Origin of the sequence: Ectothiorhodospira lacustris (assembly GCF_022227785.1) — a bacterium.
Taxonomy (GTDB): Bacteria; Pseudomonadota; Gammaproteobacteria; order Ectothiorhodospirales; family Ectothiorhodospiraceae; genus Ectothiorhodospira; species Ectothiorhodospira lacustris.
In genome coordinates, this window is record NZ_JAJNQM010000014.1 from 1 (window position 1) to 52,917 (window position 52,917).

Sequence of the window (52,917 nt, forward strand, 5' to 3'; positions counted from 1 at the left end):
GACTTGGCCTTGGCGGTAATGGCGTCCAGATAGGGCTGGTTGCCGGAGATGATCCCATACTCGGCGGCGGGTCCGAGGAAGGCCACCAGGGTTTCGCCGCGTTCCTGAATCTGCCCTTCCAGTTCCAGCACCTTGACACTGCCCCAATAGGTGGTCAGTACCACGGCAACCAGCAGGGTGGGCAGCAGCGACAGGGCCAATACGCGGTGGCGGATGCGCCATTGCATCACGGCGTCTCCACGGTGATGCGCAGAGAGCGGGCCACCTGATGGTTGATGGACACCTGGTAGCGCTCGGTATGACGTCGCAGTGTCTGCCAGTCTTTGATGTCGCCGGTGCGAAGCAGGGTCAGGGCTTCTTCGCCGAGCATCTGAGGATCGGCGTAGATGGAGATCAGGGCGCCGGCGCGATGCAGTGCCTCCGAATGACCGATCAGCGGCGTTCCCAGCCGGTAGGTCGTCATCATGATGCTGACGATGGTCCTGGAATTGTAGATTTCGCGGTCCGGCAGGGTGAGTATGGCGTCGGAGTGCCTGGCTGCCTGAACGAAAACGTCCAGCAGATTCTGATTGGATCCTTTGATGAAAAGACGCAGGCTCGGTGGCAACGGGTCGCTCGGTGCACGGCCCTGGGGGGGGCTTTTCACCACACCAAAACGCCTGAAAGCCGGTACATGGCGGCTGGCGATCTGCATTCTCTTGTCCAGCGGAATGTCCATGAACAGGGCTGCAAAACGTGCCTGGTCCGTTGCGGAGCGGAGCAGGCGTTCATGGCTTTCCATGGGGATCATGATGCTCAGCACCCGCGCCTGGCGCGTCGAGTCGCTGACCAACTGGAGGGCCGCCGTGCCTGAGGTGATGATCAGACATTGCGCACAGTCGAAATGGCGCATCCAGTGTCCTGCATCGGGTGCACCGACAGAGATGAACAGGGGCGAAGGATGGGCCAGGCCGCGGCGCAGGGGCTCGTAGGCGCGCTGGTGGATTTCGTTGTCCTGGCTGGCTACAAAAAGGAGGCGGGGGAGTCCTTCCTGAAAAACATCCATGGCATGGAGGCGGGGCGTGCAAAGCATCAGCCCGGCCAGCAGGGTCATCGTCAACAGTGTGTGAAGCGGGGCAATCCTTGTCATGGGTGCGGCAGATTCGGAGCGGGATCGAGCCCGTCGGCAGCAGGGTTCCGTGCAGTGGCAACATGCGCGCGGGTGCTTGAAGCGTCAACGGTCGCCGTCCGGGTTCCAGAATCACGTCGGCGTGTTTCTAACTGCAGGGACAGCGTGTTTATAATGGGGTCCGTCTCGTGAGGTTGTTTCTGCATGAATTATCCAACCCTGGAATCTTTCGTAGGCAATACGCCCCTGATCCGTCTGCAACGTCTGCCAGGGCAGACCACCAATACCATTCTCGCCAAGCTGGAAGGGAATAACCCGGCCGGCTCCGTCAAGGATCGTCCGGCCCTGCACATGATACAACGGGCCGAAGCCCGAGGTGACATTCGCCCCGGCGATACCCTGATCGAGGCCACCAGCGGCAACACGGGTATCGCCCTGGCCATGGCGGCAGCGATCAAGGGGTATCCCATGATCCTCATCATGCCGGCGAACATGAGTGCGGAACGCCGGGCCGCCATGAAGGCCTTTGGAGCACAAATCGTCCTGGTCAGCAAGGATGAGGGCATGGAGGGCGCCCGCGACCTGGCCCAGCAGATGCAGGCCGAGGGCAAGGGGCGGGTGCTGGACCAGTTTGCCAACCCGGACAATCCCCAGGCCCACTATGAAACCACCGGGCCTGAGATCTGGCGCGATACCCAGGGCCGTGTGACCCATTTCGTCAGCGCCATGGGGACCACCGGCACCATCATGGGGGTCTCTCGCTATCTCAAGGAACAGGATCCCGGGGTGCGGATCGTCGGTGTGCAACCGGCGGAAGGTGCTGCCATCCCCGGCATCCGGCGCTGGCCGGAGGCCTATCTGCCCAGGATCTTTGATCCCGCCCGGGTGGATACGGTGCTGGACGTCGGTCAGGTCGAGGCGGAAGACACCATGCGTCGCCTGGCCACGGAGGAGGGCATCTTCGCCGGTGTCTCCTCCGGCGGAGCTGTAGCCGCGGCCCTGCGTCTGTCGGCCGGTCTGGAGAATGCGGTGATCGTCGCCATCATCTGCGACCGGGGGGACCGCTACATCTCCACCGGGGTCTATCCGGCATGAGTGTCGCGCTGTCCGAGCCGGTCATGGTCTTCGACATCGAGACCATTCCCGATGTGGCAGGGGGGCGCCGGCTCCTGGGTCTGGAAGGCCTGGGGGATGCCGAGGCCGCCAAGGCCATGTTCCAGCTGCGGCTGCAGAAGACCGGGAGTGAATTCCTCGCTCATCACCTGCATCGGGTGGTGGCCATCTCCGTGGTGCTCGCCACCCGGGATCACCTCAAGGTCTGGTCCCTGGGCGGGCCGGAGTCCGACGAGGCCGAGCTGGTCAGGCGCTTTTTCGAAGGCATCGAGCGCTATGCGCCCACCCTGGTGACCTGGAACGGCGGTGGTTTCGATCTGCCGGTGCTTCATTACCGCGGCCTGCTGCATGGGGTGTCGGCCCCCCGCTACTGGGATACCGGCGATGATGATCGCAATTTTCGTTACAACAATTATCTCTCCCGTTACCACTGGCGCCACCTGGATCTGATGGATGTGCTAGCGGGCTTCCAGATGCGGGCCAATGCCCCCCTGGACGAGGTGGCCACTTTGCTGGGCTTTCCCGGCAAGATGGGCATGAGCGGCGCCCACGTCTGGGATGCCTGGCTGGCCGGCGATATCCAGGGCATCCGCCATTACTGCGAGACGGATGTCCTCAATACCTATCTGGTTTATCTGCGCTTCGAGCATCTGCGCGGTCGCCTGAGCCCGGAAGGGCTGGCGCGCGAACAGGCCCGTCTGACCGACATGCTGACAACCGCATCCGAGCCTCATCTGCATGAGTTTCTGGCGGCCTGGCAGGGCGCTTCCTCCACCTGAATCGATCAAGTCAAATCCATCCATGAGCTCCAGACGCCGATCCCGACTGCCCCAGGAGGCAGTCCAGACCCGTATCGACACCATCACCCACGAGGGGCGAGGTGTTGCCCGCATTGAGGGCAAGGCCGTCTTCATCGATGGTGCCCTGTCCGGAGAGCGTGTCACCTTCCGGTATCACAAACAGCATCGCCGCTATGACGAGGGTCGGGTGGAGGCTGTACTGGAACCCTCGCCGGACCGGGTCGAACCCCGTTGTCCCCATTTCGGCCTCTGCGGTGGCTGTGCCCTGCAGCACATGGATCCGGCGGCCCAGGTGCGGGCCAAACAGCAGGTCCTGCTGGATGATCTGCGGCACATCGGTGATGTGAGCCCCGCAGAGATCCTGCCCCCCATTACCGGCCCGGTCTGGGGCTATCGTCGCAAGGCCCGGCTGGGGGTGAAGCACGTACCCAAGAAAGGGGGCGTACTGGTGGGCTTTCGGGAAAAGGGCAGCCCCTATCTGACGGAGCTGACCACCTGCGAGGTGCTGCACCCGGCGGTGGGGCATCGGATTTTGGTGTTGCGCGAACTGATGGGACGGCTGCAGGCACGGGACCGCATTCCCCAGATCGAGGTGGCCGTGGATGACGCCGATCAGGTGGCCCTGGTGTTCCGCAATCTGGATCCACTGAGCCTGGGTGATCAGGAGATCCTGACCGACTTCGGAAAGGAGACGGGGCTGCAGGTCTGGTTGCAGCCGGGGGGGCCTGAAACCATCACCCCGCTCTGGCCGGCGTCACCCCCGGTGCTGACCTATGGCCATCCTGGGTACGGCACCCGGGTGCCGTTCGCCCCCGTGGATTTCTTCCAGGTAAACACCCCCATCAATCGGACCATGGTGCCACGGGCATTGTCACTTCTGGAGGTGGCACCGGCACACCGGGTGCTGGACCTGTTCTGTGGTCTGGGCAATTTCACCCTGCCTCTGGCGGGGCTGGCCCGGGAAGTCATCGGCGTGGAAGGGGATGCGGCCATGGTGGAACGGGCCCGGCTTAATGCGGTCGAAAACGGTATCGACCATACCCGTTACCATGCCGCCGATCTGGCCGGGGACCTGAGCAATGCCCCCTGGCTGGATGGTCCGGTGGATCGGGTGCTGCTGGATCCACCCCGTTCCGGTGCCCGCGAGGTGCTCGCACCGCTGGCCCGTCTGGGCGCCGAGCGGATGGTCTATGTCTCCTGCAACCCGGCCACTCTGGCGCGGGACGCGGGTGAGCTGGTCCATCGGCACGGGTATCGTCTGATGGCCGCTGGTGTCATGGACATGTTTCCCCACACGGCCCATGTGGAGTCCATGGCACTGTTTGTCCGGGCCTGAACAACGGAGGCAGTGCCGCCATGATCGATACCACCACCCTGGTCCTGGGCAAGGGACTGCTGACGGCCGCCGTGCTGCTGGGCCTGTGCGGCTGGCAGGTCCTGTCGGTGCGCCGCGCCCTGGCGGCGCGACGGCGGGAACGGGAGTCCCCGCCGTCGGACCCATCCTGATGCCGGCTCGGATCAGATGTCCCGCAGCAGTTCGTTGATGCCCACCTTGGAGCGGGTCTTTTCATCCACCCGCTTCACGATCACGGCGCAGTAGAGGCTGTACTTGCCGTCCTTGGACGGCAGGTTGCCGGACACCACCACCGAGCCGGCGGGGATGCGGCCGTAGGTCACTTCGTCCTTCTCCCGGTCGTAGATGCGGGTGCTCTGGCCGATGTAGACCCCCATGGAAATCACCGAGCCTTCCTCTACGACCACCCCTTCCACCACTTCGGAACGGGCGCCGATGAAGCAGTTGTCCTCGATGATGGTGGGGGAGGCCTGCAGGGGTTCGAGTACACCGCCGATGCCCACGCCGCCGGACAGGTGGACGTTCTTGCCGATCTGGGCGCAGGAGCCCACGGTGGCCCAGGTATCCACCATGGTGCCGGCATCCACATAGGCGCCGATGTTCACGTAGGAGGGCATCAGCACCACGCCGGGTGCGATGTAGGCCCCGCGCCGGGCGGTGGCCGGCGGCACGATGCGCACGCCGCTTTCCCGCAGTTCACGGGAATTACTGTCGGCCCACTTGGCGTCCACCTTGTCGTAATAGTGGGTGAACCCCCCCTTCATAACCTGGTTGTCATTGATGCGGAAGGACAGCAGTACCGCCTTCTTCAGCCATTCGTTCACCACCCACTGACCGTCACGCTTTTCGGCCACCCGGGCGGAACCCCGGTCCAGCATGTCGATGGCCTCCATTACCGCATCTTTGAGGCGGGTGTCGGCATTGCGTGGGTTGATCTCGACGCGTCTTTCAAAAGCGTCTTCGATGAGGGTCTGGATGTCGGTCATGGAAAAACTCCGCTGATACGGTGTGATGAGGGTAATTATAGGCCGCAGAGCGGCAGGTTCAGTGATCCGCCAGCAACGCCCGGATGCGCTCCGCGGCTTCCACGCATTCCGCCAACGGCGCCACCAGGGCCATGCGCACCCGGTTGCGACCGGGGTTGCCGGCAGCGGTCTCCCTGGACAGGTAACTACCGGGCAGGACGGTGATGTTTTGGCGGACAAAGAGTTCGCGTGCGAAGTGCTCGTCATCCATCGGGACTTCCGGCCATAGATAGAACCCCGCATCGGGGCGGCTCACGGGCAGGACATCGCCCAGGATCTCAAGGACCGCGTCAAACTTGCGGCCGTAGAGGTCCCGGTTTGCCTGCACGTGGGCCTCGTCATTCCAGGCGGCGATGCTGGCGGCCTGGGTGGGCGGCGCCATGCTGCAGCCATGATAGGTCCGGTACTGATGAAAGGCCGCCATGATGCCGGCGTCACCAGCGACGAAGCCCGAGCGCAGCCCCGGTAGATTGGAGCGCTTGGACAGGCTGTGGAAGACCACCACTCGGGCAAAGTCCCGGTATCCCCGACGGGCCGCTACTCCCAACAGGCCCGGCGGTGGCGGCTGGTCGTTGAAATAGATCTCGGAATAGCACTCGTCCGCGGCGATGATGAAGTCATGGCGATGGGCCAGTTCCAGTACTCGGGCCAGGTAGTCCTCCGGCATGACGCTGCCACCGGGATTGCCCGGGCTGCAGAGGTACAGGAGTTGGCAGCGGTCCCATTCCGCGGGGGTGATGCGATCCAGGTCCGGGAGAAAGCCGTTCTCCGGCAACAGGTCCATGAAGCGGGGTCTGGCACCGGCCAGCAGGGCGGCCCCTTCATAGATCTGGTAGAACGGGTTGGGCATGAAGACGTCCGCCGGCTGCCTGCCGCGATCCACCACGCACTGGGCCAGGGCAAACAGCGCCTCCCGGGTGCCGTTCACGGGCAGGATATGCCGATGCGGGTCGAGCAGACCTTCGGGGAGATCGAAACGACGGTCGGCCCAGCCGGCGATGGCCTCGCGCAGGGCATCCTCACCCCGGGTGAGGGGATAACCCGACAGACCATCCAGATGGTCGATGAGGGCATCCCGGGCCACGGCGGGCGCCGCGTGCCGGGGCTCGCCGATGGACAGGGCGATGTGCCCGAGTCCGGCCGGCGGCGTCACCCCCTGCTTGAGGGCGGCCAGCTTCTGGAAAGGGTAGGGTTGCAGTCGATCCAGATCGGGGTTCATCAGGGCCGTGTCGTCGATGGTCTGTTAAACGGCGCGACAGTATACGCCATTCCGGCACGGTCCGGCCGGGCGTCATGCAGTCTGGGCGGCGGCCGGATCCTGCAGCGCCTCCCGTAGGCGCTGCGCGATCCGTTGCTGGCGTTCCGGGTCCTGGATGGGCTGGTCATCCAGGTCGGTGACATAGAATACGTCATCGGCCTGTTCCCCGGCGGTGGCGATCTTGGCATTGTAGACCTTGACGCCGCAGTCCATGAGGACGATGCCGATCCGTGACAGCAGACCCGGCCGGTCAGCGGTGGAAATGGACAGCACCGTGCGGTTGTGGTGGGGCTGGGGGGCGAAACTGACCTGGGTGGCCACGTCGAAATGCTTGAGCCGGCGGGGGGTGGTGCGCCGGATGACCCCGGGGCGTTTGTCCGGGTCATTGAGTCTTTCCCTGAGCAGTCGGCCGATCTCCTGGACCCGGAATGCGCTGGCGATGGGCTGGCCGGTATCTTCCAGTACCAGGAAGGTGTCCAGGGTGCGATCGGTACGGGTGGTGATGATTCTGGCGTCCACGATGTCCAGCCCCAGCTGGGTCAGGGCGGTGGCGGTCAGGGCAAAGAGATGGGGGTGATCCCGGGTGTAGAGGAATATCTCGGTACTGCCGCGGGCGGTTTCCTGGCGCACCAGGACCAGGGGCAGGTCCGTTTCATCCACCTCATGGATGGCGCGGGTATGCCAGGCGATCTCGTCGGCGGAATGGCGCAGAAAGTATTCTGCATCGAAATGACCCCAGATCCGCAGGCAGTCGGACGCTTCCAGTCCCTGGGCCTTGAGCAGCTCCAGGGCATGGGTCTGTACCTCGCCCACCAGTTCGTCCTGCCCCGGCGGGTTGTCCAGGCCGCGACGCAGCATGCGCTGGGTGGAGGCGTAGAGGTTGGAGATCAGCGAGCTTTTCCAGGAATTCCACAGTTGTGGATTGGTGCCCTGGATGTCCGCCACGGTCAGCAGGTAGAGGTGGTTCAGACGCATGCTGTTACCCACCTGGCCGGCGAATTCCATCACCACCGCCGGATCGGAGATGTCGCGCCGCTGCGCGGTCAGGGACATGAGTAGATGGGCCTTCACCAGCCATGCCACCAGGTTGGCGTCATGGACCGCCAGGCCATGATGCAGGCAGAAGGCGTGTGCCTCGTCGGCACCCAGTTCGGAATGATCACCGTCGCGCCCTTTGGCGATGTCATGAAAGAGTCCCGCCAGATAGAGCAGTTCGGGTTTGGGAATCTGGCGAAAGATCCGCGCGCATTCGGGCAGTTCGCTCTCATGCTCGGGCGCGGCGAACCGCCTGAGGTTACGGATCACCCCCAGAATGTGTTCATCCACGGTATAGATGTGGAACAGATCGTACTGCATCCGGCCCACGATCATGCCGAAGGCGGGCAGATAGGCGGCCAGTACCCCGTAGCGGTTCATTCGCCGCAACTGCCGGGTGACTCCATGGGGCTGGCGCAGGATTTCCATGAACAGGGTGCGGCAGGCGAGGTTGTGGCGAAAGTCATCGTCGATCAGATGGCGCTGGGCGCGGATCTCGCGGATGGTGGACGCCCGGATGCCCTTGAGTTCCGGGTGTTGCTGCAACAGCAGGAAGGTCTCCAGCAGGGCCGGGGGGTACTGGCGGAAGACCTGCGGGTGGGTGATCTCCAGAAAGCCTCGCCGGGCCTGAAAGCGGCGATTGATGGGTACCACCTCGTCACTATGGTCCTCCAGCAGGATGGCCTCGCTGAAGTGCTGCAGCAGCATTTCATTCAGACGTTCCAGCCCCATCACCGTGCGGAAATACTGCTGCATGAACTGCTCCACGGCCAGATTGTGGTCCTGGTCGGTGAAGCCCAGCAGGTTGGCAAGGCGGCGCTGAAAATCAAACAGCAGACGGTCTTCCTTGCGGCCGCTGAGCATGTGCAGGGCAAAGCGCACCCGCCACAGACAGCTCTGTCCGGCCACCAGATCGTGACATTCCGCTTCGGTGAGAAAGCCATGGGAGACCAGTTCTTCCAGGGCGCTGGCGCCGAAGTGGCGCTGGGTCACCCAGCCGATCATCTGGATGTCCCGCAGGCCGCCGGGGCCTTCCTTGAGGTTGGGTTCCAGGCGATAGGCGGTTTCGCCGAAGCGCTGGTGCCGGGCCTCCTGTTCCGTCAGCTTGGCGGCGAAGAACGCGCGGCTGTTCCACATGCGCTCCGGGGCGATCCGCTGCCGTAGGGCCTCGAACCGGCCTGCCGGCATCAGCAGGGGGCGTGACTCCAGCAGGTTGGTGGCGACGGTGATGTCCCGGGCGGCTTCCCGGGTGCAGTCATCCAGGGTGCGCACGCTGTGCCCCACTTCCAGGCCGATATCCCACAAGAAGGTGAGGAACTGCCCGATCCGCTCTTCCTGTTCCTGATTCAGGGGCGTATCGAAGAGCACCAGGATATCGATGTCCGAGCCGGGGTGAAGCTCGCCCCGGCCGTAGCCGCCTACGGCCACCAGGCCCAGGCCGGTTTGCCGGTGCAGCGACAGGGCTTCCCAGGCCGCCACCAGCAGGCGATCCATGGCAGCCGCGCGGGCATGAACCAGGTCGGTGACGTCAACCCCGTCCGTGAAGGCAGTTTCCAGGTCCTTGCGGATCCGGGTGACCAGGGCCGCATAGTGCTGACGGTCCGGCGGTTGCCGAGGGCGCAGGGTCTGGTATGCCGCCTCCCAGCCCAGGCGGTGGGCGATATGGTCCGGCAGGGGGATCAAGGGGCTCATGCAGATCGGCTCAGCGAAGTGGGGTCTCGTCCCGGCGCAGGGTGAGGACCTCATGACCGTCTTCGGTCACGAGGAGGGTGTGCTCCCACTGGGCGGACAGGCTGTGGTCCTTGGTGACGACGGTCCAGCCGTCGGCCAGGAGGCGGGTATGACGCTTGCCCACGTTGACCATGGGTTCGATGGTGAAGGTCATGCCGGGTTTGAGTTCCACCCCTTCGCCGGGGCGTCCGAAGTGCAGCACCTGGGGATCTTCGTGGAACTCCCGGCCGATGCCGTGACCACAGTATTCACGCACCACGCTGAAGCGCTCTCCCTCTACAAAGGTCTGGATGGCATGGCCGATGTCGCCCAGGCGGATGCCCGGCGCCACCATGGCGATGCCGCGCCACAGGGCTTCATGGGCCACATCCACCACCCGCTGGGCCTGAACGGAGGGTTTGCCGACGATGAACATGCGGCTGGTGTCCCCGTGGTAACCGTTGCGGATCACGGTGATGTCGATATTGATGATGTCGCCGTCCTTGAGGCGGCGGTCACCGGGAATGCCATGGCAGACCTGGTGGTTGATCGATGTGCAGATGGACCGGGGAAAGCCGCGGTAGTTCAACGGGGCGGGGACGGCCTTCTGCACCTGGGTGATGTGTTCGTGGCAGAGCCGGTCCAGTTCACTGGTCGTGATGCCCACCTGCACGTGGGGGGCGATCATGTCCAGGACCTCGGCGGCACAGCGGCCGGCCAGACGCATTTTCTCGATTTCTTCCGGGGTCTTGATGATGACGGGCATGCTTTGGGAGGGTCCAGGGGTAAAACGCCTCGGCCGGTGCCGGTTTCGCTGGGCGGGCCGCGCTATGCGTTTGTTGTGAAAGACCGTTTATGGTATAAAGCGCCCGCGCTCCATGCAAACCAAACTGCGGAGCGCAGTTCATCCGACCTTTACGTTTTATGAATCCACACATGCGCCGACACGTTCAGCGGGGTGCCCCTGAAAGGGGTTGCTGATCGGGGCGCATGGAGGCCCAACCCTGAGGAGATCTTCTCATCATGCCTAACGTGACCATGCGTCAAATGCTCGAAGCCGGTGTCCATTTCGGTCACCAGACCCGTTACTGGAACCCCAAGATGGATCAGTACATCTTCGGGCATCGTAACAAGATTCACATCATCAATCTTGAAAAGACCCTGCCCCTTTTCAATGATGCCATGAATTACCTGGGTAAAATGTCTGCCAACGGCGGCAAGATCATGTTCGTCGGCACCAAGCGCTCCGCCCGTGACCTGGTGGCCGAGCACGCCCAACGCTGCAAGATGCCCTACGTCAACCACCGTTGGCTCGGCGGCATGCTGACCAACTTCAAGACCGTGCGTGAATCCATTCGTCGTCTCAAGGAACTGGAGACCATGAAGGAAGACGGCACCCTGAACCGCCTGAGCAAGAAAGAGGCCCTGATGCGCACCCGCGAGATGGAAAAGCTCGAGCGCAGCCTGGGCGGCATCAAGGACATGCCCGGTCTGCCGGACGCCATGTTCGTAATTGACGTGGGCTATGAGCGCATCGCCATCAGCGAAGCCCGCAAGCTGGGCATCCCCGTGGTGGCCGTGGTGGACAGCAACAACTCCCCTGAAGGCGTTGACTATGTCATCCCCGGCAACGACGACGCCATGCGTGCCATCCAGCTCTATCTCGCCGCGGCGGCCGAAGCCGTGACCGATGGTCTCAACGTCGCCCGCACTACCGCCTCCAGCGAGTTTGTCGAGGTGGAAGGCGCCTCCGCGCAGCCCGCGGTAGAAGCTGCCGACAAGTAACACGCTGCCGGGACTGCTCCGTGCATCGGGGCAGTCCCGGCGACACAGATTTGATTCAGGAGTGACCCCATGCAGATTACCGCATCCATGGTTAAGGAACTGCGCGAGCGTACCGGCGCAGGCATGATGGAATGCAAGAAGGCGCTGACCGAGGCCGGTGGTGATATGGACGCCGCCATCGAGCAGATGCGCATGTCCGGCGCCGCCAAGGCCGTAAAGAAGGCAGGCCGTGTGGCTGCCGAAGGCCAGGTGATGGTGGCCGCCGGCGAAGACGGCCGTCGTGCCGCCATCGTGGAAGTGAATTGCGAAACCGATTTCGTGGCCAAGGATGACAATTTCCAGGCCTTCGTGCGTCTGGTGGCCGACACCCTGGTTGCCCAGGCACCCGCCGATGTGGAGGCCCTGATGGCCCTGTCCACCCCGGAAGGCACCCTGGAAGAGGTCCGTGCCGGCCTGGTGGCCAAGATCGGCGAGAACATTCAGGTGCGTCGCTTTGAAGTGATCGATAGCGAAGGTCGTCCGGGCCATTATCTCCACGGCACCCGCATCGGTGTGCTGGTGGACATGACCGGCGGTAACGAAGATCTGGCACGTGACGTGGCTATGCACATCGCTGCCAGTCGTCCGGTCTGCGTCGATGAGTCCCAGGTGCCCCAGGAACTGCTGGAGCAGGAAAAGAACATCTTCCGCGCCCAGGCCGAGGAAAGCGGCAAGCCTGCCGAGATCATCGAGAAGATGATCGGTGGCCGCATCAAGAAGTATCTGGCTGAAATCACCCTGGTGGGCCAGCCCTTCGTCAAGGAACCCGACAACACCGTGGGCAAGCTGCTGCAGGATGCCGGCGCTCAGGTGAGCCGTTTTGTCCGCTACGAAGTGGGTGAAGGGATCGAGAAGAAGGTGGAAAATTTCGCTGAAGAAGTGATGGCCCAGGCCAAGGGCGCTTGATATCTTCTGTATCCTGATGGCGGTGGCTCCGATCATGGGGCCACCGCTGTTTGCATGAGTGTTCCGGTTCGCCGGCGGCACCCGGTTACAGGCTCCACATAATACAAACAAGGTTTCCCATGAGTGACGACAAGCGTCCCGCCTATAAGCGTATCCTTCTGAAGCTGAGTGGCGAGGCCCTGATGGGTGACCTGGATTTCGGCATCTGTCCGAACATCCTGGCCCGGGTCGCTCGCGAGGTGTCTGAGCTCAGTCGCCTGGGCATTGAGGTGGCCATCGTCATCGGCGGCGGCAATATCTTCCGCGGCGCCGGTATGGCGCAGGGTGGCATGGACCGGGTCACGGCCGACCACATGGGCATGCTGGCCACGGTCATGAATGCCCTGGCCATGCAGGATGCCCTGGAGCGGGAAGGCAAATTTTGTCGCGTCATGTCCGCCCTCAAGATCAACCAGGTCTGCGAGGACTACATCCGTCGTCGTGCCGTGCGTCATCTGGAAAAGGGCCGCATCGTGGTCTTTGCCGCAGGTACGGGTAATCCCTTCTTCACCACCGACACGGCGGCCAGTCTGCGGGCCATCGAGATGAACACCGACGTCATGATCAAGGCCACCAAAGTGGATGGCGTCTATGACTCGGATCCCATGACCAATCCTGATGCCCGGCGCTATGAGCGTCTCACTTATGAAGAAGTGCTCAGCCGCCGTCTGGGCGTCATGGATGCCACGGCCATCGTGATGTGCCGGGACAATGACATGCCGTTGCGGGTCATCAACATATTCAAGGAAGGGGACCTGATGCGCCTGATCATGGGCGAGAACGTCGGTACCCTGGTCGAGAGAGGTTGAACAGCATGATTGAAAGTATCAAGAAGGATGCCGCGACCCGCATGGGTAAGAGCATCGATTCCCTGCGTCAGGAAATGGCCAAGATCCGTACGGGCCGTGCTCATACCAGCCTGCTGGACCACGTGATGGTGGAGTATTACGGCAGCGAGGTGCCCATCCACCAGGTGGCCAACGTGGGCGTGGAAGATTCCCGCACCCTGACCGTGACCCCCTGGGAGCGTCCCATGGTGACCAAGGTGGAGAAGGCCATCATGAACTCCGACCTGGGCCTGAATCCCTCCACCATGGGTGCCGTGATCCGTGTTCCCATGCCGGCTCTCACCGAAGAGCGTCGCAAGGACCTGGTGAAGGTGGTTCGCCATGAGGCGGAAAACGCCCGCGTGGCCATCCGCAACATTCGTCGTGATGCCAACAACGAACTCAAGAACCTGGTCAAGGACAAGTCCATTTCCGAGGACGAGGATCGCAAGGGCCAGGAAGAGGTGCAGAAGCTGACCGACCAGTACATCGCCGAAGTGGACCGGGTGCTGGCGGAAAAAGAAAAGGAACTGATGGCTGTCTGAGCCTCGGGATGAATCGCAGATAGTGACTCAACCGCCCGCCAGTGCATCGGGTATACCGCGTCATGTGGCCGTTATCATGGATGGTAACGGCCGCTGGGCCCGTGCCCGTCATCTCCCCCGCACCGAAGGTCATCGTCAGGGCGTCAATGCCGCCCGCATGGTGGTCCGTGCCTGTGCCTCCCGTGGGGTCAAGGTGCTCACCCTGTTTGCTTTCAGCAGCGAGAACTGGCGTCGCCCCCGTCACGAGGTGGGGACCCTGATGGAACTGTTCGTGGGCTCGATCCGGCGCGAGTTGCCGGAGTTGGAAGAGAAGGGCATTCGCCTGCGATTCATCGGTGATCGCAGTGCCTTCTCGGCCCGGCTGCAGGAACGCATGGCGGAGGCGGAGCATCGCACCCGCGACAATACCCTGATGGACCTGGTGGTGGCCGTGAGCTACGGTGGGCGGTGGGACATTACCCATGCCGCGGCCGCCGTGGCGGAAAAGGTCCTTACCGGTGAGCTGACACCCGAACAGATCACGCCGGAGATCCTTGAGGGGCATCTGTCCACCGCGAGCCTGCCTGACCCCGATCTGTTCATTCGTACCGGGGGCGAAAAGCGGGTGAGCAATTTTCTGCTCTGGCAGCTGGCCTATACGGAGCTGTTCTTTTCCGACGTGCTCTGGCCGGATTTCAGTGAGGATGACCTGAACCAGGCCTTTGCATGTTTTGCCGGCCGTCAGCGCCGTTTCGGGTACATCGAAGAGCAACTGGCCGGAGGCGGTGGTGCTTAAACAGCGAGTGATAACCGGCCTTTTGCTGGCCGTGGTGGTGTTTTCGGCAGTCCTGTTGCTGCCGTCCTTCTGGTTCGGCCTGGCGGTGTTTGCCGTGTGTCTGGGCGGTGCCTGGGAATGGGCCCGCCTCTGCGGCCTGGAAACAGGCCGGCAACGGGGGCTTTATGTGGCCGGTGTTGCCGCCCTGGCCGGGCTGGGTGCCCTGCTGGCCTTCGGTCTGGAGCAGATCTGGCCGGTGGCGCTGGGGGTGTTGTGGTGGGTGGGGGTGCTGGTGGTGCTGGCCGCCTATCAGCCGGTTGCCCGGGGCGACCGTACCCTGCTGCGGCGCTATGGTCTGGGTAGTGCCGGAATATTGACCCTGGTGCCGGCCTTCATTGCCCTGGTCTGGTTGCATCAGGTGCAGCCGGCGCTGGTGCTGTATCTCATGCTGCTGACGGCCACGGCCGACAGCGCGGCCTATTTTGCCGGGCGTCGTTTCGGTCGCAACAAACTGGCGCCCCGGATCAGTCCCGGCAAGACCCGTGAAGGCTTGCTGGGGGCCTTGATCGCCGTCGTCCCCTTCGGTTTGCTGGGCGCCTGGTACTTTGGCGTGATCCCCACGCTGTGGTTCTTCTTCGTCTGCCTGTGTCTGGTGACGGCCCTGGTGTCCGTGGCGGGGGATCTGTTTGAAAGCGTGCTCAAGCGCGAAGCCGGCGCCAAGGACAGCGGCAGCCTGCTGCCCGGTCATGGCGGTATTCTGGATCGCATCGACAGCCTCACTGCGGCAGCCCCCGTCTTCCTGATGGGCCTCCTGTGGGGCGTAATTATGGCAAGATAGTCCTGCAGACGGCGAAAGCGGTCTTGGCCGGGTCCGGCTTGCCGTTTCACCCCAAGATCAGTTTACCGGGAGACTTCCAATGAGTGCTTCACCAAAGGGCGTCACCGTCCTTGGCGCCACCGGAACCATCGGCGTCAACACCCTGGACGTCATTGCCCGCCATCCGGACCGCTATCGTGCCGTGGCCCTCACCGCCAACGGAAATGTGGAACGGCTGCTGGAACAGTGCCGGACCCATCGCCCGGACTATGCGGTGGTGGCTGACCCCGAACATGCCGGTGCACTGGAGGCCGGCATTCGCGCCGCCGGCCTGTCCACCCGGGTGATGGCCGGCCCCGAGGCCTTGGCCGAGGTGGCCGGCCTGCCGGAAGTCGATTACGTCATGGCGGCGATCGTCGGCGGGGCAGGGCTGCTGCCGTCCCTGGCCGCCGCCAAGGCGGGCAAGCGGGTGCTGCTAGCCAACAAGGAGGCTTTGGTGATGTCCGGGCGCCTATTCATGGATCAGGTACGGGCCTCGGGTGCTCGGCTGCTGCCCATCGACAGCGAGCACAACGCCATCTTTCAGTGCATGCCGCCGGACTTTTCCCGTGGGTTGCCCGAGGTGGGGGTGGAAAGGATCCTCCTGACCGCCTCCGGCGGCCCCTTCCGGCGCTTGCCCGCTGAGGATCTGGAGGATGTCACGCCGGATCAGGCCTGTGCCCATCCCAACTGGGTCATGGGCCGCAAGATCTCGGTGGATTCCGCCTCCATGATGAACAAGGGCCTGGAACTGATCGAGGCCTGCTGGCTGTTCGACACCACCCCGGAGCGTGTCGAGGTGGTGCTGCATCCCCAAAGCGTGATTCATTCCATGGTGGCCTACACCGACGGCTCCGTGCTGGCCCAGTTGGGCAACCCGGACATGCGTACGCCCATTGCCCATGCCCTGGCCTGGCCGGAACGCATCGCCTCCGGGGTGGCGCCGCTGGATATCATGGAGATCGCCCGCCTGGACTTCGAACGGCCCGACATGGACCGTTTCCCCTGTCTACGCCTGGCCTACGAGGCCTTCAGCGCCGGCGGTACCGCCACTGCCATCCTCAATGCGGCCAACGAAGTGGCCGTGGATGCCTTCTTGTCGGCGCGTATCCGCTTCACCGATATCCCCCGCCTGATCTCCCATGCCCTGGAGACCCTGCCTCACCAGGAGGCCGATTCCCTGGAGCGGATCCTGGAGGCGGACCGGGAGGCCCGTGAGGTGGCGGCGGCCGCGGTGCGTGAAGGCCGATTTCGTGAGCGTTCGCTGAATTCATGAGCATCCTGATCAGTATCCTGGCCTTCATCGTCGCCATCGGTTTGTTGGTGACGGTGCATGAATTCGGCCATTACTGGGTGGCCCGGCGCTGCGGCGTCAAGGTTCAGCGCTTTTCCATCGGCTTCGGCCGTCCCTTGTGGACGCGGGTGGCCGGTCGGGATCGCACCGAATATGTCATTGCCGCCATCCCCCTGGGCGGCTACGTGAAGATGCTCGATGAGCGGGAAGAGCCCGTCTCCGACGCCGAGCGTCATCGCGCCTTCAACCGTCAGACCGTGGGGCGGCGCATGGCCATCGTCGCCGCCGGTCCGGCAGCGAATTTCCTTTTTGCCATCCTCGCCTACAGCCTGATGTTCATGGTGGGGGTCAGCGGCATCAAGCCCGTGGTGGGCCATGTGGAGCCCGGTTCTCTGGCGGCCGAGGGTGGCTTTGAGGCGCGGGACCTGATCCTGCGGGTGAACGACGCCGAAACAGCTACCTGGGAACTTGCCGCCCTGAATCTGCTCGAACAGGGCCTGGATGGCCGCCGTGTGGACGTGCTGGTGCAGGATGCCGAGGGCAGGGAGGTGATCCGCTCGCTGGACCTGAGCGATCGGCGCCGCCTGCTGGACGAAGGGCCCTTGCTGGACAAGCTGGGCATCGTCGCCTGGCATGCCTGGTCGGAGCCGGTGCTGGGCGAATTGGTCCCCGCCGGCGCCGCAGCCCGTGCCGGACTATGGACGGGGGACCGGATCCTGCAAGCGGACGGCGTTCGCATCGACAGCTGGCAGTCCTGGGTGGCCCATGTTCAGGCCCGCCCCGAGCAGTCGATCGAGCTTTGGATCGAACGTGAAGGCCGCAGTGAGTTCCTGGTCATCCGCACCGACAGCCGTGCGGTCAATGGCGAGCAGGTGGGTCTGATCGGCGCCTATCCCCAGGTGGACGAGGCGGCCGCCGAGGCCATGCGGGCCCATGTTCGCCATGGCCCCTGGATCTCGTTTGCCCGGGGGGTGGAGCGGACCTGGGACATGAGTGTCATGACCCTGCGTGTCATGTGGCGTCTGCTCACCGGTGAGGCGGCGGCGAGCAATATCGCCGGACCCATCAGTATCGCCGAATATGCCGGCGTGACCGCCGTGATCGGGGTCTCGGCATTTCTGGGCTTTCTTGCCATCGTCAGCATCAGTCTCGGGATCATCAACCTGCTGCCGATCCCCATACTCGACGGCGGTCATCTGCTGTACTACTGCGTGGAGCTCATCAAGGGCAGTCCCGTGTCACCGACGGTGGAGGCCATCGGTCAACGGGTCGGGATCGTGCTGATCGGTCTTTTGATGACGCTCGCGTTCTACAACGATTTCATGCGAATCCTGGGTTGAAACCGAATGTCTCGTGAGTCACGACGTCTGCTCGCCGGTCTGGGCCTTGCCGCCATCCTTGGCTGGTCAACATCGGCCCTGGCCGGAAACGGCTTTGTGATCCAGGACATTGAGGTCGAGGGTCTGCAACGCATTGCCGCCGGCACGGTGTTCACCTATCTCCCGGTGGCCGTGGGAGATGCCTTTGATGACGGTCAGGCACCGGAGGTCATCCGGGCCCTGTTCCGCACCGGTTTCTTCTCCGATATCTCCCTGCGCCGGCGTGAGGACGTGCTGGTGGTGGTGGTGGAGGAGCGGCCTGCCATCAACGAGATCCGCATCAGCGGCAACCGGGACATCAAGACCGACCAGCTCATGGACGCCCTGCGTCAGGTGGGCATGGCCCGCGGACGGGTCTTCAACCGCACCGTGCTTGAGCGCATGGAGAATGAACTCCTGCAGCAGTATTTCGCCCGCGGCAAGTACAACGTGCAGGTGGACGTGGAAGTGGAACCGCTGCCCCGCAACCGGGTGGATGTGGTCATCGAGATTGCCGAGGGGCGCGTGGCCCGGATCCAGCAGGTCAGGGTGGTAGGAAACGAGTCCTATTCCGAGCGGGATCTGACCCGTCGTTTTGACTCCGGTGTACCTCGCTGGTATGCCCTGTTCAGCCGCCGTGACCATTATTCCAAGCAGCGCCTGGCGGGTGACCTGGAAAAACTGCGCACCCGCTATTTGGATTCCGGTTTCATCAACTTCAACGTGGATTCCACACAGGTTACCCTGACACCTGACCGTCGGGACATCTACGTCACCGTCAATATCGACGAAGGTGAGCAGTATCGGGTGAGCGAGGTCAGCCTGGCGGGCAACCTCATCGTGGATGAGCGGGAGCTGAAGGATCTGCTGGCCATTGCCCAGGGAGATACCTTTTCCCGCAGTCTGATCACCGAGACCTCCAACCGCATCACCCGCCGTCTCGGGGATGAAGGTTACGCCTTTGCCAACGTCAACCCGATCCCCCAGCTGGACGAGGCCAATCAGGAGGTCGCCCTGACCTTCTTCGTTGATCCCGGCCAGCGGGTCTACGTCCGTCGGATCAATTTCACCGGTAATTCGCGCACCCGGGACGAGGTCTTCCGCCGCGAGATGCGTCAGATGGAAGGGGGCTGGTACTCCGCCTCTCACGTGGACCGTTCCCGGGTCCGGCTGCAGCGCCTGTCCTACGTGGAGGACGTCAACATTGAGACCCGCCGGGTGGCGGGGACCGAGGACCAAGTGGACCTGGACATTACGGTATCCGAGCGTATGTCCGGCAGTTTCATGATCGGTGCCGGTTATTCCCAGAGCCAGGGCGTGCTGTTCAATACCAGCCTGTCCCAGGAGAACTTCTTCGGCACCGGGAACAGGGTCTCCCTGGCGTTGAACAACAGCCGGGTGAGCACCCTCTACAGCCTCTCCTTCACCAATCCTTACCACACCCTGGACGGGGTCAGTCGCGGCTTCAATATCTTCTACCGGGAGACGGATGCCTTCCGGGCGGATATTTCCCGCTATTCGTCCAACCGGCTGGGGGCCAACATCACCTACGGCATTCCCCTCACCGAGTACAACACCTTCCGCATCACACCCGGTTATGAGCGGGTGGAGATCCTCACCTCCGACAATACTCCGGATGAGATTTTCCAGTATCTGGATGACAACGGTGATCGCTACGATCTCTACACCCTGGCCACCAGCTTCATCCATGACACCCGTAACCGCACCGTGTTCGCAGAGCGGGGCAACCTGCAGCGGATCAGTCTGGAGGCCGCCCTGCCGGGCAGCGATCTTGAGTACTACAAGGTGGATTACCGTAACCAGCTCTTCATCCCGTTGCGGCCCGGGCTGACCTTCGCCCTATCCGGGGAAGTGGCCTACGGGGATGCCTACGGGGATTCCACCGATCTGCCGTTCTTCGAGAAGTTCTTCGCCGGCGGCACCCGCTCGGTGCGTGGCTATCGGGACCTGAGCCTGGGCCCCCGGGATAGTCGTGATGATCCCTTCGGTGGGAACTTCCGGGTGCTGGGCAGTGCCGAACTGATCTTCCCGCCGCCGTTCATGGACCAGGCCCCCAATGTGCGCATGAGCCTGTTCCTGGATGCCGGTCAGGTCTTCGAGACCTATGACGATTTCGAGACCGGAGAGATCCGTGCCTCCATCGGCGCCGGCATGACCTGGTTGTCCCCGGTGGGCGCGTTGACATTCAGTCTGGCGCAGGCGTTAAATGACAAACCCGAAGATCGCCTGCAGTCGTTCCAGTTCAGTATCGGCGCCTCGTTCTGACGGGGTCCGCCGAGCTTGGGAAGGGTTGTTGAACGGGCCTGTCCTGCCCCTTAGTCTGTCCAAGTTTTGGAGAAAAGGTTTGAAGCGCAATGTCCTGAGAATCACCACCGGCCTGCTGCTGGTGTGTCTGTTGGCGATCTCCGGTGCCGCTGTGGCCAATGCCAAAGTGGCCTTCGTCAACATCAATCGTGTCATGGAGCAGTCGCCCCAGGCCGAAGCCTCCTTGCGGGCGCTGGAAGAAGAGTTTTCTCCCCGCGACTCGGAACTGGTGGCCGAGCGGGATGCCCTGCGCCGGATGCAGGAGCGCCTGCAACGGGACTCGGAGGTGATGGGTGCGGATCAACGCGCCCAACTCGAACGTGAATTCCGCAATCGCTCCCGGGAATTCACCCGTGCCCAAGACATGTTTCAGGAAGACCTGAATGTGCGGCGCAACGACGAACTGGCCAGGCTCCAGCGCCTGGTGCAGAGCGTGATCCTGGACATTGCCCGGGCCGATAACGTGGACTTGGTGGTTACCGAGCGCACGGTCCTGTTTGCCAGTGACCGGATCGACATGACCGGCAAGGTCCTGGAAGAGCTTCGCCGTCAGCATCAAAGACCCCGCCGCTGATCCGGGGCGCGGGTGATGTCGGTTTCACTCAACACGTTGGCACAGGCCATTGGCGCCGACCTGCACGGCTCAGGCGCCGATGTGGGTGCCCGTATCCTTGACGGCGTGGCTGCATTGGAGAATGCCGGACCCCGCCAGCTGTGCTTCATGACCCATGATCGCTATCTCCCGCAACTCCGGCAGAGCCGGGCGGGTGCGGTCATCCTGAAGTCCAGGCACCTGTCGGCGTGCCCGGTGCCCGCGCTGGTGTGTGACAACCCTCATCTGGGATTCGCCCGCGCGGCGGGCCTGCTGCATCCCGAGCCTGTGCCCGCATCCGGTATTCATGACAGTGCCGTGGTCAGCCCTGAGGCCTGGATTCACCCCTCGGCCAGCGTAGGACCCCAGTGCGTTGTCGCGGCGGGCGTCCGGCTGGGTGCCCATGTGGTGCTGGGTCCGGGCTGCATCATCGGCGAAGACGCCCATATCGGGGAAGGGACCCGGATGCTGGCCAGGGTGACGGTGGGGGCCGGTGTTTGCATCGGTCGCCGGGGACTTTTGCACCCCGGGGCGGTGGTGGGTTCCGAAGGTTTCGGCTTCGCGAAGGATGGCGAGGCGTGGATCAGGGTACCGCAGGTGGGTACGGTGATCATTGGTGATGATGTGGAGGTGGGGGCCAACACCACCATCGATCGTGGGGCGCTGGAAGATACCGTGATCGAGGATGGCGTGAAGCTGGATAACCTGATTCAGGTTGCCCACAACGTCCATATCGGCGCCCACACGGCCCTGGCCGGCTGCGTGGGGATCGCCGGTAGCGCCCGGATCGGCAAGCACTGCTCCATCGGGGGTGGCGTGGGCATTGCGGGCCATCTTGAAATTGCCGACGGGGTGACGGTGACGGGCATGACCCTGGTCAGCCGTTCCATCCCTGAACCCGGCGTCTACTCCTCGGGCGTTCCCTTTTCACCGGCGCGCGAATGGAATCGCAGTCTGGCTCATCTGCGGCGTCTGGACACCCTGTCGAGACGGGTTAAATCCCTGGAGGAACAGGCATCACACCAGGGCGTTCGGGATGATCCTGATAACGAATAATCAGTGGTTTGCAGGTATTGCGCAGGGTAGAACCCTGCAGGATGACTGTGAACGAATGGCCATATAAGGGGTGTTCTGAATAAGTCGTTCCCGCGCAAGCGGGAATCCAGTCACAGGCTGAAAATCCTGGACGCTCGCCTTCGCGAGGGTGGCCTCAGGGGACTTGTTCAGTTTTCCTAACACACATAAGGAATGACAACTTGGATTCCATGAGCATACATGAGGTGCTGCGTTACCTGCCGCATCGTTTTCCTTTTTTGATGGTGGATCGGGTCACTGACCTGAAGCCCGGGGAATATCTGGAGGCTATCAAGAACGTCTCCATCAATGAGCCCTATTTTCCGGGCCATTTCCCCGTTCGTCCGGTCATGCCGGGTGTGCTGATCCTGGAGGCCCTGGCCCAGGCCACCGGCCTGCTGGCCTTCAAGACCCAGGAGCATCGGGGCGAGACCGACAAGCAGCAACTCTATCTCTTCGTGGGCATCGACGAGGCCCGTTTCCGTCGTCAGGTGGAGCCGGGTGATCAGCTCCACCTGCGGGTGGAACTGCTGCGCGTGGTACGGGGAATCTGGCGCTTCAATGCCGTGGCCAGGGTGGATGGTGAGGTGGTGGCCACCGCGACGCTGATGTGTGCCGGGAAGGATCTGGAGTCATGATCGATGCTCGTGCCGTCATAGACCCAGAGGCGCGTATCGAGGAGGGAGTCCATATCGGGGCCTTTACCGTCATCGGCCCGGGTGTGAGTATCGGCAAGGGGACCTGGATCGGGTCCCATGTGGTGATCACCGGCACTACCCATATCGGCCAGGACTGCAAGATCTATCAGTTCGCGTCCCTGGGGGAAGCCCCCCAGGACCTGGGGTATCGGGATGAGGAAACGGCCCTGGAAATCGGTGATCGCACCGTGATTCGGGAGTACGTTACCATCAGCCGCGGTACACCCAAGGGCGGCGCTGTGACCCGGGTGGGGACCGATAATCTCATCATGGCCTATGTCCACATCGCCCATGATTGCCTCGTCGGCAATCACGTCGTATTTTCCAATGCGGCTTCACTCGCCGGACATTGCCAGGTAGGGGACCGGGCGGTGCTGGGCGGGTTCACCCTGGTCCATCAGTTCTGCCGTGTGGGGTCCCATGCCTTTACCAGCATGGGTTCCGCCCTGAATCGGGATCTACCGCCTTACTGCATGGCCTCGGGCAATTACGCCCGTGCCATAGGCATCAATAAGATAGGGCTCCGGCGTCGCGGTTATTCCGGGGAGACCATCCGTGCCCTGCAACGGACATTCCGCCATCTGGTGGACGGTCGTAACCGGGAGCAGGGCCTGGCCGCCGTGGCCCCGTTGGTACAGGCCTACCCGGAGGTGGCCGATTTCGTCGCGTTTGTCCGTGAAAGTCCCCGCGGCATTCTGCGCACCGACCGGCGCCGTTCCACGGACTGATCGGCGCCGCCTTCGCGGGCAAGGCCCACTCCCAGGGCCTGTGTTGTACCTTTGTGGGAGCGGCCCCGGCCGCGAATCAGCGCAGGCATGCGCTGACACATTCAGAGCTGGGAGTCCCCGGACCCGGACTCCCGTTTCAACGTCACGTCTACGATCCGCACCTGCCTGATCGCCTCGATCTGATGATCGGCGAACAGCTGCTCCGCCAGCCTGCGCATGTCACCCAGGCTGACCTTGGACAGGGCGATGTCCAACTCCACGGTCACTTCAACCTTCATCAGAAAAACCTCAGAATGAACTGGTAACCACGCGCCCGGACGGGTCCAGCATGTCCCGTAATGTCTCCGGATCCGCAATCCCGGGCAGTTTCAGACTTTGCCCGCCATGGCAGATGATGCCCACCTTGCCGTAGCCGAGCAGACGACCCAGCCAGCTGCGATAGATGCCCGCCGCCTTGATCTCATCCAACCTCATGACCCGGGTCCGACGCAGCAGCGTACCCGTCACGGTGATCATGCGCCGGTCCGTAATGGAGACTTCCGTGTTCAGGAATATGGCCAGCGCTCGTGCCATGATGCCGGGCAGCACCGCCAGGTAGATGATGGCGGCGATGACCTCGCCGCCCAGACCAAAGGGACCCAGCACCAGCAGCAGGCAGAGGGTGACGAGTTGGATGGGGGGCAGGAAGATGGCCCAATGGGTATCCGCCTGAAGTATCAGATGCTCTTCTTCCTCCAGCACGGTCTGGGTTACATCCGTTCGACCCAGGGAAAAGGAGAGGATGGCCATGATGATGGCCACCGGCAGCAGCAGGGTACCGGCCACCAGCAGGGTGGTTCCCATTGGGGTGCCAAAGAAATTCACCCCTGCGAACAGGTTGATCCCGGCCGCGACCATCACCCCCGTCGCGGTGAAGTTGAGGCGGCGTTTCCAGCGTTTCTCGTTGCGTATGCGTTCGCAGCGTTGTCTGGGCCACCAGCGCACCAGCAGGTTGATGAGCGTGAGGGGAAACAGGATGACGAACAGGGTCAGAGAGATCAGTGCCCCCTGCCCAAGCAGAACCATGGAACCCATGAGGCTGGCCAGTGAAGTCAGGGCCAGGGTAATGGGGATCCAGCGGGGAGATCGGGTGGTGTCCTTCGATGTCGTACTCAAGTTGAGGCTCCAGTTAGGCACGATGGGACCCCGGACCGGGTCGAGAGCCTTCATTTTGCCTGATATCCGCCCCTGATGCCCATGCCGGCACAGCATCCGGTGATCAGGGCGACGGTTGTTCCTTGTTGCGTCCCTTGATTTCCCGCACTCGCTCGATCCCCTTGCGGCGTTGGGCGTAGATCACCTGCAGCTTCTGTGAGATCTCCTCGTACTCATCGCCGGGCGGGGTCTCTTCAAGCTTGGTGGTTAGATCCCGTTCCTTGGCCTTGAGTTTTTTGAGGACCTTGCGGATGGATTTGAGTTCTTTGCGCTGGGCGGTCTGATCCGCGTTGAGAAAACCGGCCAGCCTAGCCAGCAGTTTTTTCGTCTTCATCAGTGTGCGTCCGCGTCCTGGGATTGGAATTGCCCCCGGCCATTCGCGCGATGTCCTGTTCATCCAGTGCCAGTTGATCTTCAGCGGACTGTTCCGCCCGGGTGGGTGGGAGCAGCAGCGCATGGCTGGCCTCGATCAGGTTCGAGCAGATCTCGAAGGCGTAGTTCTCATCGTTCATCATCGACGTGGCGATGGAGGAAGACAAGCGTCTGCCACGGATCAGCGCGTTGAGGTCTGCCGTGAAGCTGCGGCCGGATTTATTCACCGACAGCTTAAGGGCATCCAGTGACAGACTTGTGACAGTCTCCGGGTCCTGGGATCGGAGTTGGCGGATTTCTCGCAGCACCTTGGCAATCTGCAGACGGATGGTGTCATAGCGCTCCCGGATCAGCGGATTGCCGGAGACGCCATGGCGGGAGAGGTTCTTTTGCAGGTGCTTGGTGGCCTTCACCGCCTCGACGATATCGCGGCTGGCCTGCTGCAGGACGTAGAGCTGTTCCACCGATTGCTGGGACAGCTCACGGCCCTGGATCTCGCTGATGAAGGCAACGATGTCGCTGTGCAGGCTCTTGATCCTTGCCTCATAGAGGTCGTCCACATCCAGCGGGATGATGCGGCGGGTATTTTTCACGGCATCCACCAGCGATTGGTCGGAGTCGATCACCGAACGGCGCAGGCTGACCCCGTGGGCGATCAGATCATGGGCATTGTCATAGAGATGTCCCACTTCCTTGCGCAGGGCGCTGATGGCCGCGGCCGGTGTCTCCAAGGCGCCGGGATAGAGGTACAGGGGTTTTTCCCTGGATTTCGGGGCAAAGTTCACATGTTTGAGCAGCGCCCGCTCCAGCACGCCGGTGAAGGGCGCCAGCAGGATGACGCCCAGCAGATTGAACAGGGTATGGAACAGGGCCAGCTTGAGCAGGTATTCGTCGTCGGCAAGTCCCATCAATGCGCCCAGATAGTCCACCGCCCAGGCCATCTGCCCGATGAAGGTGATGGCCACGGCAGCAGTCATGACATTGAACAGTACATGGGCGATGGCCAGGCGCTTGCCGCCCAGGTTGGCGGTCATGCCGCCGATGGCAGTGGTGATGGCGCTGCCCAGGTTGGCGCCGATGGCCAGGGCGAGGGCGCTGTCATAGCTGATCTGACCGGTGGCCAGGGCGGTGATAATCACCAGCAGGGTGGCATGGCTGGACTGCATGATCACGGTGATCAGCATGCCGATGCCGGTATAAAGCAGCACCCCGAGGACGCCCGGAATCACATAACCGGAAAGATCGAAGGCCCCCTGGAAGGCCTCGAAGCCTTCTTTCATGTAATGGATGCCCAGGAACAGGAAGCCCACCCCCAGGGTCGCGTAACCAATACCCTGGAGGATCTTCGAGCGCTGCAACAGCAGGATGACGCCGATGACCAGAGCGGGCATGGCATAGCCGGCGATGTCCACCCGCAGACCCAGGCCGGCGATCAGCCAGGCTCCGGTGGTGGTGCCCAGGTTGGCTCCCATGATGACGCCGATGCCGGCCGCCAAGGTAATCATCTCGGCGCTGACGAAGGAAATGGTGACCAGCGACACCAGGGTGCTGGACTGCATCAGGGTGGTGCTGGTGATGCCGAAGGCGATACTCTTCCAGAGCCGGTTGGTGCATGTCCGCAGCACCTGTTCCAGGGCGCCCCCGGTGAAGCTCTTGAAGCCCTTTTCCAGCGACAGCATGCCGAACAGGAATAGCGCCACCCCGGCGGCGATTTCCTTGAAATCCGGACTGATCCAGAAGCCGTAGCTCAGGATCAGCAGGAGCAGGGGCAACGGGGCTTGGCGCCAGAACCTGAGCACAGTGGGTCAACCCTCCCGATCGGATGTGTTCAGCAGGTGTCCGTGCTCAATCAGCTCCAGCGCCATCCTGGCCACTTTTTCCGATCCTCCCCCTTCTCCCAGGCGTTCCCGGACCTCGATCAGGGCCGCCACCACCGAGCGGTGATAATCCTCATCCGCCAGCAGGCGTTCCACCTCCTCACCGATATTCTGCGCCGTGGCGGCATCCTGCACGAACTCCCGTACCACTTCCCGGCCGGCGACGATATTGGCCAGGCCGATATGGGGAATCAGGATCAGACGGCTCAGGATGGCGTGGGTGATGGGGGCGACCCGGTAGATGATGGCCATGGGGGTCCTGAGCAGGGCCGCCTCCAGGGTGGCCGTGCCGGAGGCGATGATGAGGGCGCGGCTGACCGACATGACGTCATAGGTTCGCCCGCTCACCTGCAGGATGTCCAGGGACGGGTCCAGATAGGGTGCCACGTCGCCGGCCACGTCCACCCCCGGGGCCAGGGGCATCACGAAGCGGATCTGCGGATGCCGTTGTCGCAGCCACCGGCAGGCCTCCATCATGATGGGTAGGTGGCGGCGCAGTTCCCCGCTGCGGCTGCCGGGCAGCAGTGCCACCGGGGGGCGGTCCGGGTCCAGGCCCAGGCTTGCCCGGATCTTCTGCGGCGTGGCGGAGGGGAGTACCACGTCCACCAGGGGATTACCCACATAGCGGACCGGGATGCCGTAACGCCGGTAGACGTCCACCTCGAAGGGAAACAGCACCGCCATGGCATCGATGACCCGGCCGATGCGCTTGACCCGATGGGGCCGCCAGGCCCAGATCTGGGGGCTGACATAGAACAGCACCCGGATGCCCAGGGCCTTGGCGGCCTTGGCCAGGCGCAGGTTGAACTCCACATAGTCCACCAGCACCAGCAGATCCGGCGGGTCTGACTGCAGGTGCTGCTTGAGGGTCTCCAGGGCCCGGCGGATATCCCGGTACTGGGCGATCACCTCCCACAGGCCCACCACCGCCAGGCGCCCGGCATCCACGACCAGTTCCACCCCCGCCTCACGCATGGCGCCGCAGCCCATGCCGGTATAGCGATTGCCGGGACGCAGGCCTTCAAGGGCGCGGACCATGTTGGCGGCATGCAGGTCGCCGGAGACCTCGCCGGCGACGATCATGACATGCAGCGGTGCCAGCGGTGGGCTCGAGTCAGTCAAGGGCCCCCCGGATGATATCGGTGATCCGCACCAGGTCCTCGTCACGGATCTCGGGATAGATGGGCAGGGAAAGGCAGCGCTCGGTGACGGATTCGGTCACCGGCAGGTGGACCTGGGCGCAGCTATCACCGAAGGCCTTCTGGCGATGCAGGGGGATGGGGTAGTACACGGCGCAGGCGATCCCCGCCTGCTGCAAGGCCTGCATGACGGCGTCACGGCGATCCGTCAGCAGGGTGTACTGATGGAACACGTGCACACCCAGGCCGTCCTCGAAGGGCGTGGTCACCGGGGTGTCGGCCAGCAGTGCGTTGTAGCGGTGGGCGGCCCGGCGCCGTTCCCGGTTGAAGCGGTCGATGTGCTTGAGCTTGACCCGCAGGATGGCCGCCTGGATCTCGTCCAGCCGGCTGTTGTAGCCGATGATGTCGTGGTGATAGCGCACCCGGCTGCCGTGGTTTCTCAGGGTCCGCAGCCGGTCGGCGTGTGCATCGGAGCCGGTGGTGATCAGACCACCGTCGCCGTAGCAGCCCAGGTTCTTGCTGGGGAAAAAGCTGAAACAGCCGAAGGCCCCGGTGGTGCCGGTCTGGGTGCCGTTCACGGTGGCGCCGAAGGACTGGGCGCAATCTTCCACCAGGATCAGGTCATGGGTCTTGCTCAGGGCCTGGAGGCGGGACAGGTCCGCCGGCTGGCCGAAGAGATGGACCGGCATGATGGCCCGGGTGCGTTCGTTGATGGCCGCTTCCACCTGAGCCACGTCGATGTTGAAGGTGCGCGGGTCGATGTCCACGAATACCGGCACGGCACCCACATAGCGGATGGCCTCGGCGGTGGCGATGAAGGTAAAGGCGGTGGTGATGACCTCGTCCCCCTCGCCGATGCCGGCGGCGGCCAGGGCCAGGTGCAGGGCATCGGTGCCGGAGGCGCAGGTGATGGCATGGGGTGTCCCCAGGTAGTCGGCCAGTTCCTGTTCCAGGGCCTGCACGTTGGGACCCAGGATGAACTGAGTATTTTCCAGGACCTGGGCGATTCCCGCGTCGATCTCGTCCTTCAACTGGTGGTACTGGGCCTTCAGGTCGACCATTGGGATCATGGTGTGTTTTTTCCTTGCTTGGCTGGCTTGCTTGAATGAATGCGGTCTGTGCGGGAGGGGGCGGGCGTCAATCGCGCCGGTCGCGCATGGGGGAGCCCTGCCGGACCAGTTCGCTGATGCGGATGGCCGTTTCCAGGGCCCGCTGGCCGTCTTCGCCGGAAACCACCACCGGGGCGCCGTGCTGGATCGCATCCAGAAAGGCGATGATCTCCGCCTTGAGGGCATCGCCTTCCTCGAAAAAGCTCTCTTCGCTGATGACCTCGGGAATGCCCGGGAACATCTCCCTGTCGCCCAGTCGATGCACCGACAGCCCCCGGTTCTGGAAATCCACCGAGACATAGGCGTTTTTCTGGAAGATGCGCATCTTGCGCTCGGTCTTGAGGCTGACCCGGCTGGAGGTGACATTGGCCACGCAGCCGCTTTCGAACTCGATGCGGGCGTTGGCGATGTCGATGGCGTCGGACAGGACCCGGGCGCCGCTGGCGGCCAGGGATTTCACCGGCGAGCGCACCATGTCCAGGATGATGTCGATGTCATGGATCATCAGGTCCAGCACCACGTTCACGTCCGTGGCCCGGGGCTTGAAGGGGGCCAGGCGGTGAGATTCGATGAACAGGGGTTCGCCGCGCCGGTCCGCCAGATCCATGAGGGCGGCATTGAAGCGCTCCAGGTGTCCCACCTGCAGGATCACACCTCGCTCCTGGGCCAGCCGGTTCAGGGCGGCGGCTTCTTCCACGGTGGAGGTGATGGGTTTTTCCACCAGCACATGGGTGCCGTGTTCGAGGAAATCCCGGGCTACGGAAAAGTGCAGGGTGGTGGGCACGGCGATACTGACGGCGTCCACCTGCCCGAGCAGTTCGCGGTAGTCGGTGACGGCGCGACATCCGCATTGTTCGGCCACGGCGGCGGCGGTCTCGGCACTGGCGTCGGCCACCGCCACCAACTCTGCATTGGGAAGGGCGGCGTATTTCCGGGCGTGGAATTTGCCAAGATAGCCGACGCCGATCACGGCGCATCGTGTGGAGGTCATGGGCGGTCCGGGGGCTTGCGGTGAACGGCGCGGCATGAGCCGATGGCCCTGATGGGGTGCGCCTTGGTAGCATGTCGTGCTGGCATTTTACTCCAAGCGTGGCGAGAACGACATCTGATGCAACCTGATCTGGTGAACCTGGGCCTGCGGCCGGATGTGGCGGGCGTGGACGAAGTGGGCCGCGGTCCGCTGGCGGGTCCGGTCGTAGCGGCGGCGGTGATCCTGGATCCGGCCCGTCCCATCGACGGATTGAAGGATTCCAAGGCCCTGAGTCCGGCCCGGCGAGAGGCCCTGGACGGACTGATCCGGGAACGAGCACTGGCCTGGTCCATTGCGATCTGCTCGCCGGCGGAGATCGATGCGTTGAATATCCTGCAGGCCAGCCTGCTGGCCATGCGCCGGGCGGTGGAAACCCTCGCCACCCCGGCCGGCCTGGCCCTGGTGGACGGCAATCGCTGTCCGGAGGCGATGCCCTGTCAGGTCCTGGCGGTGGTGCAGGGGGACAAGACCGTGGCGGCCATCAGCGCGGCGTCCATCATCGCCAAGGTCTATCGGGATGCCCTGATGGTGGCCCTGGATGCCGAGTATCCCGGCTACGGGCTGGCGGGCCACAAGGGTTACCCCACCCCCGTGCATCTGGAAGCCCTGGCGCGCCTGGGGCCGAGCCCTTGTCATCGAATGAGTTTTGCCCCGGTACGGCGGGCGGCCTGCAAGACGTCCTGAACCCGTCATTCTGCCCTGGAGGGATTTTCTGTAGGGTGTTTTGGGCCCGTCATTCCCGCGCAAGCGGGAACCCAGCGGCTGGTAACGGACTGAAAGTTCCGGACTCCCGCTTTCGCGGGAGTGACGCCAATGTATATTCGTGGGAGTGGTGACATTAAATGCGCCTGCGCAGGAATGGTGACGCCAGTGGACTTTTTCAGAAATACCTTTAACACCCTTCCCCTGCTATCTTGTCCCCCCTGCCTGCTTCAAGCCTTCAGATATCACTGCGATGACTCAGCCTTTCGTTCACCTCCACCTGCATTCCGAGTTTTCCCTCGTGGACGGCCTGGTCCGCGTGGGGCCGCTGGTTGCCGCCGTCAAGGGGGCGGGGATGCCCGCCTGCGCGGTGACCGACCAGACCAATCTGTTCGCCATGGTCAAGTTTTACAAGGCGGCACTCAAGTCCGGAGTCAAGCCCATCATCGGCACGGATCTGTGGGTGACGTCCGGCGAGTCCGGCGAACCGCCCACCCGACTGGTGTTGCTGTGCCAGAACGACCCGGGTTACAAGCGCCTGACCCGTCTCATCAGTCGGGGCTATCAGGAAGGCCAGCACAGCGGCTCTCCGGTCCTGGAGCGGGACTGGTTCACCCGCGAAGCCTGCGAGGGACTGATCGCCCTGTCCGGGGGCCGGGAAGGGGAAGTGGGCCGGGCCCTGCTGTCCCGACAGCCCGAGAATGCCGGGCCGGCCTGCGATTTCTGGTGCGAGATCTTCCCTGACCGCTTCTACCTGGAACTGATCCGCACCGGCCGGGAAGAAGAGGAGGATTACCTGCACGCCGCCGTGGCCCTGGCAGGGGAGCGGGGGCTGCCGGTGGTGGCCACCAACGACGTGCGCTTCATCAGCCCCGACGATTACGACGCACACGAGGCCCGGGTCTGCATCCATGAGGGCCGGGTCTTGGACGACCCCCGGCGGCCTCGGCTCTACAGCCCTCAGCAGTACCTCAAGACCCCGGAGGAGATGGCGGAACTCTTCGCCGATATCCCCGAGGCCCTGGCCAATACCGTGGAGATCGCCCGACGCTGCAATCTCGTCCTGACCCTGGGGGAGAACTATCTGCCGGAGTACCCCATCCCCGCGGGCATGACCACAGACGCGTATTTCCGCCAGCTCTCCCATCAAGGGCTGGATGAGCGCCTGGTGCGCCTGTTCCCACCGGATACTCCGGCCCGGGAGGAAAAGGAGAAGGCCTACCGGGCCCGCCTGGACCTGGAACTGGACGTGATCTGCCAGATGGGATTTCCCGGCTACTTCCTCATCGTGGCGGACTTCATCCAGTGGGCCAAGGACAACGGTGTGCCGGTGGGTCCCGGGCGTGGCTCCGGCGCCGGTTCCCTGGTGGCGTATGCGCTGAAAATCACCGATCTTGATCCGATCCGCTACGAACTGCTGTTCGAGCGCTTCCTCAACCCGGAGCGGGTGTCCATGCCCGACTTCGACGTGGACTTCTGCATGGAGAAGCGGGACAGCGTGATTGAGTACGTGGCCCGGCGCTATGGCCGCGACAAGGTCTCCCAGATCATCACCTACGGCACCATGGCCGCCAAGGCGGTGGTCCGTGACGCCGGTCGCGTACTGGGCCATGCCTACGGGTTCGTGGACCGTATCGCCAAACAGATCCCGTTCGAGATCGGCATGACCCTGGACAAGGCCCTGGAGCAGGAGGAGGACCTGCGCCGCAGCTATGAGGAGGATGAGGAAGTCCGGGGCCTCATCGACTTGGCCCGCAAGCTGGAGGGGGTGGCCAGAAACGCCGGCAAGCATGCCGGAGGCGTGGTCATCGCCCCCACCACCCTGACGGATTTCTCCCCCCTGTTCTGCGAACCGGGCGGGCAGGGGGTGGTGACCCACTTCGACAAGGACGACGTGGAGGCTATCGGCCTGGTGAAGTTCGACTTCCTGGGTCTGCGCACCCTCACCATCATCGACTGGGCGGTGCAGACCATCAATGCCCAGCGGGCCGAGGCCGGTGAGCCGCCCCTGGATGTGAGTGACGTGCCCCTGGATGAGGACGGCACCTTCGGTCTGCTCAAACGCCAGGAAACCACGGCGGTATTCCAGCTGGAATCCCGCGGCATGAAGGACCTGATCAAGCGCCTGCAGCCGGACAACTTCGAGGACATCGTCGCCTTGGTGGCCCTCTATCGGCCCGGCCCCCTGCAGTCGGGGATGGTGGATGACTTCATCAACCGCAAACACGGCCGTGCCAGGGTGGAATACCCCCACCCGGCCCTGGAGGCCATCCTGCGTCCCACCTACGGGGTCATCCTCTATCAGGAACAGGTGATGCAGATCGCCCAGGTGCTGGCGGGGTACAGCCTGGGCGGCGCCGACCTGCTGCGCCGTGCCATGGGCAAGAAGAAGCCCGAGGAGATGGCCAAGCAGCGGGAGATCTTCCTCACCGGGGCTGTGGCGCAGGGGGTGGAGGAGGCGACTGCCAGCTATATCTTCGACTTGATGGAGAAATTCGCGGGGTACGGCTTCAACAAGTCCCACTCCGCCGCTTATGCCCTGCTGTCCTACCAGACCGCCTGGCTCAAGCACCACTACCCGGCCGCCTTCATGGCGGCGGTGCTCTCCGCGGACATGGACCACACCGATAAAGTGGTGAATCTGATCGAGGAATGCCGCTGCATGGATCTGGCGGTGATCCCGCCGGACGTGAATGCCTCCAGCTATGAGTTCACCGTACGTGATGATCGGACCATCGTCTACGGCCTGGGGGCCATCAAGGGGGTGGGGGAGTCGGCCATCCAGGTGTTCATCGACAGTCGCCGGGGCGACGGCCCCTTCGCCTCCCTGGATGATCTGTGCGCGCGGGCGGACTCCCAGAAGATCAACCGGCGCACTCTGGAGGCCCTGATCCGGGCCGGCGCCCTGGACTCCATCGGCCCCAACCGGGCCACTCTGATGCACAATCTGCCCCTGGCCATGTCCCGGGCTGAGCAGCACCGCCGCGACCAGAACGTGGGGCAGGGGGATCTGTTCGGCATGGCGCCACCGCCGGAGGTGGCGGCGGTGGCGGCGCCGACCTTGCCGGAATGGGATGAGGAGACCCGGCTGCTGGCGGAGAAGGAGACCCTGGGGCTGTATCTCACCGGCCATCCCATCACCCGTTATGAGGTGGAACTGCGACGCATCACCGGCAAGCGCATCGCCGATCTGTTGTCGGACCTGGCGGACAGCGCCCCCGGGCAGGGGAGCGGTGAGGGGCAGGGTCGGGGCCGGCAGCGGGAGCAGACCGCCCTGATCGCCGGTCTGGTGGTGGGTATCCGCCTGCGCAACGCCCCGTCCGGGCGGATGGCCTTTCTCACCCTGGACGATCGTAGCGGCCGCATCGAGGTGGGGCTGTTCGGTGACGATTACCGCCGCTTCCAGGGCCTGTTGGTGAAGGATCGCCTGCTGGTGGTGGAGGGCGGTGTGGGCATCGACGAGTTCAGCGGCAACGTGCGCATGCGCGGTCGTCAGGTGATGGACCTGGACCAGGCCCGGGAGCAGTTTGCCAAGCGGGTGGATCTGACTCTCAACGGCGGCACGGACCCGGCACTGGTGGGGGCACTGGAGGAAAGCCTGTCTCCCTTTCGGGATGGACCCTGCCCGGTCTTCATCAACTACAGCAACGGCCGCGCCCGTGCCCGCTTCCGGCTGGGTGACGCCTGGCAGCTGCGCCCCACCGAGGAACTGGTACAGCGACTCAGGGGCCTGCTGGGGGAAGAGGCCGTGCAGATTCACTACCGTTAGGTTCATCCCACGGTTACAGGTTTACCCACACCGCCGGCCGTGTAGAATGGCCCTTTCCCAACCGACCCAGACCCCGCCGATGAATCCGGATTTCCTTGAATTTGAGCAACCGATCGCCGAACTGGAAGCCAAGATCGAAGAGCTTCGTTATGTCAGTGATGACGCCGAGGTCAACATCCAGGACGAGATCACCCGTCTCGAGTCCAAGTGCAAGAGTCTGACCGAGTCCATCTTCGCCAAGCTCAGCCCCTGGCAGATCTCGCAGCTGGCGCGACATCCCCGACGTCCCTACACCCTGGACTATATCGCCCACCTGTTCACGGACTTTGAGGAATTGCACGGCGACCGCGCATTTGCGGATGATCCGGCCATCGTCGGCGGCGTGGCCCGGTTTGAGGGGCGTCCGGTGATGGTCATCGGGCATCAGAAGGGGCGCGACACTAAGGAAAAGATCCATCGCAACTTCGGTATGCCCCGGCCCGAGGGCTACCGCAAGGCCCTGCGACTGATGCACATGGCCGAGCGGTTCTCCCTGCCCATCTTCACCTTCATCGACACCCCCGGCGCCTATCCCGGCGTGGGTGCGGAGGAGCGCGGCCAGAGCGAGGCCATTGCCCGTAACCTGCTGGAGATGTCCAAGCTGCGCACGCCCGTCATCTGCACCGTGATCGGTGAGGGCGGGTCCGGTGGTGCTTTGGCCATTGGCGTGGGTGACAAGGTGCAGATGCTTCAGTACGGCACCTATTCGGTGATCTCGCCGGAGGGCTGCGCCTCCATCCTCTGGAAGAGTGCGGAGAAGGCCGCCGATGCCGCCGAGGCCATGGGCATCACCTCCGGCCGTCTCAAGGAACTGGGTCTGATCGATGCGATCCTCCCCGAACCCTTGGGTGGTGCCCACCGCGACACGGCGGCCATGGCCGATACCTTCCGGGCCAACCTGCTGGAAGGCCTGGATGAGCTGCAATGCATGGACATCAATGCCCTGGTGGCCCGCCGCTACGAGCGGATCATGAAATACGGGCAAGTGAAGGAATAGTGCCCTTCCGGCCCCCATCCCTCTCCCGAAGGGAGAGGGATGGGGGCCGGCACAGTGCCCGCCTACCGTTGAAACCGATTCTCCCATGCTGGACACCCTCGCCGCCGCCCTGCAACGCTTGCCGCCGGCCCCCCGCTGGCTGATCGGCCTGAGCGGGGGCCTGGACTCCCATGTCCTGCTCCATGGCCTCCATGGCCTTGTCCGGTCGCAGGCCTTTCCCCCTCTGATCGCCGTCCATGTCCACCACGGCCTGAGTCCCCACGCCGATCAGTGGCAGGCCCACTGCGAATCCCTCTGTCGTGATCTGGGCATCCCCCTGCAGGTCCTGGGGGTGGATGCCGGTCCCGCCGCCGGTGAGAGTCCGGAAGCCGCGGCCCGGGCGGCCCGCTATCGGGCCATCGCCGCCGTCATGCAGTCCGGCGAGGTCCTGCTCACCGCCCATCACCGCCGCGACCAGGCCGAGACCCTGTTGCTGCAACTCCTACGTGGGGCCGGTCCCGCCGGCTTGGCCGCCATGCCGCGACTCAAGCCCTTTGGTCCCGGCTGGCAGGCCCGTCCCCTGCTGGATCTGGACCGGGATACCCTGGCCGATCATGCCCGCAAGGCAGGTTTGGTCTGGGTGGAAGATGACAGCAACACGGATCCGCGGTTTGACCGCAATCTGCTCCGCCAGGCGGTCATGCCCCGGTTGCGGGCACGCTGGCCGTCCGTGGATGTCACCCTGTCCCGGGCCGCCATGCTGCAGGCGGAGGCACAGGATCTGCTGGCCGAGCGGGCCAGGGAAGACCTGGAGCAGGTAAGGGGGCGCGCGTCGGGCACGCTCTCGGTGGTCGGTCTGGCCGGGCTGCGCCGTCCCCGGCTGCGCAACGCCCTGCGGGGGTGGTTACAGGACAAGGGTCTGCCCATGCCGGGCCGGGCCCGACTGGAGAGCCTGATCGAACAGATGCTCAAGGCCGGTCCCGATGCCTGTCCCCGGGTGGCCTGGGCGGGGGCCGAGGTGCGCCGTTACCGGGATGATCTTCATGCCATGCGGCCGCTGGTGCCTGTGGATGTGGGGCAGGTGTGGCAGTGGACGCCCACCGCGCCGCTGCAGCTGCCCGAGCTGGGCATCACCCTCGATCCCGCCGTCCTGCAGTCTATCTGGGGATTGGATCCGTCCATCCTGACGGTGCCGTTGACGGTGGGTTTTCGGCGGGGTGGGGAGGTGATCCGGTGGCGCGGAGAGACCCGTTCACTGAAGAAGCTGCTCCAAGAAGCGGGCATCCCGCCCTGGGAGCGTGATCGGTTGCCGCTGATTCATGTCGATGAGCAACTGGTGGCGGTCTGGGGTATGCTGCCCGGACCCCAGGACTGAACCACGGCAACGGAGTCTCGCCTTGACCGCAGCCCCCATCTCCCCTGGTTTCATGGTGGTCCACGGCAATCGTCTGGAAGATCTGCGCGCCCTGGCCGTGGAATGGATGCGCCGCCACCCCCCGGCGCCGCTGGAGAACGAGACCATCCTGGTCCAGAGCAACGGTATCGCCCAGTGGCTAAAGCTGGCCCTGGCGATGGACCCGGAAGGCCCCGAAAGCGGTCTCGGCATCGCCGCCGCCCTGGATGTGCAGTTGCCGGCCCGTTTCCTCTGGAATGCCTACCGGGCCGTCCTTGGCCCCGAGGCCGTGCCCACCGAATCCCCCTTCGCCAAGGACCCGCTCACCTGGCGGCTCATGCGCCTGTTGCCCGAGTGTCTGGAACAGACCGCCTTCGCCCCCCTGCGCCGGTTCCTGACCGACGATGCGGACCTGCGCAAACGCCACCAGCTCGCCCTGCGCCTGGCAGACCTGCTGGACCAGTATCAGGTCTACCGGGCCGACTGGCTGGTCGACTGGGCCGAGGGGAGGGATCAGGTGCGTGATCCCCGAGGCGTGCTGCGGCCCCTGGATACGGAAGAAAGCCGCTGGCAGCCGGCCCTGTGGCGCGCCCTGATCGGGGACATGCCCCCCGATGCCCGCAGTCTGAGTCGTGCTGGGGTTCACGCCCGTTTCATGGAACGGGTCCGCAGCCAGGAAGCCGGCCCCCCCGGGCTGCCTCGGCGGGTGATCGTGTTCGGCATCTCCTCCTTGCCGGCCCAGACCCTGGAAGCTTTGGAGGGACTGGCCCGCTTCAGCCAGGTGTTGCTGTGCGTCCACAATCCCTGCCGGCATTACTGGGCCGACATCATCAGCGACAAGGATTTGCTGCGTGCCCGGCGCCGCCGTCAGTCCCCCAAGGCCGGCATGCCCGAGGTCATCGCCGAGGAAGACCTGCACAACCACGCCCATCCGCTGCTGGCGGCCTGGGGTAAGCAGGGGCGGGACTACATCCGCCTGTTGGACGAGCACGATGATCCCAGTCACTACCGGCGTCTGCTGGAGTCACTGCCCTGGCAGCGCATCGATCTGTTCGAACCCCAAGGGGGCCGCACCCTGCTGCAGCAACTCCAGGACGATATCCTCGATCTGCGCCCCCTGAACGAGACCCGCGACCATTGGCCCCTGGTGGACTCGGCCCGGGACGACTCCATCCGTTTCCACGTGGCCCACAGTCCCCAGCGGGAAGTGGAGATCCTGCATGATCAGTTGCTGGCGCGGTTTTCCCGGGATCCCGATCTGCGCCCCCGGGACGTCATCATCATGGTGCCGGATGTGGACCGTTATGCCCCTCATGTCCAGGCGGTGTTCGGCCAGACCCGCCCGGAGGATCCGCGCCACATCCCGTTCTGCTTCTCCGACCAGGCCCGGCGGGGCCGTGATCCCCTGCTGGTGGTGCTGGAACAACTCCTGCGCCTGCCCGAGTCCCGCCTGTCGGTGAGCGAACTGCTGGATCTGCTGGATCTGCCGGCCCTGCGCAACCGCTTCGATATCGATCCGGGCGATCTGCCTCGTCTGCGGGCCTGGATCGAAGGGGCAGGCATCCGCTGGGGCATGGATGCCCGGCAGCGGGCCGCCCTGTCCCTGCCGCCAGGGCTGGAACAGAACACCTGGCGTTTCGGCCTGCGGCGCATGCTCCTGGGCTATGCCGTGGGTAATCCCGGCCCTTGGCAAGACATCGAGCCCTACGACGAGATCAGCGGTCTGGATGCCGCCCTCATCGGCCCTCTCCACACCCTGCTGGAGGCCCTGGACCAGACTTGGCAGGGGCTCTCCGAGCCGGCTACACCCGCCGGCTGGGGGGCGCGCTTGCGCACCCTGGTGCAGACCTTCTTCGCTCCCGTTGACGAGCGTGAACAGCTCATGCTCCGGCGCATGGACGAGGCCTTGGAGCACTGGGAGGCCCTTTGCCAGGCTGCCGGTATGGCGGAGTGCTTGCCGCTCACTGTGGTGCGGGAACACTGGCTCAGTGCCCTGGATGAATCCCACCTGTCCCAGCGATTCCTGTCGGGGGCGGTGACCCTCTGCACCCTCATGCCGATGCGCGCCATCCCTTACCGGGTGGTCTGCCTGCTGGGCATGAACGACGGTGACTATCCCCGCCGTCATACCCCCATGGACTTTGACCTCATGGCCGGAGAGCATCGGCCCGGCGACCGTTCGCGCCGAGAGGATGACCGTTACCTGTTCCTGGAGGCCCTGCTGTCGGCCCGGGCGCATCTCTACATCAGCTGGGTGGGGCGGGGCATCCGCGACAATGCCCCATTGCCGCCGTCGGTACTGGTGAGCCAGTTGCGAGATCACCTGGCCGCCGGCTGGCGCCCGCAGGGGGGAGGGGATGGAGAGGACCTGCTCCAAGCCCTGACCACGGCATACCCGCTGCAGCCCTTTGGACGGGCGTATTTCCAGGGGGATGACGACAGACTGTTCACTTATGCCCGGGAGTGGGAAGCCCTGTACGCCATCTCCACGGGCGCAGACTCTGCCCGCGAACAGCGGCATCCCCACGGGCAGGAAGCCCTCTCCCCCCCGGTGCCGGAGGAGGCACTGACCGCCGAAGACCTGGCGGCTTTTCTCAAGGACCCGGTACGCAGCTTCTTCCAGCGCCGCCTCAAGGTCCATTTGGATGCGGCTCCGGCCGCCGGCGAGGACCAGGAGCCTTTCACCCTGGATGGCCTGGACCGCTGGCAGGCCCTGGATCATCTGCTGGGGGCGGCCCTGGCGGACAATGAAGACCCGGAACAGAGCACCGAACGCCTGGAGGCGGCCCTGACCGGCTGGCAGCGCAGTGGACGGCTGCCTCTGGGGGAGATCGGGCGGCAGCAGGGCGCCGCCCTCAGGGCCGAGGCCATGAATCTGGTCATGGCCTGGCAGGAGGCCGTCCGCACCTGTCCGCGGCGGCTGCCGCGGGCCGAATTGCTACGGTTCGAGCACGACGGCTGGGTGGTGGAAGGCTGGCTACCCCGGCTGCGGCTGGATGAAGCCGGAGAGAGGGTCCATCTGCACTATCGGACCGGCACCCTGCGGGCAAAGATCAACCCCTTCAAGCGCCTGGACAAGGCCTGCCTGGCCTGGGTCCAGCACCTGATGGCCCATGCCCAGGGTCTCAGCCTGCGCACGATGCTGGTGGGGCTGGACGATACCCTGTGCATGGACCCGTTGCCGACGGCAGAGGCCCGGGATCACCTGCGTACCCTGCTGCAGGCCTGGGCAACGGGGATGACCCGCCCCCTGCCGGCCTACTGCCGGGGCAGCAGTGCCTGGCTGGATGCCCTCGACCGGGATGGCAAGGATCCGGAAGATGTCCTGACCCAGGTCCACGCAGGGGACGGGTTCAGGGGCGGGGCGGTGGACCAGGATCCCTGGCTGGCCCGGGCCTGGCCGGATACCCGGTCACTGCTGGCCCAGCCGGATTTTGCCGCCTGGGCCAGGGACCTCTACGGCCCCCTGAGCCGAGCTGCCTACCTGCTGGACAAGGATTGAGGAGAAGGCGCCCTATGCCCCACGCCCAGGTTCTGGACCCCTTGCGTTTCCCCCTCCACGGCAGTCGTCTGATCGAGGCCAGTGCCGGTACCGGCAAGACCTTCACCATTGCCGCCCTCTACGTGCGGCTGGTGCTGGGCCATGGGGCGGACAACGCCTTCCCCGAGCCCCTGCTGCCGCCTCGTATCCTGGTGGTTACCTTTACCGAGGCCGCCACCAAGGAACTGCGGGAACGGATTCATGCCCGCCTGATGGAAGCGGCCCGGGTCTTCCGTGATCCCGCCGAGCGGTCGCTGGATCCCTTTCTGTCGGCCCTGCTGGCGGATCATCCCGACGCCGCCGGGCGCGCCCTGGCCGCCCGGCGTCTGGAGCAGGCAGCCCAGTGGATGGATGAGGCGGCGGTATCCACCATCCACAGCTGGTGTTACCGGGTATTGCGGGAACACGCCTTCGACAGCGGCAGCCTGTTCACCCAGAACCTGGCGACGGACCAGGCTGAACTGCTGGCCGAGGCGGTGCGGGATTACTGGCGCACCGTGGTCTATCCCCGGGAGCCGGTCGGCCTGGGTCTGCTGCGCAATGTCCTGGGCGATGGGCCCGAGGCACTTCGGCCCATTCTCTTGAGACTGTTGGCGGGAGATCCCCCGCAGGATGAGCCGGGTTGCCTGGACGGGATCCTGGCGGCGCGGGTGGCCCTGTTGGAACGCCTCAAGGCCCCCTGGCGGGATGAGTTCGATGCCCTGGCGGATCAGTTCCGCCAGGGCCTGTTGCCGGTGCTCAACGGCAACAAATACCGCAATCCCGAACGTCTGCTGGCGTGCATGCGGCAATGGGCGCTGGACCCGGCCCGGATCCGTCCGGATCCCCCCGGCAGCCAGGATCCGCTGGAGCAGCTCAGCCGGTCCGGTATGGCTGCCAGGCTCAAAAAGGGAGGCAACCTGCCCGATGACCTGCATCCGGCTTTTGGCCTGCTGGAACAGGCCCACGATCTGGATCGGGATCTGGGGGCCGAGGTCCTCGGTCACGCGGCGGCCTGGGTTCACCACCGGTTCCGCCAGGCCCAGGGACGGCTGGCCCAACTGGGCTTTGATGACCTGCTCACCCGTCTGCGGGATGCCCTGGAGGGGGCCGGCGGTGACCGCCTGGCCGACACTTTGCGGCGCCAGTTCCCGGTGGCCCTGATTGATGAGTTCCAGGATACGGATCCGGTTCAGTACCGCATCTTTGAGCGGGTATACGACCTGGAGGCGGGTACCCCGGACGCGGGGCTATTCCTCATCGGTGATCCCAAGCAGTCCATCTATGCCTTTCGCGGCGCCGACATCCATACCTACCTGAAGGCCCGTCTGGCCACCCACGGACGCCACTACACTCTGGGTGTCAACTTCCGTTCCACCGTGGCGGCGGTGGCGGGGTTCAACCGGCTGTTTGCCCTGGGTGAACGGCAGCATCCCCGGGGGGCGTTCCTGTTCCGCCCCGGCCCGACATCGGATAACCCGGTGCCTTTCCTGCCGGTCCAGGCCCGCGGGCACGAAACGGCCCTGCAGGTGGATGGCCGGCCTCAGCCGGCCCTGACCCTGTGGCATCTGGAAGGGGATAATCCTTTGGGCAGGCAGGCCTATATCGACACCATGGCGGTGCGTTGCGCCGGGGCAATGGCGGATCTGCTGGCGGCCGCTCGCGCCGGCCGGGCCGGCTTTATCGACCCTTCAGACCCGGACAACCCCATTTTCACCCCCCTCAAGCCCCGGGATATGGCGGTGCTGGTGCGGGACCGGGGGGAGGCCCATGGGATCCAGGCGGCCCTGCGCGCCCAGCAGATCCGCAGCGTCTATCTCTCGGACCGGGAGTCGGTCTATCTCAGCCCGGAGGCGGACGATTTGCTACGTTGGTTGCGGGCCTGTGCGGAGCCGGAATCCGACCGCCTGTTGCGGGCGGCCCTGGCCACCCCGGTGTTGGACCTGTCCTTTTCGGCGCTGGAAGCCCTCAATCAGGATGAGCTGCACTGGGAGCGCATGGTGGAGCAGTTCCGCGGCTATCGCCGGTGCTGGCGTAACCAGGGTGTGCTGCCCATGCTGCGGCACCTGATGCATGATTTCGAACTGCCCCGGCGATTGTTCGGCCGGCCCTTCGGCGAACGGCGGCTCACCAACCTGCTGCACCTGAGCGAGTTGCTGCAGTCGGCTGCCACGGAACTGGAGGGGGAACATGCCCTGATCCGCCACCTGGTGGAGCACCGTCAGGCGGCGCGCCAGGCCGGTGATGAACAGATCCTGCGTCTGGAAAGCGATGAGGACCTGGTGAAGGTGGTCACCATCCACAAGTCCAAGGGGCTGCAGTACCCCCTGGTGTTCCTGCCCTTCATCGCCGGCTATCGGCCCGGGAATGGGGGTAAACCGCCCCTGATCTATCGGGATGGGACGGGGCAGCGCGTCGTCAGCTTCACCCCCGACGAGGACGATCAAGCACGGGCCGATGAGGCCCGGCTGGCGGAGGATGTGCGTCTGCTCTATGTGGCGATGACCCGGGCCTGCCATGCTTGCTGGCTCGGGGTGGCCTCGGTCAAGGACCGCAGTAAGGACGGCGGTTTTCATCGCAGCGCCCTGGGCAGCCTGCTGGGGGGCGGCAAGCCCATCTCGCCGGCAGCGCTGCGCGAGCGGCTCGATGCCCTGTGCGCCGATGCCCTGTGCGCCGATGCCCCGCCGCCTTCCGCGCTCGCTGTGACCCATTGTCCATCCATCGATCCGGTGATTCAGGTCATACCCGCCCCGCCGGAGCCGGAGACCGGTCCCTGCATCCCGGGACAGACACCGCCAACGGCGTCATATGGCCTGGCCCGTCGTCCTCTGCGGCCGGCCCGTGAACACTGGTGGATTGCCAGCTACAGCGCCCTGAGAGCGGTCGGTCGGGACCATCCGGCGGCTCAGCGGCCCGATCCGGAATCGGCCCAGGAAGAGCGTCTGCGGGAGGCCGTCGACGATGCGGGGACGCAGCCTGCTGCGTTCCCATCGCCCGATGCATCCTCCACCGCGCAATCCGCATCCCTCGTGGTTGCGCCACCGGCGGATTTCCCCCGCGGCCCCGAACCCGGCACCTTTCTTCACGGTCTGCTGGAATGGATGGCCCGCGCCGGGTTCGAGACACTGGCCCGGGATCCGTCGCCCTTGCGGGAGCTGGTGGCCCGGCGCTGTCATCACCGTGGCTGGGACCACTGGATCGATCCACTTTACCAGTGGCTGCAGGCCCTGCTGCAGATGCCCCTGCACTGGGAGGGGGGCGGCACGCCCCTGGTCTTGGGGCGGCTCGCCACCTGTCAGGCGGAGATGGATTTCTGGTTCCAGGCCGGACACGTGGACACCCTGACCCTGGACCGGCTGGTGACCGCCCATACCCTGGACGGCCGGCCCCGGCCGGCCCTGCTGCCGGATACCCTCAACGGCATGATGATGGGTTTCATCGACCTGGTGTTCGAACACCAGGGGCGCTATTACGTGGCCGACTACAAGTCCAACTGGCTGGGGGATATGCCCGGTGCCTACCGGGCCGAAGCCCTGGTCACGGCGGTTGTCGCCCGCCGTTATGACCTCCAGTACAGCCTCTATTGCCTGGCCCTCCATCGACTGCTGCGGGCGAGATTGCCGGACTACGACTACGAACGACACATGGGCGGTGCCCTGATCTTCTTCCTGCGGGGGCTGGATCTTGATGGCGGCGGGATTCATTTCGAACGCCCCGGCGCCGGTTTCATGCACGCCCTGGACGGACTCTTTGCCCAGCGGGAGCAGATCTGATGCCCATCACGCCGGATACATGGCTGACCCGTTGGCCGTCGTTGCGGACATTGCTCGACCAATGGACCGAACGGGGGTGGCTGCGGCCCCTGGATCGGGCACTGGCCGCCTTCCTGCAGGAACAGGCCCCGGATACGCCACCGCTGGTGCTGCTGCTGGCGGCTCTGGCCAGCCACCAGCTGGGCCGGGGCCATGTCTGCCTGGATCTGCCGGTCCTCCTGGCGGATCCGGACCTGAGCCTGTCCCTGCCGCCGGAATCGGACGCCGGGCTGCTGCCGCCTCCGCGTCCTTCCTGGTGCCTGGCGGGGCTGGATCTGCCGACTCTGCATCAGGCCCTGGCGCAGGCCCCGGCGCTGGTGGGGGAGGGCCTGGGCACCACTCCGCTGGTGCTGTCCGGTCAGCGTCTTTACCTGCGGCGCTACTGGCAGTACGAGCAATGTATCGGCCGAGCCATCCGCGAGCGCTTGCACCAGGGGGCGGTCCTGCGGCAGGGGCTGTCCAGCAAGGCCATGCGTCACTGGCTGGACCGACTCTTCGGCCCGGTGCGCCCCGACGAGCCCGACTGGCAACGCATCGCCTGCGCCCTGGCTGTGGGCGGGTCCTTCGCGGTCATCACCGGTGGGCCGGGCACCGGCAAGACCACCACTGTGGTGCGCCTGCTGGCCCTGCTGCAGGCGCTGCATCTGTCGGCGGGGACGGACCGCCCCCCTCTGCGTATCCGCATGGCCGCCCCCACGGGCAAGGCGGCGGCGCGGCTCAACAGCTCTGTGGCCGGCAAGGTGGGGGAACTCTCCCTGCCGGACGACGATCTGGGCCACCGCATCCGCGTCGCCATCCCCACCCAGGTGACCACGGTCCACCGGTTGCTGGGCAGCCGACCCAACAGCCGGCATTTCCGCCATCATGCCCGCAATCCCCTGCCGGTGGATCTGGTGGTGGTGGATGAGGCCTCCATGATCGATCTGGAACTGATGGCCCAGTTGGTGCAGGCCCTGCCGCCGGAGGCGCGTCTGATCCTGCTGGGGGACAAGGATCAGCTGGCCTCGGTGGAGGCGGGGGCGGTATTGGGGGAACTCTGTGCCCGGGCAGACGGCGGCCATTACCGGCTGCAGACCCGGGACTGGTTGCACGGGGTCAGCGGGGAATCACTGCCGTCTTCAGGGCTGGACACCGGCGGGCAGCCTCTGGATCAGCACATCATCATGCTCAGACAGAGCCATCGCTTCGGTGCCGACAGCGGCATCGGGCGTCTGGCCCGGGCGGTGAACGCGGGGGATCCGGCCCAGGTCGCGGCGGTCTGGGAGGGCAGGGACCTACTGCCGGACCTGGCCCGGGTCCTGTTGCAGGGCAGCGGTGACAAGGCCCTGGAGCAGGTGCTGATCATGGGGGGAGGGCGCCTGTTCCAGGATGCTCCGGCAGGGCGGGAGGGGCGGCCCCACGGCCACGCCCATTATCTTTCGGTGATGCGCGCGTCCGATCCTGGAAACGGGGCCTGCCGTGAGGCGGTGGATGACTGGGCCAGACGCATCCTGAGCGCCCAGGGTGGTTTTCAGTGCCTGTGTGTGGTCCGCGGCGGGCCTTGGGGCGTGGAGCAGATGAATCAGCGTATCGCCCAGGCCCTGGGCAGGGCGGGTTTGCTGGCGCCGGAAGGGGTCTGGTATCCCGGACGGCCGGTGATCGTCACCGGCAATGATTACGATCTGGGGCTGATGAACGGGGATATGGGCATCACCCTGTCCATGCCCGACCCGGAGGCCCCGGGTGGGCGGGTGTTGCGGGTTGCCTTTCCGGCGGCGGACGGTAGCGCTCGGGTACGGTGGATCCTGCCCAGCCGCCTGAGCCGGGTGGAAACCGTGTTCGCCATGACGGTCCACAAATCCCAGGGCTCCGAATTCCGCCACACCGCCCTGGTTCTGCCGGACGCCCCCAGCCCGATCCTGACCCGGGAACTGATCTACACTGCCGTCACCCGGGCCAGCCGTTGGTTCAGCCTGCTGATGCCCAGGGCGGGGATTCTGGAAACGGGCGTGAAGCGTCGGGTGCTCAGAAGCAGTGGTCTGAGGGCCGCGCTGCTATCCACAAAACCTGTGGAAAACTCTGTGGAAAGGATGTCATGAACCCGTCAAAACCCCCGTCAGGGCATGGGTTCAAAACAGATTGGCCAGAAAATGATCAGCGTGGAAATTGAAACGACTCAAGCAGTTAGCATTTCCGTAGGTGTCGTTAATGTCAAGTCTTGACAAAGGGGAAGCCCCGGAAAAATCCCCGGGGCTTGTGAATAATCCCTTTAGCTGACGCCGTATTCCACCAGCAGGTCCTCATCCCTGACGATCATCTGGCAGGCCAGCCGCCACTGGGAGGGGATGTCATCCACGGACATTTTCTCGATGTCATCATTGCTGAGTTTGCCAAGCTGCTGCAGTACCGTCTGTTCCTTGGCGGTCAGCGGTCCTCCCTTGGGTGTCTTCTTGTCCAGATGCGTGACCTTGACCAGACAGGTCCCGCATTCGCCGTCCTGGCAGTCGAAGTTGATGGGCAGCTTGTTTTCTCGGGCAATTTTCAAAATGGTTTCCGTATGGCTTCCGGCGACCGCGTACACGGTCTTGTCCTTGTAATCCGGATGGGTAAAGGTGATGTTGGGCATGGATGAGATCTCCTCAGAAAAGTGGAACGGAATCCGGGGTCAGACCGGGCGCACGGTGGCGTCGCCGAGCACCTGGGTCTGGCAGGCCAACCGCTGATGCCGGCCGGCGTTGTTTTCCCGCAGTACTTTGTGCTCCACCACGGAGGGCTCGGTCAGATTGTTCCAGCCTTCCTCCACTTCCATCAGACAGGTGCCGCAGTCGCCTTCGCGGCAACCGTAGATGATCCCTGAGCCCACCTTTTCCGATATCTCGATCACCCGCACCCCGACCGGGGCATTCACGGTGAGATTGATATCCTTGAACGTCAGTTTGGCCTTGGCCACGGTGCATTCTCCTCAATTGTCGTCATGTCATGGCGAATCACTCGCAGCCGGGTTGAAGCAATATTCGTACCGTGGTTTGATTGTTGTATCTTGTTTATTATTTTCATTCATTTTCAATGTGTTATGTTTTTTTGGTGAGCCCGTGCAAGGCCCGGTGTATGTGAGCTTCAAGACAACCTGGGTGTTTGTCAGTGTTCTGAACCCGTCATTCCCGCGCAGGGGGGAATCCAGTTATTGCTGTCATTCCCGCGCAGGCGGGAATCCAGTCGCGGTTTATCCCCTGGGCTCCCGCTTTCGCGGGAGTGACGATGGGGGTGGGGAGTGGGGAGGAGGAGATGTAGTTGCACTGCACAAGACAGTCCATATACGCTTCGGCTCATGTTCCCTCCCCTGCACCGAAGATCTTCCACCATGTCGCTTGCCCGTGTCCTGGTATCCCTGTGTCTGTGTCTGTGTCTGTGTCTGTTCATGATGGCGGAGGCGACGGCCCAGTCGCTTCCGCCCCAGGTGCAGCGTCTGCTGGAGCAGTACCGGATTCCCGCCGAGGGCATCAGCGTCCTCGTGCAGCCGGTGGCAGGAAGCGCACCGCTGCTGGCGCACCGGGCGGAGGTGCCGCGCAATCCCGCCTCGGCGATCAAGCTGGTGACCACCTTTGCGGCCCTGGAGGTGCTGGGCCCGGCCCATACCTGGCAGACGGAAATCCATACCTTTGCCCCGGTAGTCAACGGCACCCTGCAAGGGGATCTCTACATCCGCGGCGGGGGGGATCCCTTCCTGGTGGCGGAGGAAGTCTGGAAGATGGCCGGCACCCTGCGGCGTACCGGTATCCAGCGTATCCAGGGCGATCTGGTCTTCGACCTGAGTCATTTCGACATCCCCCGGGAAGATCCCGGCGCCTTCGACGGCCAGCCCTTCCGGGCCTACAACCAGCCGCCCCATGCCCTGCTGATGAACTTCAATGCCATCAGCTTCCAGTTTCGTCCCGCCGAGGACGGGCTTTCCGTACAGGTGGCAGTGGATCCACCCCTGGCGGATCTGCGCCTAGACAATCGTCTGCATCTGGGTGGGCAGTCCTGCGGTAGTTTTCCCCAGGGAGTGGGCTTTCATGTGGCCCGGGAACAGCCGGTGCCCCGGGTGCTGCTGGAAGGGGAGTTTCCCAGGGGGTGTGAAGATGTGAGCCTGCTGCGCACCGCCCTGCCGCCGGAAGAATACGCCTATAGCCTTTTCACGGAACTGTGGGGACAGTGGGGGGGCGTACTGGACGGTGGCTGGCGGCTGGGCCGTATCCCTGATCCCACGGCTCGCCCCCGAGTGGTGCATCGGTCGCCTACGCTGGGGGATCTGATCCGTCCGGTGAATAAGCATAGCAACAACGTTATGACCCGCCACATGAAGCTGGCCCTGGGTGCGCAGATGTACGGCAGTCCCGCGACCTTGGAAAAGGGCTATGCCGCCATCCTCGCGGTCCTGCAGCGGGAGGGGATCGACACCCGCGGATTGATCCTGGACAACGCCGCCGGTCTCTCCCGCACCAACCGGATCACGGCCCATCAGCTGGCGGCAGTACTCATGGCCGGGCGCAAGAGCCCTTACATGCCGGAGTATGTCTCGTCTTTGGCGCTGTCGGGCATGGACGGCACCCTGCGGCGCCGGTTTGTGGGTCAGCCGGAGGCGGGGCGGATGCACCTGAAGACCGGTTATATCAACGGTGTGTCCTCCGTGGCGGGGTATGTGCGCACCGCCGGCGGTCGCGATCTGGTGGTGGTGGTGCTGATCAATCATCCCAATGCTCATCGCTGGGCCGGTCTTGAGATCCAGGATGCTCTGCTGCGCTGGGCGTATCGTCAAGGTTAGTGAAACGCTGAACAAGCCCCATTTCGTCACTCCCGCGAAGGCGGGAGTCCAGGATTTGCAGCCCGTGATCGCCCCTGGATTCCCGCTTGCGCGGGAATGACGTCGATGAGGGCATCACGCATCGTGACCCTGGCCCGGATTCCCCTTGCCCGTGAATGACGCATTCAGAGCATCCTTGGGATGGGCGCGTGCACGGGACGATATCTACGCCGTTGAAGCTGCGATACTATCCGGTTAACCGGCGGATACCGGTTCGCCCCATGCCTGGTTGTGTTTCTGGAGGAACTCCCAATGATCGGCGGCATTCAGAACTATTATGAACACCTGGTATATGACCGTATCCGGCATGTCTTGTTGGAGTCCGGTGACCCGCTGGATACCGTACATATGGATGACTTGGCCTGCGTGGCACTCAACCGCCTGCCGCCCCGCTACCTGAGATTTTCCGTGGATCTGACCACTCGCCTGACCGACGAGGACTGGGAACTGATCAACCGCCAGGTCAACGAGGCCGTAGACTATGCCTTTCGTACTACCCACCGGCGCCGGGAATTGCGCGAAACCTGACTATCCTTGATGAACGCCGCTTCCGTATTCAGACCGCTGTTTTCCCACCGCCCCTACTGGGCTGCCCGTTTCGGTGTCGCTCCTTTTCTACCCATGTCCCGGCATGAGATGGATCAGCTGGGCTGGGACAGCTGCGACGTGATCCTGGTCACCGGTGATGCCTATATCGATCATCCGAGCTTCGGGGTGGCCATCATCGGCCGCCTGCTGGAAGCCCAGGGTTTCCGGGTGGGGGTCATTGCCCAGCCCGACTGGCGTTCTCCTGAGCCTTTTCAGGCCCTGGGCCGGCCTAATCTGTTCTTCGGTGTGACCGCAGGCAACATGGACTCCATGGTGAACCGTTACACCGCAGACCGCCGCCTGCGCAGTAACGATGCCTACAGCCCCGACGACGCGGGCGGCCGGCGCCCGGACCGGGCGGTGATCGTCTACAGCCAGCGGGTGCGGGAGGCCTTTCGCGACGTGCCCGTGATCATCGGCGGGATCGAGGCCAGTCTGCGACGGGTGGCCCACTACGACTACTGGTCCGACAAGGTCCGCCGTTCCGTATTGCTGGACTCCCGGGCCGACCTGCTCATCTACGGCAACGGGGAGCGGGCCCTGGTCGAGGCGGCCCATCGCATCGCCAAGGGTGAGCATCCTCGGGACATGAAGGATCTGCGCGGCACGGCCTTTTTGCTGGATACCCCGCCCGGAGACTGGCATGTGCTGGACTCCACCCTGGTGGACCGGCCCGGGCCGGTCCAGCGGCATCGGGACCCCTACTGCGAGGAGATCCCGGAGCAGTGCGGCCCGGGTCAGGCCGTGGCCTGGGGCAAGGCCGCGGGCACCCAGGTGATTCGTGTCCAGCGGCGCGCCCTGGCGGCCCATCCCCGGGAACGGACCGTGATCCGTCTGCCGGACTGCGATACGGTGCAGGATGACCCGGTGCTCTATGCCCACGCCTCGCGCCTGATCCATCTGGAGACCAATCCGGGCAACGCCCGGGCCCTGGTGCAGGGGCATGGAGACAAGGACCTGTGGATCAATCCGCCGCCGGTTCCCTTGAGCACCATCGAACTGGACCAGCTGTTCGATCTGCCCTTTGCCCGCGCGCCCCATCCGGCCTACCGGGAGGCACGCATCCCAGCCTGGGAGATGATCCGGTTCTCGGTGAACATCATGCGCGGTTGCTTCGGCGGCTGCACCTTCTGTTCCATCACCGAGCATGAAGGGCGCATCATCCAGTCCCGTTCCGAGGACTCCATCGAGCGGGAGGTGGACGAGATTCGGGACAAGGTGGAGGGATTCACCGGGATCATCTCCGACCTGGGCGGACCGACGGCCAACATGTACCAGCTCGGGTGCAAGGACAAGGTCATCGAGGCTCGTTGCCGTCGTCTGTCCTGTGTCCATCCCCGCATCTGTCGCAATCTGGATACCGATCACGGGCCGCTGATCCGGTTGTATCGTCGCATCCGCAAGCGTCCCGGGGTGAAGAAGGTGCTGATTGCCTCGGGACTGCGTTATGACCTTGCCCTGGAGTCGAAGGAATACATCCGCGAACTGGTGACCCACCACGTGGGGGGATATCTGAAGATCGCCCCGGAACATACCCAGCCGGGTCCGTTGTCACGGATGATGAAGCCGAGCATCGAGGTCTATGAGCGGTTCCGCGAGCTGTTCGAGCGCTTCAGCCGCGAGGCGGGCAAGGAACAGTATCTGGTGCCGTATTTTATCGCCGCCCACCCGGGCACGACCGATGAGGACATGTTGCACCTGGCCCTGTGGCTCAAGCACAACGGCTTTCGTCTGGATCAGGTTCAGGCCTTTCTGCCCGGTCCCATGGCCTTGGCCACCGCCATGTATCACGCCGAGCGGGACCCGCTCAAGCCGGTGACCCGGGGCGGTGAACGGGTGTCGACCGCCAAGGGGCTGCGTCAGCGCCGGTTGCACAAGGCATTCCTGCGCTATCATGATCCGGAAAACTGGCCGCTGCTGCGTGAAGCCCTGCAGCGCATGGGCCGGGCGGACTTGATCGGCAACGGCAAGCGTCACCTGGTGCCCCGGTTCCAGCCGGCGGGTACCGGCGTTTCCGGGGAAGGGCGCCGCCGACCGGTGCAGGCCGCCGAGCGCCCTGCGTCGCGGCGCAATACCCCTCGCGGTCCGGCTGCTCCGGATCGCGGCGCGGTGGCCGGGCCACGTACCCGCAGGCGGCGCTGATTCCCCCTCATCCCCGGCCCTTCTCCCCTTAGGGGAAAAGGGCGTATCCGTGGCTTAACCCGGTTTTTGCGCTAACGCCCCGCCTTGGGTCCCAGCAGCAGCCAGAGGATGAAGCCGATGACCGGCAACAGCAGGAGCAGGACGATCCAGAGCACCTTGGCCCCGGTACCTGCACGACTCTGAATGGTACTTACGACCGCCCAGATGACTGCAATCAGCAGAATCAGGCCCAAAAGACCGGTGACTTCAAAGCCCATGAAACACCTCCCTTGCATGGATGGAATGGATACGCGACGTTCACCGCCACCATACCCCGGCCTTGCCCCTGTGGCCAGTGCCCGCAGCCATTGGCATCATGGCGCAGAGCCGGTATCCTCGCCCGGGACCGGACTTTGGTAAATGACGCAACGGAGCCCCGCCCATGCCTTATGTCAATATCAAGATCACCCGTGAAGGCGCCACCCCCGAACAGAAGGCCGAACTGATCCGGGGTGCCACCCAGTTGCTGGTGGATGTCCTGGGTAAGAATCCCAAGACCACAGTGGTGGTCATCGATGAGGTGGAGACGGACAACTGGGGTGTCGGTGGCGAGACCGTGACCGTACTCCGTCAGCAGGGCTGAGCGGGCCATGCAGTACTCGTTCAAACGGCCCGGCAGGACACCGGGGCCCGGGCGCCGGAAGAAGACCGACATGGGCCTGGTGATGGTGGGGCTGCTGCTGATCGGTGTAGGCCTGTTCAGCCTGCTGGGGGGCGAGATCTGGATCAGCCGTCTCACCGTAGGGGAGGGGCAGGGCATCGGCGGGACCGCCGCCCTGGTGGTGGGCGGCATCTTCATCGGCCTGGGGGCCTTCTTCCTCAAAGAGTCCCGCAAGTAGCGTGACCCGGTGCGCGACCTGCCTTCAGGCGTGGCCGTTCAGCAGCCGGTACAGGGCCTCGTACTCGGCAGTCAGCTTGTGGGTGGGCGCCAGGTGGATCATGGGGCGGGCATGCTGATGGGATTCCCGGATCTTCACCGAAGCCGACAGGTAGGTGGCCAGTACCGGCAGGTTCTCGCTGATCAGTTCGTCCACCAGCGCCCGCGGCAGGTTGGCACCGGACTGGAAGTGATTGACGATGATGCCCTCCACCTGTAGCCGGTCGTTGTGGTCTTCCTGGATCTCCCGGACGTTTTCCAGCAACTCGTACAGGGCGCGGCGGGAGAAGTCGT

The 52,917-nt window shown here is 64.3% G+C and carries 45 protein-coding genes and 1 pseudogene; 29 read left to right on the forward strand and 17 right to left on the reverse strand.

Features of this window, described 5'->3' with window-relative positions:
- On the reverse strand, nucleotides 1-227 hold a 227-nt coding region (locus LQ952_RS04410), incomplete at its 3' end, for a hypothetical protein (RefSeq protein ID WP_238621449.1).
- Complete coding sequence (locus LQ952_RS04415; protein WP_238621450.1) at nucleotides 227-1,129, reverse strand: hypothetical protein; 903 nt, start codon at nucleotides 1,127-1,129, stop codon at nucleotides 227-229. The genes LQ952_RS04415 and LQ952_RS04410, both read right to left, overlap by 1 nt.
- A 183-nt stretch (nucleotides 1,130-1,312) precedes the next feature.
- Between LQ952_RS04415 and cysM the strand changes: the two genes are divergently transcribed.
- From cysM to LQ952_RS04435, 4 genes are read left to right on the forward strand one after another with little or no spacing between them, the layout of a single operon-like run.
- Nucleotides 1,313-2,203 carry a cysteine synthase CysM gene (cysM, locus tag LQ952_RS04420; RefSeq protein WP_238621451.1) on the forward strand — a complete coding sequence of 297 codons (891 nt, stop codon included), beginning with the start codon at nucleotides 1,313-1,315 and terminating at the stop codon, nucleotides 2,201-2,203.
- Nucleotides 2,200-3,000, forward strand: a complete 801-nt coding sequence (locus LQ952_RS04425) for a 3'-5' exonuclease (protein ID WP_238621452.1) — start codon at nucleotides 2,200-2,202, stop codon at nucleotides 2,998-3,000. Before cysM ends, LQ952_RS04425 begins: the two co-directional genes overlap by 4 nt.
- Before the next feature lie 22 nt (nucleotides 3,001-3,022).
- Nucleotides 3,023-4,357, forward strand: coding sequence for a 23S rRNA (uracil(1939)-C(5))-methyltransferase RlmD (gene rlmD, locus LQ952_RS04430; protein WP_238621453.1), 1,335 nt, complete (start codon nucleotides 3,023-3,025; stop codon nucleotides 4,355-4,357).
- 20 nt (nucleotides 4,358-4,377) lie between these two features.
- Complete coding sequence (locus LQ952_RS04435) at nucleotides 4,378-4,527, forward strand: hypothetical protein (protein ID WP_238621454.1); 150 nt, start codon at nucleotides 4,378-4,380, stop codon at nucleotides 4,525-4,527.
- 12 nt (nucleotides 4,528-4,539) lie between these two features.
- Here LQ952_RS04435 and dapD read toward each other — a convergent pair whose 3' ends face one another.
- From dapD to map, 4 genes are all read right to left on the reverse strand, one after another.
- Complete coding sequence (gene dapD, locus LQ952_RS04440; protein ID WP_238621455.1) at nucleotides 4,540-5,361, reverse strand: 2,3,4,5-tetrahydropyridine-2,6-dicarboxylate N-succinyltransferase; 822 nt, start codon at nucleotides 5,359-5,361, stop codon at nucleotides 4,540-4,542.
- Between the two features lie 58 nt (nucleotides 5,362-5,419).
- On the reverse strand, nucleotides 5,420-6,619 hold the full coding sequence (gene dapC / locus LQ952_RS04445) for a succinyldiaminopimelate transaminase (protein ID WP_238621456.1): 1,200 nt from the start codon (nucleotides 6,617-6,619) through the stop codon (nucleotides 5,420-5,422).
- A 72-nt stretch (nucleotides 6,620-6,691) separates the two neighbouring features.
- Entirely contained in the window at nucleotides 6,692-9,385 is a 2,694-nt protein-coding gene (glnD, locus tag LQ952_RS04450) for a [protein-PII] uridylyltransferase (RefSeq protein ID WP_238621457.1), read from the reverse strand.
- 10 nt (nucleotides 9,386-9,395) lie between these two features.
- Complete coding sequence (gene map / locus LQ952_RS04455; protein ID WP_238621458.1) at nucleotides 9,396-10,169, reverse strand: type I methionyl aminopeptidase; 774 nt, start codon at nucleotides 10,167-10,169, stop codon at nucleotides 9,396-9,398.
- A gap of 257 nt (nucleotides 10,170-10,426) precedes the next feature.
- Here map and rpsB point away from each other — a divergent pair, with 257 nt between their 5' ends.
- From rpsB to lpxA, 13 genes are all read left to right on the forward strand, one after another.
- Nucleotides 10,427-11,188, forward strand: coding sequence for a 30S ribosomal protein S2 (gene rpsB, locus LQ952_RS04460; RefSeq protein ID WP_238621459.1), 762 nt, complete (start codon nucleotides 10,427-10,429; stop codon nucleotides 11,186-11,188).
- Between the two features lie 69 nt (nucleotides 11,189-11,257).
- Nucleotides 11,258-12,133 carry a translation elongation factor Ts gene (tsf, locus tag LQ952_RS04465; RefSeq protein ID WP_238621460.1) on the forward strand — a complete coding sequence of 292 codons (876 nt, stop codon included), beginning with the start codon at nucleotides 11,258-11,260 and terminating at the stop codon, nucleotides 12,131-12,133.
- Nucleotides 12,134-12,252: 119 nt separating this feature from the next.
- The gene (pyrH, locus tag LQ952_RS04470) at nucleotides 12,253-12,981 is read left to right on the forward strand and encodes a UMP kinase (RefSeq protein ID WP_238621461.1); all 729 of its coding nucleotides are present in this window, start codon (nucleotides 12,253-12,255) and stop codon (nucleotides 12,979-12,981) included.
- Between the two features lie 5 nt (nucleotides 12,982-12,986).
- On the forward strand, nucleotides 12,987-13,544 hold the full coding sequence (gene frr, locus LQ952_RS04475) for a ribosome recycling factor (protein ID WP_238621462.1): 558 nt from the start codon (nucleotides 12,987-12,989) through the stop codon (nucleotides 13,542-13,544).
- Between the two features lie 22 nt (nucleotides 13,545-13,566).
- Nucleotides 13,567-14,319: a polyprenyl diphosphate synthase gene (uppS, locus tag LQ952_RS04480; protein WP_347402046.1), complete on the forward strand. Its 753-nt coding sequence runs from the start codon at nucleotides 13,567-13,569 to the stop codon at nucleotides 14,317-14,319.
- Entirely contained in the window at nucleotides 14,312-15,136 is an 825-nt protein-coding gene (locus LQ952_RS04485) for a phosphatidate cytidylyltransferase (protein ID WP_238621464.1), read from the forward strand. The genes uppS and LQ952_RS04485 overlap by 8 nt, the downstream gene beginning before the upstream one ends.
- Nucleotides 15,137-15,215: 79 nt before the next feature.
- Complete coding sequence (gene ispC / locus LQ952_RS04490) at nucleotides 15,216-16,430, forward strand: 1-deoxy-D-xylulose-5-phosphate reductoisomerase (RefSeq protein WP_238621465.1); 1,215 nt, start codon at nucleotides 15,216-15,218, stop codon at nucleotides 16,428-16,430.
- Nucleotides 16,427-17,788, forward strand: coding sequence for an RIP metalloprotease RseP (gene rseP / locus LQ952_RS04495; RefSeq protein ID WP_238621466.1), 1,362 nt, complete (start codon nucleotides 16,427-16,429; stop codon nucleotides 17,786-17,788). Before ispC ends, rseP begins: the two co-directional genes overlap by 4 nt.
- 6 nt (nucleotides 17,789-17,794) lie before the next feature.
- Nucleotides 17,795-20,092, forward strand: coding sequence for an outer membrane protein assembly factor BamA (gene bamA / locus LQ952_RS04500; RefSeq protein WP_238621467.1), 2,298 nt, complete (start codon nucleotides 17,795-17,797; stop codon nucleotides 20,090-20,092).
- A gap of 79 nt (nucleotides 20,093-20,171) precedes the next feature.
- On the forward strand, nucleotides 20,172-20,705 hold the full coding sequence (locus tag LQ952_RS04505; protein ID WP_238621468.1) for an OmpH/Skp family outer membrane protein: 534 nt from the start codon (nucleotides 20,172-20,174) through the stop codon (nucleotides 20,703-20,705).
- 15 nt (nucleotides 20,706-20,720) lie between these two features.
- Nucleotides 20,721-21,779 (forward strand): UDP-3-O-(3-hydroxymyristoyl)glucosamine N-acyltransferase, encoded by a 1,059-nt coding sequence (gene lpxD, locus LQ952_RS04510; protein WP_238621469.1) that lies wholly within the window; start codon nucleotides 20,721-20,723, stop codon nucleotides 21,777-21,779.
- Between the two features lie 209 nt (nucleotides 21,780-21,988).
- Nucleotides 21,989-22,435, forward strand: a complete 447-nt coding sequence (gene fabZ / locus LQ952_RS04515; protein WP_430733394.1) for a 3-hydroxyacyl-ACP dehydratase FabZ — start codon at nucleotides 21,989-21,991, stop codon at nucleotides 22,433-22,435.
- Nucleotides 22,432-23,223: an acyl-ACP--UDP-N-acetylglucosamine O-acyltransferase gene (gene lpxA, locus LQ952_RS04520; protein ID WP_238621471.1), complete on the forward strand. Its 792-nt coding sequence runs from the start codon at nucleotides 22,432-22,434 to the stop codon at nucleotides 23,221-23,223. Before fabZ ends, lpxA begins: the two co-directional genes overlap by 4 nt.
- Nucleotides 23,224-23,324: 101 nt before the next feature.
- Here lpxA and LQ952_RS04525 read toward each other — a convergent pair whose 3' ends face one another.
- The 7 genes from LQ952_RS04525 to LQ952_RS04555 all read right to left on the reverse strand — a co-directional run bounded on the left by LQ952_RS04525 (nucleotide 23,325) and on the right by LQ952_RS04555 (nucleotide 29,905).
- On the reverse strand, nucleotides 23,325-23,501 hold the full coding sequence (locus LQ952_RS04525; protein ID WP_238621472.1) for a hypothetical protein: 177 nt from the start codon (nucleotides 23,499-23,501) through the stop codon (nucleotides 23,325-23,327).
- 10 nt (nucleotides 23,502-23,511) lie between these two features.
- Nucleotides 23,512-24,378, reverse strand: coding sequence for a PH domain-containing protein (locus LQ952_RS04530; RefSeq protein ID WP_238621473.1), 867 nt, complete (start codon nucleotides 24,376-24,378; stop codon nucleotides 23,512-23,514).
- Nucleotides 24,379-24,481: 103 nt separating this feature from the next.
- Nucleotides 24,482-24,751, reverse strand: coding sequence for a hypothetical protein (locus LQ952_RS04535; RefSeq protein ID WP_238621474.1), 270 nt, complete (start codon nucleotides 24,749-24,751; stop codon nucleotides 24,482-24,484).
- The gene (locus tag LQ952_RS04540; protein WP_238621475.1) at nucleotides 24,726-26,588 is read right to left on the reverse strand and encodes a Na/Pi cotransporter family protein; all 1,863 of its coding nucleotides are present in this window, start codon (nucleotides 26,586-26,588) and stop codon (nucleotides 24,726-24,728) included. The genes LQ952_RS04535 and LQ952_RS04540 overlap by 26 nt, the downstream gene beginning before the upstream one ends.
- 6 nt (nucleotides 26,589-26,594) lie before the next feature.
- Complete coding sequence (gene lpxB / locus LQ952_RS04545; RefSeq protein WP_238621491.1) at nucleotides 26,595-27,749, reverse strand: lipid-A-disaccharide synthase; 1,155 nt, start codon at nucleotides 27,747-27,749, stop codon at nucleotides 26,595-26,597.
- Nucleotides 27,750-27,780: 31 nt separating this feature from the next.
- On the reverse strand, nucleotides 27,781-28,875 hold the full coding sequence (locus tag LQ952_RS04550) for a DegT/DnrJ/EryC1/StrS family aminotransferase (protein ID WP_238621476.1): 1,095 nt from the start codon (nucleotides 28,873-28,875) through the stop codon (nucleotides 27,781-27,783).
- Nucleotides 28,876-28,942: 67 nt separating this feature from the next.
- Nucleotides 28,943-29,905, reverse strand: a complete 963-nt coding sequence (locus LQ952_RS04555; RefSeq protein WP_238621477.1) for a Gfo/Idh/MocA family protein — start codon at nucleotides 29,903-29,905, stop codon at nucleotides 28,943-28,945.
- A gap of 117 nt (nucleotides 29,906-30,022) precedes the next feature.
- Here LQ952_RS04555 and rnhB point away from each other — a divergent pair, with 117 nt between their 5' ends.
- The 7 genes from rnhB to recD all read left to right on the forward strand — a co-directional run bounded on the left by rnhB (nucleotide 30,023) and on the right by recD (nucleotide 46,233).
- A complete protein-coding gene (rnhB, locus tag LQ952_RS04560; RefSeq protein WP_238621478.1) occupies nucleotides 30,023-30,628 on the forward strand; it encodes a ribonuclease HII in 606 nt (201 codons plus the stop codon).
- Nucleotides 30,629-30,899: 271 nt separating this feature from the next.
- Nucleotides 30,900-34,415: a DNA polymerase III subunit alpha gene (gene dnaE / locus LQ952_RS04565; RefSeq protein WP_238621479.1), complete on the forward strand. Its 3,516-nt coding sequence runs from the start codon at nucleotides 30,900-30,902 to the stop codon at nucleotides 34,413-34,415.
- Nucleotides 34,416-34,494: 79 nt separating this feature from the next.
- Nucleotides 34,495-35,451 carry an acetyl-CoA carboxylase carboxyl transferase subunit alpha gene (accA, locus tag LQ952_RS04570; protein ID WP_238621492.1) on the forward strand — a complete coding sequence of 319 codons (957 nt, stop codon included), beginning with the start codon at nucleotides 34,495-34,497 and terminating at the stop codon, nucleotides 35,449-35,451.
- Nucleotides 35,452-35,536: 85 nt separating this feature from the next.
- On the forward strand, nucleotides 35,537-36,805 hold the full coding sequence (tilS, locus tag LQ952_RS04575) for a tRNA lysidine(34) synthetase TilS (RefSeq protein WP_238621480.1): 1,269 nt from the start codon (nucleotides 35,537-35,539) through the stop codon (nucleotides 36,803-36,805).
- 52 nt (nucleotides 36,806-36,857) lie between these two features.
- Entirely contained in the window at nucleotides 36,858-40,325 is a 3,468-nt protein-coding gene (gene recC / locus LQ952_RS04580; RefSeq protein WP_238621493.1) for an exodeoxyribonuclease V subunit gamma, read from the forward strand.
- Between the two features lie 14 nt (nucleotides 40,326-40,339).
- The gene (gene recB / locus LQ952_RS04585) at nucleotides 40,340-44,116 is read left to right on the forward strand and encodes an exodeoxyribonuclease V subunit beta (RefSeq protein ID WP_238621481.1); all 3,777 of its coding nucleotides are present in this window, start codon (nucleotides 40,340-40,342) and stop codon (nucleotides 44,114-44,116) included.
- A complete protein-coding gene (gene recD / locus LQ952_RS04590) occupies nucleotides 44,116-46,233 on the forward strand; it encodes an exodeoxyribonuclease V subunit alpha (protein ID WP_238621482.1) in 2,118 nt (705 codons plus the stop codon). Before recB ends, recD begins: the two co-directional genes overlap by 1 nt.
- A 170-nt stretch (nucleotides 46,234-46,403) precedes the next feature.
- Here recD and LQ952_RS04595 read toward each other — a convergent pair whose 3' ends face one another.
- Nucleotides 46,404-46,760: a 2Fe-2S iron-sulfur cluster-binding protein gene (locus LQ952_RS04595; protein WP_238621483.1), complete on the reverse strand. Its 357-nt coding sequence runs from the start codon at nucleotides 46,758-46,760 to the stop codon at nucleotides 46,404-46,406.
- A gap of 39 nt (nucleotides 46,761-46,799) precedes the next feature.
- Nucleotides 46,800-47,084, reverse strand: coding sequence for a 2Fe-2S iron-sulfur cluster-binding protein (locus LQ952_RS04600; protein ID WP_238621484.1), 285 nt, complete (start codon nucleotides 47,082-47,084; stop codon nucleotides 46,800-46,802).
- 411 nt (nucleotides 47,085-47,495) lie between these two features.
- On the opposite strand from LQ952_RS04600, the gene dacB reads away from it, so the two are divergent.
- The 3 genes from dacB to LQ952_RS04615 all read left to right on the forward strand — a co-directional run bounded on the left by dacB (nucleotide 47,496) and on the right by LQ952_RS04615 (nucleotide 51,707).
- Nucleotides 47,496-48,938 (forward strand): D-alanyl-D-alanine carboxypeptidase/D-alanyl-D-alanine endopeptidase, encoded by a 1,443-nt coding sequence (gene dacB, locus LQ952_RS04605; protein ID WP_238621485.1) that lies wholly within the window; start codon nucleotides 47,496-47,498, stop codon nucleotides 48,936-48,938.
- A 291-nt stretch (nucleotides 48,939-49,229) separates the two neighbouring features.
- On the forward strand, nucleotides 49,230-49,505 hold the full coding sequence (locus LQ952_RS04610) for a late competence development ComFB family protein (RefSeq protein ID WP_238621486.1): 276 nt from the start codon (nucleotides 49,230-49,232) through the stop codon (nucleotides 49,503-49,505).
- 9 nt (nucleotides 49,506-49,514) lie between these two features.
- On the forward strand, nucleotides 49,515-51,707 hold the full coding sequence (locus LQ952_RS04615) for a YgiQ family radical SAM protein (RefSeq protein ID WP_238621487.1): 2,193 nt from the start codon (nucleotides 49,515-49,517) through the stop codon (nucleotides 51,705-51,707).
- Nucleotides 51,708-51,778: 71 nt separating this feature from the next.
- Here the strand turns inward: LQ952_RS04615 and LQ952_RS04620 are convergent, their stop codons facing one another.
- A complete protein-coding gene (locus LQ952_RS04620) occupies nucleotides 51,779-51,964 on the reverse strand; it encodes a PLD nuclease N-terminal domain-containing protein (RefSeq protein ID WP_238621488.1) in 186 nt (61 codons plus the stop codon).
- Nucleotides 51,965-52,128: 164 nt separating this feature from the next.
- Here LQ952_RS04620 and LQ952_RS04625 point away from each other — a divergent pair, with 164 nt between their 5' ends.
- A complete protein-coding gene (locus tag LQ952_RS04625) occupies nucleotides 52,129-52,329 on the forward strand; it encodes a tautomerase family protein (RefSeq protein WP_238621489.1) in 201 nt (66 codons plus the stop codon).
- A 7-nt stretch (nucleotides 52,330-52,336) separates the two neighbouring features.
- The gene (locus LQ952_RS04630; protein ID WP_238621490.1) at nucleotides 52,337-52,585 is read left to right on the forward strand and encodes a hypothetical protein; all 249 of its coding nucleotides are present in this window, start codon (nucleotides 52,337-52,339) and stop codon (nucleotides 52,583-52,585) included.
- A 24-nt stretch (nucleotides 52,586-52,609) separates the two neighbouring features.
- Here the strand turns inward: LQ952_RS04630 and LQ952_RS04635 are convergent.
- A pseudogene (locus LQ952_RS04635) lies at nucleotides 52,610-52,917 on the reverse strand (ParA family protein); the annotation flags it as partial.

What these genes read in the sequence shown, in the direction of transcription:
- LQ952_RS04415 (WP_238621450.1), bottom strand. Translation starts at nt 1,129, where the DNA reads ATGACAAGGATTGCCCCGCTTCACACACTGTTGACGATGACCCTGCTG.
- cysM (WP_238621451.1), top strand. Translation starts at nt 1,313, where the DNA reads ATGAATTATCCAACCCTGGAATCTTTCGTAGGCAATACGCCCCTGATC.
- LQ952_RS04425 (WP_238621452.1), top strand. Translation starts at nt 2,200, where the DNA reads ATGAGTGTCGCGCTGTCCGAGCCGGTCATGGTCTTCGACATCGAGACC.
- rlmD (WP_238621453.1), top strand. Translation starts at nt 3,023, where the DNA reads ATGAGCTCCAGACGCCGATCCCGACTGCCCCAGGAGGCAGTCCAGACC.
- LQ952_RS04435 (WP_238621454.1), top strand. Translation starts at nt 4,378, where the DNA reads ATGATCGATACCACCACCCTGGTCCTGGGCAAGGGACTGCTGACGGCC.
- dapD (WP_238621455.1), bottom strand. Translation starts at nt 5,361, where the DNA reads ATGACCGACATCCAGACCCTCATCGAAGACGCTTTTGAAAGACGCGTC.
- dapC (WP_238621456.1), bottom strand. Translation starts at nt 6,619, where the DNA reads ATGAACCCCGATCTGGATCGACTGCAACCCTACCCTTTCCAGAAGCTG.
- glnD (WP_238621457.1), bottom strand. Translation starts at nt 9,385, where the DNA reads ATGAGCCCCTTGATCCCCCTGCCGGACCATATCGCCCACCGCCTGGGC.
- map (WP_238621458.1), bottom strand. Translation starts at nt 10,169, where the DNA reads ATGCCCGTCATCATCAAGACCCCGGAAGAAATCGAGAAAATGCGTCTG.
- rpsB (WP_238621459.1), top strand. Translation starts at nt 10,427, where the DNA reads ATGCCTAACGTGACCATGCGTCAAATGCTCGAAGCCGGTGTCCATTTC.
- tsf (WP_238621460.1), top strand. Translation starts at nt 11,258, where the DNA reads ATGCAGATTACCGCATCCATGGTTAAGGAACTGCGCGAGCGTACCGGC.
- pyrH (WP_238621461.1), top strand. Translation starts at nt 12,253, where the DNA reads ATGAGTGACGACAAGCGTCCCGCCTATAAGCGTATCCTTCTGAAGCTG.
- frr (WP_238621462.1), top strand. Translation starts at nt 12,987, where the DNA reads ATGATTGAAAGTATCAAGAAGGATGCCGCGACCCGCATGGGTAAGAGC.
- ispC (WP_238621465.1), top strand. Translation starts at nt 15,216, where the DNA reads ATGAGTGCTTCACCAAAGGGCGTCACCGTCCTTGGCGCCACCGGAACC.
- rseP (WP_238621466.1), top strand. Translation starts at nt 16,427, where the DNA reads ATGAGCATCCTGATCAGTATCCTGGCCTTCATCGTCGCCATCGGTTTG.
- bamA (WP_238621467.1), top strand. Translation starts at nt 17,795, where the DNA reads ATGTCTCGTGAGTCACGACGTCTGCTCGCCGGTCTGGGCCTTGCCGCC.
- lpxD (WP_238621469.1), top strand. Translation starts at nt 20,721, where the DNA reads ATGTCGGTTTCACTCAACACGTTGGCACAGGCCATTGGCGCCGACCTG.
- fabZ (WP_430733394.1), top strand. Translation starts at nt 21,989, where the DNA reads ATGAGCATACATGAGGTGCTGCGTTACCTGCCGCATCGTTTTCCTTTT.
- lpxA (WP_238621471.1), top strand. Translation starts at nt 22,432, where the DNA reads ATGATCGATGCTCGTGCCGTCATAGACCCAGAGGCGCGTATCGAGGAG.
- LQ952_RS04525 (WP_238621472.1), bottom strand. Translation starts at nt 23,501, where the DNA reads ATGAAGGTTGAAGTGACCGTGGAGTTGGACATCGCCCTGTCCAAGGTC.
- LQ952_RS04535 (WP_238621474.1), bottom strand. Translation starts at nt 24,751, where the DNA reads ATGAAGACGAAAAAACTGCTGGCTAGGCTGGCCGGTTTTCTCAACGCG.
- lpxB (WP_238621491.1), bottom strand. Translation starts at nt 27,749, where the DNA reads ATGATCGTCGCCGGCGAGGTCTCCGGCGACCTGCATGCCGCCAACATG.
- LQ952_RS04550 (WP_238621476.1), bottom strand. Translation starts at nt 28,875, where the DNA reads ATGATCCCAATGGTCGACCTGAAGGCCCAGTACCACCAGTTGAAGGAC.
- LQ952_RS04555 (WP_238621477.1), bottom strand. Translation starts at nt 29,905, where the DNA reads ATGACCTCCACACGATGCGCCGTGATCGGCGTCGGCTATCTTGGCAAA.
- rnhB (WP_238621478.1), top strand. Translation starts at nt 30,023, where the DNA reads ATGCAACCTGATCTGGTGAACCTGGGCCTGCGGCCGGATGTGGCGGGC.
- dnaE (WP_238621479.1), top strand. Translation starts at nt 30,900, where the DNA reads ATGACTCAGCCTTTCGTTCACCTCCACCTGCATTCCGAGTTTTCCCTC.
- accA (WP_238621492.1), top strand. Translation starts at nt 34,495, where the DNA reads ATGAATCCGGATTTCCTTGAATTTGAGCAACCGATCGCCGAACTGGAA.
- tilS (WP_238621480.1), top strand. Translation starts at nt 35,537, where the DNA reads ATGCTGGACACCCTCGCCGCCGCCCTGCAACGCTTGCCGCCGGCCCCC.
- recC (WP_238621493.1), top strand. Translation starts at nt 36,858, where the DNA reads ATGGTGGTCCACGGCAATCGTCTGGAAGATCTGCGCGCCCTGGCCGTG.
- recB (WP_238621481.1), top strand. Translation starts at nt 40,340, where the DNA reads ATGCCCCACGCCCAGGTTCTGGACCCCTTGCGTTTCCCCCTCCACGGC.
- recD (WP_238621482.1), top strand. Translation starts at nt 44,116, where the DNA reads ATGCCCATCACGCCGGATACATGGCTGACCCGTTGGCCGTCGTTGCGG.
- LQ952_RS04595 (WP_238621483.1), bottom strand. Translation starts at nt 46,760, where the DNA reads ATGCCCAACATCACCTTTACCCATCCGGATTACAAGGACAAGACCGTG.
- dacB (WP_238621485.1), top strand. Translation starts at nt 47,496, where the DNA reads ATGTCGCTTGCCCGTGTCCTGGTATCCCTGTGTCTGTGTCTGTGTCTG.
- LQ952_RS04610 (WP_238621486.1), top strand. Translation starts at nt 49,230, where the DNA reads ATGATCGGCGGCATTCAGAACTATTATGAACACCTGGTATATGACCGT.
- LQ952_RS04615 (WP_238621487.1), top strand. Translation starts at nt 49,515, where the DNA reads ATGAACGCCGCTTCCGTATTCAGACCGCTGTTTTCCCACCGCCCCTAC.
- LQ952_RS04620 (WP_238621488.1), bottom strand. Translation starts at nt 51,964, where the DNA reads ATGGGCTTTGAAGTCACCGGTCTTTTGGGCCTGATTCTGCTGATTGCA.
- LQ952_RS04625 (WP_238621489.1), top strand. Translation starts at nt 52,129, where the DNA reads ATGCCTTATGTCAATATCAAGATCACCCGTGAAGGCGCCACCCCCGAA.
- LQ952_RS04630 (WP_238621490.1), top strand. Translation starts at nt 52,337, where the DNA reads ATGCAGTACTCGTTCAAACGGCCCGGCAGGACACCGGGGCCCGGGCGC.